The organism is Streptomyces sp. NPDC002499, assembly GCF_053595415.1.
In genome coordinates, this window is the sequence record NZ_JBSFXO010000014.1 from 1 (window position 1) to 56,924 (window position 56,924).

Consider the following 56,924-nt stretch of genomic DNA (forward strand, 5'->3'; position numbering starts at 1 on the left):
TATGTCTACTACCAGCCCGAGCAGGGCGAGAACATGAAGACCGCGGACGTGACCGTGCCCGTGATCCAGGATCTGGTCGACCTGAACGGCACCCGTAGCCAGCCGGTCAAGAACGTGTCCTTCGAGGGCCTGACGTTCTCCTACTCGACCTGGCTGGAGCCGAGTTCGGCCGACGGGTTCATCGAGGGTCAGGCCGGTTTCCGGATGGTCGGCAAGGACAACCCGGACTTCGACTCCACGCGCCTGCACTGGAAGAAGACACCCGGCGCGGTCAACGTCAGCCATGGTCAGGGCGTCGAGTTCACCGGCAACACCTTCACCCACCTCGGTGCGGTCGGCCTCAACCTCAACACCGGTACGCAGCACACCGACATCACGGGCAACGTCTTCCGTCAGATCGCCGGGACCGGCATCCAGATCGGCGGGGTCGAGTGGGGTGACGCCCATCCCGATGACCCGAGGGACATCACCAAGGACACGCGGGTCGACAACAACGTCGTCACCCAGGTTGCCGACCAGTACAACGGGTCGCTCGGCATCCTCGCCGGGTACACCGACTCGACGGTGATCACGCACAACAAGGTCTACGACCTGCCCTACTCCGGCATTTCCGTCGGCTGGGGCTGGGGACTGACCGACCAGGGCGGCAACTCGGCCTACCCGAACAACGCCGGCATCCCGGTCTCCGACACCCCCACCATCAGCCGCGACACCGTTGTCACCGACAACGAGATCAGCGACATCATGAAGTCGCAGGCCGACGGCGGAGCGATCTACACGCTCAGCAGCAACCCCGGCGGCACGGTGGCCGGCAACTACATCCATGGGGTCCCGGGCCCCGCCTACGGCGCCGTCTATCACGACGAGGGCAGCCGCCACTGGACCAACACCGGCAACGCGTTCTGTGACGTCTCCTTCCAGTGGTTGCTGATGAACCACGCGGAGGAGAACACGGCCAAGGGCAACTACACGACCCAACCCGCCTTCAGCGTCCAGTACTTGAGCAAGAACAACGACGTCAACGGCAACATCACGGTCGGCGCCTGCGACCAGCTGCCCGCCTCCATCGTGAACAACGCCGGTCTCGAAGCGCCCTACCGGCACCTCGACCCGGGCCCCGTGGTCACCGACCACAAGGCGCCCACCGCCCCCGGCACCCCGACCGCGGTCACGGACTTCCCGACCGTCGCCGACCTCAACTGGACCGCGGCCACGGACGACACCGGCGTCACCGGCTACTCGGTCCGCCAGGACGGCAAGCTGGTCAACGCCTCCGGCAAGACCTCCGTACGCATCTCCGGCCTGACGGCGGGAAAGACGTACACCTTCACCGTCACCGCCCGTGACGCGGCCGGCAACGAGTCCGCGCCGAGCAAGGCCATCAAGGTCACCATGCCGGACGGCACGGACCTGGCCCTGAACAAGCCGGTCACCGCGTCCTCCGACTCGGAGGGCAACGTCCCGTCGAAGGTGAACGACGGTGATCTGAGCACCCGTTGGGCCCAGGGCCTCGGCCTGCCCGACCCGTCCTGGATCCAGGTCGACCTCGGTGCCTCGTACGACGTGAGCGGGGCGATCACCACCTTCGAGTTGAGCAAGGGCTACAAGTACCGCATCCAGGTGTCGCCCGACGAGGTCCACTGGACGACGCTCGCGGATCACACGGCCGACAGCACCACGGCGCAGACCGACTACGCGCACACCGACACCCCGGTCGCGGGCCGCTTCGTCCGGCTCACGGTGACCGGTTCCAGCGGCAACGGCGGCAGCATCTACGACTTCCAGGTCTACGGCACCGCCCGCGCCTCCTCCGACCACAGTGCCCCCACGAGCCCGGGGCAGCCCACCGTCAAGGCGCTGCTGCCCAGCCTGGTGGACGTCAGCTGGCCCGCAGCCACCGACGACACCGGAGTGACCAGTTACGTCGTCTACCAGGACGGCAAGCGCATCGCCGTCACGGACAGGACGACACTGCGGGTCGCGGGTCTCAAGCCGGCGACGGCGTACTCCTTCACCGTCGTGGCCAGGGACGCCGAGCTCAACACCTCCGAGCCCAGCCCGGCGGCGGAGTCGACCACCCCGGCCGACGACGACCTGGCCCTGAACAAGACGGCGACGGCGTCCTCCGACTCGGAGGGCCATGTGCCCGCGAAGGCCGTCGACGGCGACCTGACCACGCGGTGGGCGCAGGGCCTCGGTCTGCCCGACCCGTCCTGGATCCAGGTGGACCTCGGCAAGGACACCAGCGTCTCCGCGGTGGTGACCACCTTCGAGCTGGCGAGCGGCTACAAGTACCGCCTGGAGTACTCGACCGACGGTCAGAGCTGGTCGACGTTGGAGGACCACACCGCCGACAGCACCACCGCCCAGGTCAACTACTCCCTCGCCGACACCCCCGTCACCGCCCGCTACCTCCGCCTGACCGTCACCGGTTCCAACTGGAACGGCGGCAGCATCTACGAACTCCAGGCGTACGGCGGCTTCTGAGCCGTGCGCACGGGCGGGCGCCGGCAGCCGAAGTCGCGGCCGGCGCCCGCCCGTCACCCCTCCAACAGCATCCTCTGAAGCTCCCGTGCCGCCCGAGGCGGAGCCACGTCACTCCGGTGAGCCAACGCGATCGTCCGCGCCAACCCCGGCCGGGCCAGCGGGGTGACCCGCAGTCCCCGCCCCGAGCGGGCAGCGACCATCCGGGGCACCACAGCGACTCCCAACCCCGCCCGCACGAACCCCAGCACCGCGTCCATCTCGCCGCCTTCGACGGAGAAACTCGGCTCGAACCCCGCGGAGCGGCACGCGGCGACGGTCAACTCCCGCAGGTCGTACCCGTGCCGGAACATGACGAGCCGCTCGCCCTCCAGGTCGGAGATCCGCACGGTCCGCCGCCCGGGCCCACCCGGCGCGGGCGCCTCCGGTGAGGACACCACCACCAGGTCCTCCCGCAGCAGCTCCACCGTCGTCAGCGCCGGAGACGGTGTGGGCAGCGGCAGCACGACGAGCGCGAGATCCAGCGCTCCGCGCGCGAGCTCCCGTACGAGGTCGTGCGAGCCGCTCTCCTCGATCAGCAGCCGGATCCCGGGATACCGGTCGTGGAAGGCGCGCAGCACATCCGGCAGCAGGCCCGTGCACAGACTCGGCGTCGCCCCCAGCCGCACCCGTCCGCTGCGCAGCTGCACCAGCTCCTGCACCTCGTGCCGGGCCGTGTCCGCGTCGGCCAGGATGCGGCGGGCCAGCGGCAGCAGCGCCTCGCCGGCGTCGGTGAGCGCGATGTTGCCGCGCGCCCGCAGGAACAGATCCGCCCCCAGCTCCCGCTCCAGCGCTTTGATCTGCTGGGAGAGGGACGGCTGGGCGACGTGGACCAGGTCGGCGGCCCGGGTGAAGTGCCGCGTCTCGGCGACGGCCACAAAGTACTGGAGCTGCTGGAACTGCATCCTCGTACCATAGCCTCTGCCTATCGAATCAAGCCGGACCATGTCTTGGACCGATCGGCGTTCCGGGGCCTAGCGTCGGTGGCATGGCTCTGGCAACGCGGACGGACCGACGGCCGTCGATGGCGCGGACCGTGTGGGACAGCTCCGTCGGCAAGAAGACCGTGATGGCCGTCAGCGGCCTGATCATGCTGCTCTACCTGGTCGTCCACATGATCGGGAACCTGAAGATCTTCTTCGGTTCCGGCGAGTTCAACCACTACGCGCACTGGCTGCGCACCGTGGGCGAGCCCTTCATGCACTACGAGTGGACGCTCTGGCTCATCCGGATCGTCCTGGTCGTCGCCGTGATCGCGCACGCCACCTCCGCCTACCAGCTCAGCCGCCGTGACATCAAGGCGCGACCCAGCAAGTACGTGCACAAGAAGCGGCGGGCGAGCTACGCGACGCGCACCATGCGCTGGGGCGGGATCATCCTCGGCCTGTTCATCGTCTGGCACATCCTCGACCTGACCACCGGGACCGTGCACTCCGGCGGCTTCCAGGAGGGCCACCCGTACCAGAACGTCGTGGACACCTTCTCCACCTGGTACGGCAACGTCATCTACATCGTCGCGATGCTCGCGCTCGGCCTGCACGTACGGCACGGCTTCTGGAGCGCGGCCCAGACCCTCGGCGCCGGCAGCCGCACCCGCGACCGCGCCCTGAAGACCACCGCCAATGCCCTCGCGCTGCTGCTCACGGCCGGCTTCATCGCCGTCCCCGTGGGCGTCATGACCGGAGTGGTGAGCTGAACATGACTTCCTACGTGGACTACGCGACCGGCGAACCCGTCGTCGACACCAAGGCCCCGACCGGGCCCGTCAACGACCGCTGGGACACCCGCCGTTTCGAGGCCAAGCTGGTCAACCCGGCCAACCGCCGCAAGCACACCGTGATCGTCGTCGGCACCGGCCTGGCCGGCGGCTCGGCGGGCGCCACCCTCGCCGAACAGGGCTACCACGTCGTCCAGTTCTGCTACCAGGACTCCCCGCGTCGCGCCCACTCCATCGCCGCGCAGGGCGGCATCAACGCGGCGAAGAACTACCGGAACGACGGCGACTCCATCCACCGGCTCTTCTACGACACCGTCAAGGGCGGCGACTTCAGGGCGCGCGAGTCCAACGTGCACCGCCTGGCGCAGATCTCGGTCGAGATCATCGACCAGTGCGTGGCGCAGGGCGTGCCGTTCGCCCGGGAGTACGGCGGTCTGCTCGACACCCGGTCGTTCGGCGGTGTGCAGGTGTCGCGGACCTTCTACGCCCGTGGCCAGACGGGGCAGCAACTGCTGCTCGGCGCCTATCAGGCGCTCAGTCGGCAGATCGCCGCCGGGAACATCGAGATGCACGCGCGCACCGAGATGCTCGACCTGATCGTCATCGACGGGAAGGCGCGCGGGATCGTCGCCCGCGACCTGATCACCGGGAAGATCGACACGTACTTCGCCGATGCCGTCGTACTGGCGAGCGGCGGTTACGGCAACGTCTTCTACCTGTCGACGAACGCCATGAACTCCAATGCCACCGCCGTCTGGCGGGCGCACCGGCGCGGCGCGCACTTCGCCAACCCCTGCTTCACGCAGATCCATCCGACCTGCATCCCGCGCACCGGCGACCACCAGTCCAAGCTGACGCTGATGAGCGAGTCGCTGCGCAACGACGGCCGGATCTGGGTGCCGAAGGCCAAGGGCGACGAGCGTCCGGCGAACCAGATTCCCGAGGACGAGCGCGACTACTACCTGGAGCGCATCTACCCCTCCTTCGGCAACCTGGTCCCGCGCGACATCGCCTCCCGCGCTGCGAAGAACGTCTGCGACGAAGGCAGGGGAGTCGGCCCCGGCGGACAGGGCGTCTACCTCGACTTCGCCGACGCCGTCCAGCGGATGGGGCGCAAGGCCGTCGAGGAGAAGTACGGCAACCTCTTCGACATGTACGCCCGCATCACCGCCGAGGACCCGTACACGGTCCCGATGCGGATCTACCCGGCCGTGCACTACACGATGGGCGGACTGTGGGTCGACTACGACCTCCAGACCAGTGTCCCCGGCCTGTTCGCGATCGGTGAGGCCAACTTCTCCGACCACGGGGCGAATCGGCTGGGCGCGAGTGCTCTGATGCAGGGCCTGGCCGACGGCTACTTCGTCCTGCCGGCGACCATCAACGACTACCTCGCCCGCAACCCGCACCAGAGTGCGGTCACCGACGAACACCCCGAGGTCCAGGAGGTGTTGGCCGACACCGAGGACCGGCTCAACCTGCTCCTGTCGGTGGACGGCGACCGTACGCCGGACTCCTTCCACCGTGAACTGGGCGAGCTGATGTGGGAGTTCTGCGGCATGGCCCGCAGCGACTCCGGACTGCGCAAGGCACTCGAGCGCATCCCACAGATCCGCGAGGAGTTCTGGCGGCGCATCAAGGTGCCCGGCACCGGCGAGGAGTTCAACCAGTCCCTGGAGAAGGCCAATCGAGTCGTCGACTACCTGGAGCTGGCCGAGCTGATGTGCCTCGACGCGCTGCACCGCGCCGAGTCCTGCGGCGGCCACTTCCGCGAGGAGTCCCAGACCCCGGACGGTGAGGCCGAGCGCCGGGACGAGGAGTTCTCGTACGCGGCCGCCTGGGAGTTCACCGGCACCGGCGAGGCTCCCGTCCTGCACAAGGAAGACCTGGTCTTCGAGTACGTCCACCCCACCCAGCGGAGCTACGCATGAAGCTCACCCTGCGCGTCTGGCGGCAGCGGAACGCCGACGCCGACGGTGCCATGTCCACCTACGAGGTGGACGGCATCTCCTCCGACATGTCCTTCCTGGAGATGCTGGACACGCTCAACGAGGAGCTCATCCTCAAGGGCGAGGACCCGGTCGCCTTCGACCACGACTGCCGTGAGGGCATCTGCGGCGCCTGCTCGCTCGTCATCAACGGCGACGCGCACGGCCCCGAGCGCACCACCACCTGCCAGTTGCACATGCGGTCCTTCGAGGACGGCGACACGATCGACATCGAGCCCTGGCGGGCGTCGGCGTTCCCCGTGATCAAGGACCTGGTGGTGGACCGCTCGGCGTTCGACCGGATCATCCAGGCCGGCGGCTACATCACCGCCCCGACCGGCGCCGCGCCCGAGGCCCACGCGACCCCGGTCCCGAAACCGGACGCCGACTTCGCCTTCGAGCACGCCGAGTGCATCGGCTGCGGGGCGTGCGTGGCCGCGTGTCCCAACGGCGCCGCGATGCTGTTCACTTCCGCCAAGATCAACCATCTCAACGTGCTCCCGCAGGGCGCGCCCGAGCGTGAGACCCGCGTCCTCGACATGGTCGCGCAGATGGACGACGAGGGCTTCGGCGGCTGCACCCTCGCCGGCGAGTGCGCCACGGCCTGCCCCAAGGGCATCCCGCTGGTCTCCATCACCAGCATGAACAAGGAGTGGCTGCGGGCCACGCGCAAGGTCGCCAAGCGCTGATCCGGCGCATCAACTCCCTTACGGGACAAGAACGTTCGCCGACAAGATGCGGACGGGCGGGACCGGGAGTGGTGCTCATCCCCGGTCCCGCCAGGCATCGTGCCGCTCGGTAGGCTGCCCGCATGATCTTCACAGGCAAGGGGAGGACGCGGTTTCTCGATGCCGTGACGGGCTTCGAGGACGCCGTGGGCCGGAGTGACGGCGAGCGCGCGCAGCAGGCGATGCAGGACGTCCGGCAGTACTTCGAGCACGCGCGGGACGACGACCTCGTCCTGATCGGCCCGCGCATGGCCGCGCTGCTGCCGGAGGTGCCGCCCGGACCCCGCGCGCTGGTCGCCGTACTGATCGGCGCCTGTGTCGAACGGGGCGCGGACGCCGTCGCCTGTGCGCCGCAGGTCCTCGACGGTCTCGCCGAAGCCCTCGGCGTCGCCCAGGAGTTCTGCGAGCGCTGGACGGCGACCGGCGGCGGAGACCTCCCCGAGCCCGACCCGGCCGCGCTCACCGAGGCGGCCCTCGAACGGGTCGGACAGGACGCCGCCGTCGGCTGGATCACCCTGCCGCAGTGGGAGATGGCGTCCGTGGCCATGCTCAACCGTCCGGCGGTGCGCACCACACTCCTGCCCGAGACCCGCCTCGCCCTCCTGCGCGCCCTGCACGGCATACAGGAGGCGTCCGGCCACGACTTCAAATGCCTGCACTACGCCCTCCTCGTCCTCGACGACGAACCCCTCCTCGCCCTGCACCGCCCCACCGGCACCGGTTACCTGTTGCGCATGACCGGCATGGGCGACACCTTCCAGCTGCACACCCTCCTCGCCGACGTCCTCATCGGCGGCGGACACGTGCCCGGGCAGGCGCCCTCCGCGCAGGAGGCGGCCGTGTGCCGGGACGCCCCGGGACAGGTGCCGACCACCGGCGCCTTCAACCTCGTGACCCCGGACGGCGAATGGGTGTGGAACGAGGGAACTCCCACCGACATCCCGGTCGTTGACGGCGTGCGGGTGGTGGTCCTCGATCCGCCGCCGTACAAGCGAGGGTGGCCCGCCGGCCGGTTCTTCCCCGGCATGACCGGTGACCTGGTGCTGGAGCGGGTGCTCGACGCCGACGAGGCGCGGGAGTGGCTGGGGCGGTGCGCCCCGCCGAAGTGAACGGCACACCCTGAGGGCCCGGGAGCGGGGACGCCGTTCAACAACCCCACATCCCTGCTCCGGGCACAGGTCACGCGCAGGACGCCCGGCATCGGAAGAACTGTTGCGACCGGAGATACGGAACCGGCCAGCCAGTTCCTCCGCCGAACCCGGCCCGTGATCAGGGAGAGCCATGACCGGCGTTTCCACCCTCGACCGTCCCTCGCAGCCCGCCGCGCCGACCCGCTACACCGTCACGCTCGCCCGTGACGAGGACGATGTGCGTGCCGCGCAGCGGCTGCGGCACGACGTCTTCGCCGGTGAGATGGGCGCCCACCTGTCCAGCCCGCAGCCGGGCCTGGACGTGGACGCCTTCGACGCCTACTGCGACCACCTCCTCGTCCGCGACACGGTCACCGGACAGGTGGTCGGCACCTACCGGCTGCTGCCGCCGGAGCGGGCCGCGGTCGCCGGCCGGCTCTACTCGGAGAGCGAGTTCGACCTCGCCCCCCTCGACTCGATCCGCCCGGGCCTGGTCGAGGTCGGCCGCTCCTGCGTCCACCCCGACCACCGCGACGGCACGGTCATCGGCCTCATCTGGGCCGGCATAGCCCGCTACATGGTCGACCGCGGCCACGAGTGGCTGGCCGGCTGCTGCTCGATCCCGCTCGCCGACGGCGGCGCCCTCGCCGCCGGCACCTGGGACCGGGTCAGCGCCAAGCACCTCGCCCCGGAGGAGTTCCGGGTCAGGCCGCTGCTGCCCTGGAGCGCGGACGGTGTCGCCCGTCCCGCCGGCCGCGTCGAACTCCCGCCGCTGCTGCGCGGATACGTCCGACTCGGTGCCTGGGTGTGCGGCGAGCCCGCCCACGACCCCGACTTCGGCGTCGCCGACCTGTACGTGCTGCTGTCGATGCGCCGGGTCAACCCGCGCTATCTGCGGCACTTCCTCTCGCTCGTCCCGGCCTGATGAGCGTCTGGCTGCCGAGCGCGCCCTGCACCCCCAGGGCGTGCATCGAACCCACCCGGTCCCTCACGGCCGTACCCCTGGCCGTGCTGCGCCTCATGGCGGTCGTCGTGGTGGTGCTCGGCGGGATCATGCTGATGCCGCTCGGCGGGCTGATCCCCGCCGCGGCGGTGCGGCTGTGGTGCCGCTGGATCGTACGGGCCGCGGGGGTGCGGCTCCGGATCACCGGGGCCGCGCCCTCCGGCGGCGGTCTGCTGCTGGTCGCCAACCACATCTCGTGGCTGGACATCCCGCTGATGGCCGCCGTACGCCCGGCCCGGATGCTCGCCAAGGCGGAGATCCGGGGCTGGCCGGTGGCGGGGGTGCTGACCGCAGGGAGCGGTGCCCTGTTCATCGACCGGGACCGGCTGCGCGCGCTCCCCGAGACGGTCGCCCGTATCGCGGGCGCCCTGGGCTCGGGCAGTGCGGTGGCCGTCTTCCCGGAAGGCAGCACCTGGTGCGGGCGCGCGCAGGGTTCGTTCCGGCGGGCCGTCTTCCAGGCCGCGCTCGACGCCGGTGTGCCCGTGCAGCCGGTGCGGCTGCGGTACCGGATCGAGGGCGGCTCGGCGAGCACGGCGCCCGCGTTCATAGGGCAGGACTCGCTGCTGGCGTCGGTGTGGCGGGTGGTGTCGACGCGCGGCCTGGTGGCCGAGGTCGACGTACGGGCCCTCATCGCGCCGGGCAGCCACCCCGACCGCCGGTCGCTGGCCCGGGCCGCGCAGCCGCGGGAGACGACCCAGCCGAACTGGACCCACACCGTGCTCGTGGCCCGGACGGAAATCCCGAGGACGTTCCGACGGAACGCTGTTAGCGTGGAGCGCGTGCAGGACATCAGGCGTACCCACACCGCAGCCGCGCGAGCGACCAGCTCCCCGGCTGCCGACGTCTGACCTCGTCACACTTCCCCGGCGGCCGGAGACGGACCGCCGGGACGACCTTCTCCTGCTCTCCCCGTTGTGCTCGCGCGGTCCTTCCCGGTCTCCACGACCTCAGGTGAAGGAACACCGCCATGGACACCGACCAGACCCTACGGACGTTCACCGACTTCTTCCGCGAGCGCGGGCACGAGACCGTCACGGGCACCTCGCTGCTGCCCCCGCCCGAGGACCCGGTGCTGTTCACGACGTCCGGCATGCACCCCCTCACGCCCTACCTCCAGGGCCGACCTCATCCACAGGGCCGGCGCCTGCTGAACGTCCAGCGCTGCCTGCGCACCACGGACCTCGACGAGGTCGGCGACGCCACACACCTGACCGTCTTCGAGATGCTCGGCTCCTGGTCGCTCGGCGACTACGGGCATCCGCAGAGCCTGAGGTGGGGGTACGAGCTGCTGCGTGACGGCTTCGGCATCCCGGCCGAGCGCCTCTACGCCACCGTGTTCGGCGGCGACGACCAGGTCGGCCCCGACGACGAATCCCTGCGCACCTGGCAGGAGTTGGGCGTCCCGGTGGAGCTCACCGGCGAGGACAACTGGTGGTCCAACGGACCCGTCGGCATCTGCGGCCCCGACTCCGAGATCTTCGTGTGGACCGGCGACGGCCCGCCCCGACGCACCCCCACCACCGACCCGCGCTGGGTCGAGATCTGGAACCACGTCCATCTGCGCCACCACCGCCACGAGGACGGCCGCCTGGAACCCCTGCGCCAGCCCGGCGTCGACACGGGCATGGGCCTGGAACGGCTGCTGACGGTCCTTCAGGGCCGCCGCGACGTCTACGAGATCGACCTGTTCGAGCCGTGGATGCGGACGGTCCCCTCGCTGTGGGACCTGGACGAGCGCTCGACCCGCCTGGTCTGCGACCACCTGCGGTCGAGCATCGTGGTCATCGGCGACGGCGTACGACCCTCCAACACCGGCCGCGGCTACGTACTGCGCCGCCTGATCCGCCGCCTCCTCACCTCCCTCTACCGCGACGACTCCTCGCGTGGACTGGCCGAGCTGCCACGGGAGTTGATCGAGCACACGCTGGACCACTTCCGGCAGACCGAACGCGCCGACCTCGTCCGGGAAGTGCTCCTGGACGAGGAACGGCGGTTCGGCCGACTGCTGGAGCGGGGTCGGCGGGTGCTGTCACGGACGGAGTTCCGCGCCCGGCCGCTGGACGAGGAGGACTACGCCTACCTCCACGACACCTACGGCCTGCCCCGCGAACTGGTCGCCGGGATCAGCGCTGGGTGTAGATGAAGCCGACCTTGTCGACCTCGTCGCCGGTGCGGCCGTGGAAGCCCGCGATCTGCCAGCCCGAGGGCGCGGTGCGGGTCACGCAGTCGGAGGTCGTGGTGCCGCCGGCCAGCGTGCGTCCGAGGTTGGTCGTGAACTTGGCGTAGAAGATGCGAGTGTGATCGTCCTTCACGCCCTGGCACAGGTTGGCGGTCGTGACGTACTCGCCGCTGCCCAGGGTCAGGGAGGACGCCGTCCCGCCCGTGCCGCCGTGGGCGAGCGTGGTGCCGTTGGAGAGCGTGACGTTCAGCTGGTCGACGCGGGATCCGGCGCGCAGGCCGATTGTGGTGGCCCGGGCGGCGGCCGGCACGCTGTTGATGTCCGTGAAGTAGTCGCCGTGCGGTCCGCCGAACTGGTCGCTGAGCTGGAAGGAGGCGTTGCGCGACCAGCTGAAGCCGACGGTGAGGGGGTCGTGGTCGGAGAGCATCAGCCCGTCGTCCGTGAGGAACTTGGAGTGCTCGTTGTTGTACGACGTCGCGTTCAGCGAGACCAGCTTGCTGCCGCGGTAGAGGACCTTGTCGACGACCTCGCAGGTGTTGGGCACGGTGGTCCCGGTCTGGTCGCACACCAGCGCGTCGCTGCCCTTGGCGGGCGGGGTGCCGCCGCGGATCAGCTGCACCCACGGGTCGGTGAGACCGTTGGCGGCGGCGAACTCGGCGATGGTGTCGCCGGCGCGCGTGTAGCGGGTGTTGGTGTCACCCATCACCACGACGGCGTTCCCCGCCGAGTGGCTGCCGATGAAGGCGGTGAGCTGGTTGAGGTTGTCCGCGCGCGAAGCGAGGTCGCCGTCGTTGGTGCCCGCGTTGGTGTGCAGGTTGTAGAAGTCCACGTAGACGCCCTCGGCGAGGCGCTCGCGCATGAAGGTGAAGCCCTTGGGGGTCAGGCAGTCACCCGAGTCCCACTGGCAGGAGTTCCAGCCGACGCGTTCGAAGTCGTCCGTGTCGTAGGAGATCTTGGACAGCGTGTTGAGGCCGCTTCCGATACCGGCCCCGCCGCTGGTGGGGGTGCGGTAGGCGTGTGCCGTGTCGCCGGCGTAGAGGTAGGCGTGGTAGTTGAAGTCCTCCTCGACGTGGACGATGTCGTAGGGAGCGATCCGCTGGCCGATCGCCGTGGTGCTGGACTCACGGGGAGTCGAGGCGCTGGAGAGCGCTTCGGGGAGTCCGGCCACGTTGTAGCTGAGCACGTTGAAGGTGCCCGAGTCGGCGGCCGCCGCGGGCGGGGCGGCCGCGACGGTGAGCCCGCCGACAGCGGCGGCGGCTGCCGCCAGGCAGGCGAGGAGTCTGCGCATGAGCTGGTGTCTCCCGGGGGGAAGTAAGCGGTTGCCATAGGGACATGGCAGAAGTTACCGCCGGTTACCCCGATCTGTCGCGGTCCTGACAGGAGAATCTCGAGCCCGGGTGGTGCGTGGATGTTTGCGGGTGGAGGGCGGGTTAAGGGAGCGGGAACCTCAGGGTTGCCGCTCCCGATCCAGTACCGCCGCCAGATACGGAGCCGTCGCGCTCGCGCCAACTCCCGCCACGTCAGCCGGAGTTCCCGCGGCCACGATCCGACCGCCCGCGTCCCCGCCGCCCGGCCCCAGGTCGATCACCCAGTCCGCGCCCGCCACGACCGACATGTCGTGCTCGACGACGATCACGGTGTGCCCGGCGTCCACGAGTCCGTGCAGCTGGCGCATCAGGACCTCGACGTCGGCCGGGTGGAGACCGGTCGTCGGCTCGTCCAGGAGGTAGAGGGTGTGACCGCGCCGGCCGCGCTGCAACTCGCTCGCCAGCTTGATGCGTTGGGCCTCGCCACCGGACAGCTCCGTGGCCGGTTGGCCCAGATGCAGATAGCCGAGACCCACGTCCAGCAGGGTCTCCAGGCTGCGGGCGACCGACGGGGTGTCCCTGAAGAACTCCGCCGCGCCCTCCACCGTCAGGTCGAGGACCTGCGCGATGTTCCGTCCCCGGTATGTGACGTCGAGCGTCTCGGGGTTGTAGCGGGCCCCGCCGCAGTCCGGGCAGGGGGCGTAGGTGCTCGGCAGGAACAGCAGCTCGACGCTGACGAACCCCTCGCCCTGACAGGTCTCGCAGCGACCGCCGGCCACGTTGAAGGAGAAGCGCCCGACGCCGTAACCGCGTTCGCGGGCCTGGTCGGTGGCCGCGAACTCCTTGCGCACGACGTCGAACAGGCCCGTGTAGGTGGCCAGGTTGGAGCGCGGGGTGCGGCCGATGGGCTTCTGGTCCACGGACACCAGGCGCCGCACGCCGGGCAGTTCCTCGGTGATCTCGCCGATCAGCGTGGACTTCCCGGACCCGGAGACGCCGGTGACCGCGGTGAAGACGCCCAGGGGGAACTCGGCCGTCACTCCGCGCAGGTTGTGCCGGGTCACCGGGCCGACTTTCAACTGACCGCGTGGTGGCCGTACTTGGCGTGCCGGAGCGGGGGAGCGGTCGAAGAGGAAGCGGGCCGTCGCCGACCGGGGCACGGCGGCCAGCTCCGCCGGCGGACCGCTGTGCAGCACCTGCCCGCCGTGCTCGCCGGCCCCCGGGCCCACGTCCACCAGCCAGTCGGCGCCGCGCATCACGTCGAGGTGGTGCTCGACCACGAACACCGAGTTGCCCGCCGCCTTCAGCCGGGCCAGGACCGTCAACAGGGCCGCCGTGTCCGCCGGGTGCAGTCCCGCGGACGGCTCGTCGAGGACGTACACGACACCGAACAGCCCGGAGCGCAGCTGGGTCGCCAGGCGCAGTCGCTGGAGCTCGCCCGCGGAGAGGGTGGGGGCCGGGCGGTCCAGGCTGAGGTAGCCCAGGCCGAGCTCGACGACCGGTGCGATACGGGACTTGAGGTCCTCGGTGAGGACGCGGGCCGCCGGCGAGGAGCCGTCCAGGGTCGCCGCCAGCTCCGCCAGGGGCAGCGCGGCCACCTCGGCGATGGTGCGGCCCGCGTACGTCACCGCCAGGGACTCCGGGCGCAGCCTGCCGCCGCCGCACACCGGGCAGGGTGCGCTGGTCAGGAAGCGTTCCGCGCGGGCGCGCAGGGCCGGGCTCTTGGAGTCGGCGAAGGTTTTCATGACGTACCGGCGGGCGCTCATGTACGTGCCCTGGTACGGGCGTTGGATGCGGTCCGCGTCCCGCACCGGGTGCACGGTGACGACCGGCTGTTCGTCCGTGAAGAGGATCCACTCCCGCTGCTCGGCGGGGAGTTCACGCCAAGGGCGGTCCACGTCGTGGCCGAGCGCGTCGAGGATGTCGCGCAGATTCTTGCCCTGCCAGGCGCCCGGCCAGGCGGCGATCGCGCCCTCGCGGATCGACAGCGACGGGTCGGGCACCAGCGACTGCTCCGTCGTACCGTGCACCCGGCCGAGCCCGTGGCACTCGGAGCAGGCGCCGACGGCCGTGTTCGGGGAGAACGCGTCCGAGTCGAGGCGCTCGGCGCCGGGCGGGTAGGTGCCCGCACGCGAGAACAGCATCCGCAGCGAGTTCGAGAGGTTGGTGACCGTGCCGACGGACGAGCGGGACGTCGGCGACGAGCGGCGCTGCTGGAGCGAGACCGCGGGCGGCAGGCCGGTGATCTCACCGACCTTCGGCGCGCCGACCTGGTGGATGAGACGGCGGGCGTACGGCGCCACCGACTCGAAGTAGCGGCGCTGGGCCTCCGCGTAGATCGTGCCGAACGCGAGCGACGACTTCCCGGAACCGGACACACCTGTGAACACGGTCAACACGTCCCGCGGGATGTCGACGTCCACGCCCTTGAGGTTGTGCTCGCGGGCGCCACGGACGCGGACGTACGGGTCGTGAGGGGTCTGCATGACCCCGCGAGTCTATGCGACCCCGCCCTGTGACGCCCGCTGACCTGCGCGGGTGCGAGGGCCTTGGCCCTGTGCCAGGTTGGAAGGCGCAGCAGGTGCAGCGGCTATGGAGGCCCGATACGGCCCAGCAGACAAGGATGCCCATCACCACACGGAAGGTCCGTGGTCATGACCACTCCCGGATTCGGTTTCGGACGCAGCCCCTTCGAGGAATTCGACGAGTTGATGTCCCGGTATTTCGGCGGCTCGGGCCCGGCGGCGCCGTCGCGCCGGGCGCAGCGCGTCGACATCGGCAGCCTGCTCTCCGAACGGGCCCGCGAGCTGGTCGCCCAGGCGCGGGACATCGCCGCCGTCGAGGGCAGCGAGGAACTCGACGCCCGGCATCTGCTGGCCGCCGCCACCGAGCAGGAGTCGACCCGCCGCCTGCTCGCCGAGGCCGGCGCGGATCCCGACCGCATCCGGGAGCGGCTGACCGCCGGTGGGGGCGGCGCCGCCAAGACCGAGCCGGCCACGCTCACCCCGGCCGCCAAGCGGGCGCTGCTCGACGCCTACCGGATCTCCCGCGCCGAGGACTCCTCGTACATCGGCCCCGAACACCTGCTGCGGGCGCTGGCCGCCAACCCCGAGTCGGCCGCAGGCCAGGCCCTCGCGGGCAGCGGCTGGGAGAGCGGCAGGCTCCCCGCCTCGGGGACTGGCGCCGAGCCCGAGCGCAAGCGGCCCAGCAGCACGCCCACGGTCGACGAGTACGGCCGCGATCTCACGGAGGACGCCCGGGCCGGCCGGCTCGACCCCGTGATCGGGCGGGACGAGGAGGTCGAGCAGACCATCGAGGTCCTCTCCCGGCGCAGCAAGAACAACCCCGTCCTGATCGGCGACCCCGGCGTCGGCAAGACCGCGATCGTCGAGGGCATCGCCCAGCGGATCGTGTCCGGCGACGTTCCGAAGACGCTGGAGGGCAAGCGGTTGGTGACCCTGGACCTCGCCGGGATGGTGGCCGGCACCAAGTACCGGGGCGAGTTCGAGGAGCGGCTGAAGAAGGTCCTCGACGAGGTGAGCGAGCACGGCGACGAACTGGTGCTGTTCCTGGACGAGTTGCACACCGTCGTGGGTGCCGGCGGTGGCGGTGACGGCGCCATGGACGCGGGCAACATGCTCAAGCCCGCCCTGGCCCGCGGCCAGTTGCACCTCATCGGCGCCACCACTGTCGACGAGTACCGCAAGTACATCGAGAAGGACTCCGCCCTGGAGCGCCGCTTCGCGCCGATCCTGGTCGGCGAACCGACGGTCGACGACACCATCGAGATCCTGCGCGGCCTGCGCGACCGTTACGAGGCCCACCACCAGGTCCGGATCACCGACGAGGCCGTCGTCGCCGCGGCCGAACTCTCCGACCGTTACATCACCGCCCGTTTCCTGCCCGACAAGGCCATCGATCTGATGGACCAGGCGTCGGCGCGGGTACGGCTGCGCGCCAAGACCCCGCCCGCCGACACCCGCGACATCGAGGACCGGATCGCCGCCCTCAACCGCGAGAAGGACCAGGCGGTCGCCGACGAGGAGTACGAGCGCGCCAAGGAGGTGCGGGACCGGATCAAGGACGCCGAGGCCGAACGGGCGGGCGCGGAACAGGCCGAGGAGCACGCGCCGAAGGTGACCGCCGAGGACATCGCCGAGGTCGTCTCCCGCACCACCGGCATCCCGGTCGCCCAGCTCACCGAGGAGGAGCGGGCCCGGCTGATGAAACTGGAGGAGCACCTCCATGAGCGGGTCGTCGGCCAGGACGAGGCGATCACCGCGGTCGCCCGCGCGGTACGGCGGGCCCGGGCCGGCATGAGCGACCCCAACCGCCCGGTCGGCAGCTTTCTCTTCCTCGGCCCGACCGGCGTCGGCAAGACCGAACTGGCCCGCGCCCTCGCCGCAGCTCTCTTCGGCGACGAGACCCGCATGATCCGCCTGGACATGAGCGAGTTCCAGGAGCGGCACACCGTCTCCCGGTTGGTCGGCGCCCCGCCCGGATACGTCGGTCACGAGGAGGCGGGACAGCTCACCGAGGCGGTGCGCAGGCAGCCGTACGCCGTGCTGCTGCTCGACGAGGTGGAGAAGGCGCACCCCGACGTCTTCAACACCCTGCTCCAACTCCTGGACGACGGACGGCTTACGGACTCCCAGGGCCGTACCGTCGACTTCAAGAACACCGTCGTCATCATGACGTCGAACATCGGCGCCGACCGCATCCTCGCGGCCGGAGTGGACGACTACGCCAAGGTGCGCGAGACCGTACTGCCGGTCCTGAACCAGCACTTCCGCCCGGAGTTCCTCAACCGCATCGACGAGATCATCGTCTTCCGCGGCCTCGACCGCACCCAACTGCGCCGCATCGTCGACCTGTTGCTGGAACACACCCGGCGCCGCCTGCACGCCCAGGACGTCACGTTGGAGGTCACGGACGAGGCAGCCGACGTGCTCGCGAACCTCGGCTACCAACCCGACTTCGGCGCCCGCCCGTTGCGCCGCACCATCCAGCGAGAGGTCGACGACCGGCTCGCGGACCTGCTGCTGTCGGGGGAGTTGAACCCGGGCGACCAAGCGCGGGTGGACGCGGCGGACGGGGAGTTGAAGGTCACCGCGGTCCGGGAGCAGGGCGAGTCCTAGACGACCGGAACGGCGAGTCATGGACGACCGGAACCGGTTCGGCCCTGGACAACCCGGACCGGACCAGGGCCAGTTCTAGACGACCCCGTGCGCGATCAGACTGCGCGCACAGTCCAGCACCGCCTCCCGAGCCGGCCGCGGCTCCCAGCCCAGCACGGTACGGGCCTTCTCCGTGCTGTGGCGGTTGCGGCGGCCCAGGGACGGGGTGATCTCGCGGAGCGACGGGTCGCGGAAGCGGGCCACCAGGCGGACGGCGAAGTCCGGGACCTGCCGCGTGGAGACGCGGCGACCGTCCTCGCCGAGGCCGTCGCGCAGGGTGCGGGCCATGTCCGCCATCCATACGAACTCCCCGGTGGCGAGGAAGCGTTGGCCCGCTGCCGCCGGTGACGTCATCGCCCGGATGTGCACGTCGACGAGGTCGCGGACGTCCACCACCTCCAGGCCGATCCGCGGGACGCCGCTCATCCCGCCGGAGAGCATGCGGGCGACGATGCCGACCGAGCCGAGGTTCTCCGACGTCAGGATCGGCCCGAACACGGCGCCGGGAAGCACGGTGGTCAACTCGGTGGGACCGTCGTAGGTCTCCATGAAGTCCCAGGCCGCACGCTCGGCGAGGGTCTTGGAACGGCGGTAGGGGATGAGCGTCGGATCGTCGGGGTCGGTCCACAGCGTCTCGTCGGTGACGCCCTCGGTGGCGTACGAGGACGGGCTCGCGGCGTTCGCCGCCGACGTCATCACCACGCGTCGCACGCCCGCCGCGGTCGCCGCGCGCAGGACGCGCAGCGCGCCGTCGCGGGCGGGGCCGATGAGGGCGGCGGGGTCGTCGGAGGCGGCGCCCAGCGGTGAGGCGACGTGCAGGACGTGGTCCACGCCCTTGAGGGCCGCCTCCCAGCCCTCGTCCGCCGTCAGGTCGGCGACCGCGAAACTGAGCCGGCCGGCCGGGTCGACGGCGGTCGAGACGGCCTCGGTGACGGACTTCTCGCGTTCCGGGGAACGCACGGTGGTCCGTACGTGGTAGCCGCGCCGAAGCAACTCGGCGACGCACCAGCCGGCGATGTAACCGCTGCCCCCGGTGACCAGAACCAACTCGGGCATGACTGTCCTCCGCGGAATGGGACGGGTAGTGTCAGAATGAAACGGAGGCCCCTCCGCTTCTCCTTCAACGTACCGGAGGCCCCTCCGTTTAGCAATCCGAGCCACCGTCCCAGCCGAGAAGCATGCCGACACCCGAGCCGATTGGACGTCCCGCACCCGTGACCCCGCCGCCCGCGAAACCGACCCGCCGAGACGCGCTCGACAACCGGGAGCGCATCCTGACCGTCGCCCGCCAGACGCTCGGCACCTCCGCCTCCGCGTCCCTCTCGGCGATCGCCCGGCAGGCCGGCGTCGGCATCGGCACGCTCTACCGGCACTTCCCGACCCGCGAGGCGCTCGTCCTGGAGCTGTACCGGCACGACATCCAGCACCTGATCGACCGGGCCCCCGCCCTGCTGACGCAGCACGAGCCCCTGGACGCCCTCCGCCTCTGGTTCGACGAGGTCGCGCACTACGGACGGCTCAAGTTCGGCGTCTCGGAGGTCATCCACGCGGCGACCAACGGCGGCCTCGACGACGAGTACTACGAACCCTTCGTCCACGCCATCGGCGTCCTGCTCGACGCCGGCGCGGCCGACGGCTCCCTCAAGTCGGGGCTCGACCCGGAGGACGTCCTGCTCCAACTCAGCGTCCTGTGGCGGATCGACCCCGAGCGCGACGGCGCCGAGGCGCGGGCGGAACGGATCCTCGCCCTGATCGTGGACGGCCTCAAAGCCTGACCGCCTGACCAGCCGGACCGTTCGATCGCCGGGCCGTCAGCCTTCGAAGATCCGGCCGAGCCTCCGGTACGAGTCCACCAGGGCCGCACGGTCGTAGGTGCTGGTCGTGACGAGCACCTCCTGTGCCCCCGTCTCCTTCAGCACCGTCTCCAGCTCATGAGCCACCTGCTCCTCGGTACCGGCGATGTGGCCGGCCAGCCCGGCCTCGTAGAACCCGCGTTCCTTCGTGGTCATGGTGAGGCCCTCGATCCGCTCGGCGGGCGGCAGGGGCGGGAAGGTGCCGTGGGTGCGGGAGTACGCCATCGACCAGGCCTCCGAGATCAGCAGGCGCCGCGCCTCCTCGGGGGTGGCGGCGACGGCGATCGTGCCGGAGATGACGACGTACGGTTCCGGCGCCCAGGGGGAGGGGTGGAACCGGCTGCGGTAGTGGTCGATGCCGCGCTGCATCTTCTCCCGGCCGCGCAGGTCGCCGATCACCATGGGCAGCCCCGCCTGCGCGGCGATCTCCGCGCCCTCGCCCATCGCGAGGACGAAGGGCGGCACGGTCAGGCCCTCGGACGGGCGAGCGTGGACGCGCGTGGGTGACGTACCGCCGAACCAGCCGAGCAGCTCGGCGAGTTGACCGGCGAAGTCCTCGGCGTCCTCCTTGTCGCGCCCAAGTGCCTTGCGCACGCCGTCGGTGAAGCCCACGGACCGGCCCAGGCCCATGTCGATCCGCCCCGGGAAGAGCGACTCCAGCACCCCGAACTGCTCGGCCACCACCAGGGGTTGATGGTTCGGCAGCATCACGCCGCCGGTGCCCACCCGGATGCTCCGCGTGGCACTCGCGACGGCGGCCGCGAGGACCGTCGGCGCCGACCCGGCGACCCCGGGCACGCCGTGATGCTCGGACACCCAGAACCGGTGGTACCCGAAGGCCTCGACCTCCCGGGCCAACGCCACGGTGTCCCGCAGCGCCGCCCCGTCCCGATGCCCCTCGCGGGTGCGGGACCGGTCGAGGACGGAGAACCGTACGCCTTCGAATGCAGAGGTCACATGGTGTTCAACGCCCTGGGCGCCAGAGGATTCCCGGGGGTGTGTCGCTCACCGTCGTCCCGTACGCGCGCGTGCTCCCCGCGGCGGCCGGACGAACTGCAGCTCGAGGGTGACCGGCGGCTCGGCCAGGCCCGGTCCGCCCGCCGCCGCCCAGCTCACGATCTCCTCCGTGCAGTCGTCGTCCATGGCGAAGCCGACCCAGGTGGCCCGGCCGCCGGCCCGGCGCCCCGCCGCCGACGGCTGGACGACGATGACGTTCGCTTGGTCGCAGGGGCCCAGGCAGTCGGTCGTGCGCACCTGGAAACCGTGCTCGGCAGCGGCGGCGCGCAACCGGTCCAGCTGTCCGACGTGGTCGGTGCCGGGGTGCTTGCGCGGGTCGCCGCAGCAGCAGCCCCGGCACACGACGAGTGTGCAGGGGCGCTGCCGGGCGACGCCGATCAGGTGTGTACGGGGGGAGGGGAGCGAGGCGGGTATGGGAGCAGCGCGATCCATGCTACGAACGCCCTCCGCGGCTCCAGCGCTGTGCGACGAAGGGTACGGGCCGGCCGGTGACGCGGTGGGTGTAGGGCTGGATGATGCCCGGTGCCTCGTCCGGGAGGGCCCTCACGGTGGCCACCACCCCCGTGGTGTTCGACCCGTAGTCGTCGACGAGGAGCGCCAGGAAGGACAGGCGGTCGTCCTTGAGGCGCGGGGCGCTGTCGTCGGCGCTGCGGGGCTGCGGGGGCCAGTGGGCCGTGATCAGGGCGTGCGGGATGTTCCGGTCGGCCTCGCCCTCGACCAGCACGAGCGCCCGGGTCACCGTGACCTCCCGGTACAGGCCCGCCTGCCAGAACGGCTCCTCGGTCGCGAACCGTTCCACGCTCGCGCGGTCGGTCATGTCGACGACATGGACGCTTCCGGTGTGCTCGGAGCCGTCCTCGGACAGGGTGGGTCCGCGGAGTATCAGCCGGTCGGCGAAGCCGTCCATGTACGACCAGTGCGCCTCGGCGAGACTGTCCAACTCGGCGCCCACATCGGGCTCGTCCTGCGCGTGAACGTAGAAGACCATGCGCAGACCGTACCGACTCCGCGCGCCCCGAAGCTGACTAGGGTTGATCACGTGACCGACAGCAGCGGACGGCCCCTCGCCGTGTTCGACGTGGACAACACCCTTGCCGATACGGCTCATCGGCAGCGCTTCCTGGAACGGAGCCCGCGGGACTGGGACGCGTTCTTCACCGCGGCGCCGCACGATCCACCCATTCCGGAGGGTGTCGCGCTGGCGTTGACGAGCGCCGAGGAGTGCGAGGTCGTCTATCTGACCGGGCGACCCGAGCGCTGCCGGCGCGACACGCTCGCCTGGCTCGCCGCGCACGGGCTGCCCGAGGGGCGGGTCCACATGCGGCGCAACGACGACCGCAGGCCGGCTCGCCGCACCAAGCTGGAGGTGCTGCGCCGGCTCGCCCGCACCCGAACGGTCCAGGTGTTCGTGGACGACGACGAGTTGGTGTGCGAGGAGGCCCGGCGCGCCGGCTTCAGGGTCGTTCGCGCCCGCTGGACCGCCCCCTCCGACGCCCTGAACGCGGTGCAGGAGAAGGACGGGCGGACCTGAGCCGCACCAGGTTGACGGAGAGCGGCCTCAGTCCGACTCGTCCAGGCGGAAGCCGACCTTGAGGCCCACCTGCCAGTGCGCGATGTCCCCGTCCTCGATCTGGCCGCGCACCTGCGTCACCTCGAACCAGTCGAGGTTGCGCAGGGTCTGTGAGGCACGGCCGACGCCGTTGCGAATGGCCTGATCGATCCCCTCGTGCGAGGTCCCCACGATCTCGGTGACCCGGTAGGTGTGATTCGACATGCGGGTGCTCCTCTCCGTGCGTCCGTGATGAACGGAACGTCACGTGTGTCACGCGTCACTCCACCGTGCCCCAAGCTGCGGCGGAGCGCGAGACGTCCGGCCGGTCGAACCGTTACCTCTTGACGTCCGCATTGGTCCATACCAAACTCCTGCACACCCGTACGAGCTCTGCGCTCGTCCCCCCATGTCGGGCCCGTTCCCCCTGTCCGCAGACAGTTGTCGTCAGACAGAACAGGACCCTCGTGAGACGCCGCAGCCTGCTCACCCTCGCCCCGCTCGGTCTCGTCAGCGCCTGCGGACTCGTGCCCGGTGGCGCGAGCGACCGGCGTTCCGTCCAGGTCTGGCTGATGAAGGACAGCGCCTCGGCGGACTTCGTGCGCGACTTCACCGCCGAGTTCGAGCGCGCCCACGACAACCTCCGGCTCGACATCCGCATCCAGGAATGGACCGGCATCGGCGACAAGGTGCAGGCCGCGCTCGACAAGGACACCGGCGACGGACCCGACGTCATCGAGGTCGGCAACACCCAGGTCTCGCAGTACGTGGAGCGGGACCGGCTGCTCGACCTGACACTGGAGTCGAGGCTGCACTGGGGCAGCCGCGACTGGCTGCCCGGCCTCGCCGAGCCGGGGCAGTTCATCGGCCACCAGTACGGGATCCCCTGGTACGCCGCCAACCGCGTCGTCATCTACCGCAAGGACCTGTTCCAGCAGGCGGGCGTCAAGGCGCCGCCGCGCACCCGGGACGACTGGCTCGACCTCACCGAACAGCTCAACTCCGGCGGCAACCAGGGCATTTACCTCGCCGGACAGGACTGGTACACCCTGGCCGGCTTCATCTGGGAGGAGGGCGGCGAACTCGCGGACGACGGCGACGGCGGTGGCTGGCGGGGCACGCTGGACACCCCGGCGGCCCTGCGCGGGATGGACTTCTACCGGCGTCTCCAGGCGCTCGGCAAGGGGCCGGTCGACGCCGACGAGGAACACCCCCCACAGGCGGGCGAGTTCGCCAAGGGCAAGGTCGCCCAGATCATCGCCGTCCCCGGGCTCGCCCGGACCGTGGTCCAGCAGAACCCGGAACTCGAAGGCAAGTTGGGCTTCTTCCCCGTCCCCGGCAGAACGGCCGGCCGGCCCGGCGCCGTCTTCACCGGCGGCTCCGACCTCGTCGTACCGAACAACACGCACGACCAGGACGGTGCCGTCGCCGTCGTCGCGGCCCTCGCCGGCGCGAAGTGGAACACCCGGCTGGCCGAGGCGATGAACTACGTGCCCAACAAGAAGTCCCTCGCCCAGGCCGTCGCCGACGAGCAGGGGGTCGCCGCCATGGCGGCCGGAGCCGCGCGAGGGCGGGCGACCCCCAGTACGGCTCAATGGGGTGCCGTGGAGGCGGACAACCCCATCAAGGCGTACATGACCAAGGTGCTCGGCGGGGCCGACCCGGCCACGGAGGCCAAGCGGGCGTCCCGGCAGATCACCGAGACGCTCAACACCATCGACTGACCGACACTCGGACGACGGGGGCCGGCCGCTCAGCGCGCCGCGCTCAGTGACAGCGCCTCAGGTCGCCACGCTCAGCGACAGCGCGAAGCGGCCCCCGTCGTCCGTCCACCAGCGGGCCAACTCCAGCCCGGCCGTAGACAGTTCGGTACGCACACCCTCCTTCCGGAACTTCGCCGAGATCTCGGTGCGCAGCTCCTCGTCGACGCCGAAGTCGACGGCCAGGTCGAGCGCGGGGATCTTCACGGTCTGCTCGGCGCGCGAGCGCAGCCGCATCTCGATCCACTCGTTCTCCGAGTCCCACAGCGCGACATGGTCGAAGGCGTCGAGATGGAAGTCGGCGTCCAGCTCGCGGTTGACCACGGTCAGGACATTCTTGTTGAACGCGGCCGTCACCCCGGCCGCGTCGTCGTACGCCCGGACCAGCACTCCCTCGTCCTTGACCAGATCCGTGCCGAGCAGCAGCGCATCACCCGGTGACAGCAGCGAGCGGATCGCGGCGAGGAACACGGCCCGTTCGGCGGGCAGCAGATTGCCGATCGTGCCGCCGAGGAACGCCACCAGCCGGGGCCCCGGCGCGTCCGGCAGCGTCAGCGCGGCGGTGAAGTCGGCGATCAGCGCGTGCACTCGGAGCCCGGGGCGCTCGGCGATCAGCGCCTGGCCTGCCTGGGTGAGCGCGCTCTCGCTGACGTCGACCGGGATGTACGTGTCGAGGCCGGTCAGCGCGTCGAGCAGGTAGCGCGTCTTCTCCGAGGAACCGGAGCCGAGTTCGACGAGGGTGCGCGCCCCGGTCGCCTCGGCGATCTCCCCGGAGCGGGCGATCAGGATCTCCCGCTCGGCGCGCGTCGGGTAGTACTCGGGCAGCTCGGTGATCTGCTCGAACAGGTCGCTGCCGTGCGCGTCGTAGAACCACTTCGGCGGCAGCGTCTTGGGACTGTCGGTGAGGCCGCGCTGGACGTCGGCGCGCAGCGCGGCCTCGGTGGCGTCCTCGGGCAGGGTGCGGGTGAGAAGGAAGGGACTCACGAACGCGGCTCCTTCGACGGTGCGGGAGCCGGCGTGTCGTTCGGCTCCTTGAGGGGGGTGAGCAGCACCTCGGTGCGGCTCGCCGAGAGCAGGGTGCGGTCGGGGACCTCCTGCCACCGGGTGTCGTCGTCGTAGGGCTCGGACGCCACGACGACGCTGTGGCCGGGCCGGGCGAGGTACCAGAGGGTGTCGCCCCAGGCGGTCGCGGCGATGGTCGCGCCGTCGGTGAGCAGCAGGTTCAGCCGGGACCCCGGAGCCGCCGCGGCGATCTCCGGAACCGCGTCGGTCAGTGCCTGGCCCATGGAATCGCCGCCGCGCAGCCGGGCGAGCACCAACTCCCATACGAGAGCGGAGTCGTTGCGTGCCTCGAGCGACAGCAGATCGACCGCGGGCAGGTTCCGCGCCAGCGGCGCGAGCGAACCCGGCCAGCCCTTGACGGCGCCGTTGTGGCTGAACAGCCAGGGCCCCGCGGCGAACGGCGCCGCCGCGGCCTCCCCGTCCGCACCCGGCACGGTCGCGTCCCGCACGGCGGCCAGCAGGGCCCCCGCACGGACCACCCGGGCCAGATCGGCGAAGGACAGGTCGGCCCAGATCGGCCCGGCCCGCCGGTACCGGGCCGGCATCGGGTCCCCGTCGGCGTACCAACCGACTCCGAAACCGTCGGCGTTGACGGTCCCGTACCGTTGCCGCCGCGGCTCCCACGACTGCCGGTACAGGCTGTGCGCCGGCTCCACCAGGAGTCGCCCGAGCGGCTCCGGCGGCCCCACGTACGCCAGGTGACGGCACATCAGACGTCTCCCGTGCGGGCCGTGCGGAACCCGGAGAAGATCTGCCGCCGGATCGGGTAGTCCCAGTTGCGGAACGTGCCCCGGCAGGCGACCTCGTCCACGGCGAACGAACCGCCGCGCAGCACCTTGTACTCCGGCCCGAAGAACACCTCCGAGTACTCCTTGTACGGGAACGCCACGAACCCCGGATAGGGGGTCAGGTCGCTGGCGGTCCACTCCCACACATCGCCGATCAACTGCCGTACCCCGAGCGGCGACTCGCCCGCCGGATAGCTGCCCGCCGGAGCCGGGCGCAGATGCCGCTGGCCCAGGTTGGCGTGCTCGGGCGCCGGATCCGCGTCGCCCCACGGATAGCGCATGGTGCGCTCGCCCGCCGGGTCGTAGCGGGCCGCCTTCTCCCACTCGGCCTCGGCGGGCAGCCGGCGCCCGGCCCAGCGGGCGTACGCGTCGGCCTCGTACCAGCTCACGTGCAGCACCGGCTCGTTCGGCGGCACCACCTCGGTGACCCCGAAGCGGCGCCGCAGCCACTGCTTGCCGTCCCGGCGCCAGAACAGCGGGGCGTACACGGAGTTGCGGCGGATGTGCGCCCAGCCCTCGGGCGCCCACCAGCGCTCGGTGTCGTAGCCGCCGTCCTCGATGAACGCCTGGTAGGCGCCGTTGGTGACGGGGGTCGTGTCGATGTAGAAGGGCGCCACCTCGCGCCGGTGCGCGGGGCGTTCGTTGTCCAGCGCCCACGGCTCGTCGGAGGTGCCCATGGTGAACGGGCCGCCGGGGACGAGGACTTCGGCCGGCCCGGTGAACAGCGGGACCGGGTCCGGGTCCGGGGCGGTCAGGGCCTGCGGGCCCGTGCGGAGCTGATGGGTGATCAGCATCGTCTCGTCGTGCTGCTGTTCGTGCTGCGCGACCATCCCGAAGGCGAAGCCCGCCTCCGTGAGCCGCGTGCCGTGGAAGTCGGCGCTCTCCAGCACGTCCATCACCCGCCCGCGCACCTCGGCCGCGTAGCTGCGTGCCTCGGCGGGCGGCAGCAGCGGCAGCGAGGGGCGTTCGGAGCGGGGATGCTCGAAGGCGTCGTACAGGCCGTCGATCTCGGGACGCATCGCCTCGCGCCCGGCGACGGCCCGCAGCAGCCACAGCTCCTCCTGGTTGCCGATGTGCGCCAGGTCCCACACCAGGGGCGACATCAGCGGCGAGTGCTGGGCGGTCAGGTCCGGGTCCTCCACGCAGCTGGTCAGCAGCGTGGTGCGCTCCCGGGCGGTGGTCAGGGTGGTGAGTGCCCGTTCCCGGAGCGACTCGGCATCGGGGGCGGGGTCGGTCATGTGCGGATGTCCTTCCCGAGGGCGCGGCTGTCCGTGCCGCGCAGGCGGTCGAGCAGGTCGTCGGCGGGGCAACGGCCCTGGACGACATAGCGGTTGAGATACGCGGCCACCGCGTCCGTGACGGAGGCGTCGGCGCCCAGCCGGGGCAGGGCCTCGAGGGCCGCCACGAAGCAGGTCACCGCCGCCTCCCGCAGCTCCGGGTCGGCCAGGCCGTACCGGGCCGCGTCCAGCCACAGCGGGTTGTGCGGCGCGGGCCGCCCCACGGCACGCTCGGCCAGCGGCTTCACCGTGCGGTAGGCGGTCTCGGCGGCCTCCGGGTCGTCGAAGAGCGCCGCGGTCACGGCGAGCGGCACGATCCAGCCGTCGTCGCCGGGCTGCGCGTCGATCATGCGCAGCTCCAGATGACCGCGCGGCCTGACCGGCGGGAACAGCGTCGAGATGTGGTAGTCGAGGTCCTCCCTGGTCGGCGGCCTCGGCGCCCCCGACCTGGTCCACTCCCGGAAGGTCAGCCCCTCCGGTACGTCCCACGGCCCCTCGCCCCGCCGTACGCACATCACCGGCGCGTCCAGGACGTGCCGGGCCCAGGACTCGCGCGGTTCGCCGTCCAGCGCGGGCCCGCCCGCACGGCCCGGGCCGATCTCCGTCCACACCAGTTGCCGGGTGGAGCGCCAGCCCGTGGGCCGGCGGGTGGCGAGCGGGGAGTTGGCGAATGCGGCCACCAGGACCGCGCCCAGCTGGTGCGCCAGCCACCAGCGCCGCCCGAGACCGAGCGGTCCCGGCTCCTCGTGCCCGGCGTCCAGGCAGACCTGTACGGAGGCCGTGGTGCACATCATGGCGCGGCCCGCCGGGCCCGCACGGTCCAGGCAGGCCTCCATGGCGTCGTAGCGCGGCTCGTGCAGGAACCGGCGTGGAGAGTGCCATGGGTCCTGGCCGACGCCGACAAGGCCGAGATCGTGCTCGGCGAGAGCCGAGCGGACGGCGTCGAGGTCGGCGGAGACGGTGGCGATGCACTCCGTCAGCGAGGCGGCGGGCGGCGAGCTGAGTTCCAGCTGGCCGCCGGGCTCCACGGTGAGCGCCGACTTCAGGGGAACGGTCCGCAGCGAGGCGTAGGCCGCTTCGAGCCGTTCGGGTGTCACGGGGAGCTGCGGGATGCGCAGCTCGTGGACGAGCCATTCCACTTCGACCCCGATGGTGCGGGGCGGGCCGGTCTTGAAGCAGATGCCCCGTACCAGGGCCTCCACCTCGGCCTCGGTGACTGCGGAGCGGTTCTCCGTACAGTCACTCACCGAATCGGACATATCAGGATCCCTCCTGGAGATTCCACCATGCCACCACCCCGGCGGAGAGGCCCTCCGGGAGGCGGCGCTCGTCCCAGCCAAAACCCTCGCGCCGAATCGCACAAGGGTGCGTAGTGGCACGTTCCGGCTCGGTAATCTTTCCCTTCCGGCTGTTTGCTGAGGCTTTCCTGGGCGTTTGCGGGAACGGGAAAACTCCGTTGCGGAGCACCACCGGCATCACCGACGATTCGTCCATGAGTACGACGGGGGAACGCGCACGGCACGCGAGGATGGCGCCCACGGGGGTGGCGCCATGAGCGCGCGCCTGCGCGGTCTCGCCCAGCAGACCGAGCAGATCGTGGCGGCCGGTTCGTACCGGGCGTCCGACGGACGCGAGGTGTCCCTGGCCGCGCCGATCGAGGCGGCCCGGGCCGGCACGCGGATGTACGGGCCGGAGCCCGTACAGGTGCCCCCGGGCGCGCCGGTCGACACCTTCTTCGAGGTGACCGGCGAGAGCAGCCTGGAGGCCGCCCGCAGGCTCGGCGGCGACGCGGCCGTCCTGAACTTCGCCTCGGCCCGCAATCCGGGCGGCGGTTTCCTGAACGGCGCCCAGGCGCAGGAGGAGGCCCTGTGCCGTGCCTCCGCGCTGTACACCTGCCTGCTTCAGGCCCGGGAGTTCTACGACCATCACCGCGCCGACCGCGACCCGTTCTACACGGACCGCGTCATCCACTCACCGGCCGTCCCCGTCTTCCGCGACGACCGCGGCGGCCTGCTGGACGAGCCGTACACGACAGGCTTCCTGACCGCCGCGGCACCGAACGCGGGCGTCATCAAGCAGCGGGCACCCGAGCGGACCGCCGACCTGCCGGCCGCCCTCGCGACCCGCGCCGAGCGGGTCCTCGAGACGGCCGCCGCCCAGGGCTACCGGCGCCTGGTTCTCGGCGCCTGGGGCTGCGGGGTCTTCCAGAACGACCCGGCGCAGGTGGCGGGCGCCTTCCGCACGCTGCTCGGCCCCGACGGCCGGTTCGCGGGGACCTTCGAGCACGTGGTCTTCGGAATCCTGGACCGCACGCCGGGGCATGCGGTCCGAGCGGCTTTCGTACGGGCTTTTCCGGAGCGTCAGCTCCAGCCGTAGCGCTCCGCCAGCCGGTTGCGTACGAGGTTGAACCGGCCGCGGTCCAGCGCGCAGGCCTCGCGGCGCATGCCCTGCTCGTGCAGGCGCAGCACCCGGTCGACGTCGACCCACGAGTCCCGTCCGGAGTTGTCCCACGGTCCGCTGCCGATCGCCACCCACTCGCGGTCGCCGTCGTGCCGCTTGCTGGAGAGCTGTACGGCCAGCAGCGTGCCGGCGGCCTCGCGGGCGACGACGAGCACGGGACGGTCCTTGCCGCGGCCGTCGTTCTCCTCAAAGGGCACCCAGGTCCAGACGATCTCCCCCGGGTCGGGGTCGCCGTCGTGCGCGGGGGCGTACTCGGTGCGGACGCGGCCCACCTTGCGGGCATCGGCCTCGGTGGTGGCAGTCGGGCCGGAACGGCCGGGAACGTTCTCATCGGTATGCGCAGTCACGGAGGCAGCGTAGAGGGGCCCTCCGTGAAGAGGGCCCCCGGGCACGCTGTCGGGATCACGATCGCGCCGCTCACCCGCCCCCGTTCCCCTGCGCCTCCCTTATGCCTCCTTGTCCACCGGCACCTTCTGCGCCGGCGGTGTGGTGCCGCCGTTCAGGGCCGAAGTCCCGTTCGGGGCCTGCCCGTTCTGGTTCATCGTGGCGAGCAGCTGCCGGGCCAGGCCGAGCCCGGTGCCGCCCATGGTGAGCGCCTTGGCGAGCATGTCGGCCAGGCCGTCCGCCCCGTTGAGGACGACCATGTTGTCGACGTTGCCGAAGGCGGACGCGCCCGCCCGCACGATCTCCGGCCAGTTCTCGGCGAGTTGCTGGGCGACCACGGCCTCCTGGTTCTCGGCGAGGGCCGCGGCCCTCGCCTTGATGGCCTCCGCCTTGGCGAGCCCCTTGGCCCTGGTGGCCTCGGCCGCCGCGAGACCCTTCGCCTGCACGGCGGCCGCCTCGGCCTCACCGGTCGCCCTGACCCGGGTCGCCTCGGCGGCGGCCGCCAGTTCCGTCTCCCTCGCCTTGGCCTCGGCCCCCGAGATCCGGGCGTCGCGCTCGCCCTCGGCGAGGGTGCGCTTCTCGTAGGCCTTCGCGTCCGCCGGCTTGCGGACGTCCACCTGGAGCTGCTGTTCCCGCCGCTGCGCCTCGAGTTCGGCGACCCGGGTCTCCTGGACCACGACCTGCTGTCGGGCCGCCGCGTCCGCGAGCGGACCGGCCTGCCGCGCCTCCGCCGCCGCCTTGTCCCGCTCGGCCTGGTAGCCGGCCTGGAGGATCTCGCTGTCGCGGGTGGCCTCCGCCATCCGCGCGAACGAGGCCTGCTCCGCCTCCGTGGCCCGCCGGTTCGCCTCCGCCTGCGCGATCCGAGCGTCCCGCTGCACGGCCGCCGCGTGCGGCATCGCCAGGTTCTTGATGTACCCCGTCGGGTCCTCGATCTCGTGGATCTGCAGCGAGTCCACGATTAAACCCAGCTTCTCCATCTCCGTACCGCAGGCGGCCCGGGTCTGCCCGGTGAGCTTGTCCCGGTCGCGGATCATGTCCTCGACCGTCAACCCGCCCACGATGGACCGGACATGACCGGCGAAGACGTTGTGCACCCGCTCCGACATCAACTTCTGCTGATCGAGGAAACGACGGCCCGCGTTGGCGATCGACACGAAGTCGTCGCCGACCTTGAAGATGACCACGCCCCGCACCTTGAGCGGAATGCCCTGGGAGGTCACGCAGTCCACGTGCAGTTCTGTCTCGTTCAGGTCGAGGGAGAGCTTGCGCACCGCTTGCACGCCGGGCAGCACCAGCGTGCCGCGCCCCGTGACGATGCGGAATCCCATGCCCGGCTCAAGGCCTTCGGTACGGTGTTTGGAGCCCGAGATGATGAGTGCCTCGTTCGGCTCCGCGACCCGCCACATCGACTTGAACAGACCGATAAGTACGAGAACGGCGACAACCGCCACCCCCGCAACGACGCCGACAACCATCGGCAACGCCCCCTTTTGATGGTGCACTTGAAGCACCGAACGAAGGGAGTGTGCGCCTGTCCCGCGCAAGGGAGAAGACGACGGCCTTTCCTTGTTGCCATCTTGACGCGTAACGCTCTCACCTGGGGCGGAGCACGCTCAACTGTCGTACGCGGCTGTTACGTAGACCGTCCTGGGCGGCAGATGCTCGACGACCATGACGACCGTGCCCTGCTCGATCCGGTCGGTCCCCGTGGCGGCGTACGCGAGGAAGTGCTCGGCCCCGCCGCGCACCCGGACGATCACCTCGCCGACGAGCCCGGGGCCCACCGTCCCGGTGACCCGCCCCATGAGCCCGACCAACGACACATCGTCCATGGTCACAGGGTACGGGCAGGCCACGGGGGACGGACCCGGCCACACGGAACGGCCCCAACTCGCCTATACGGCAGGGGAGTCCGTGTGCGCCTCCTGCGGCGGCCACGCCTCGTGCCAGCGCAGCTCCGCCTCCAGTTGCGCGGCGAGCGAGATCAGCAGCGGCTCGGAACCCGCCGGTCCGAGCAACTGCGCGCCGACGGGCAGCCCGCCCTCGACGAACCCGGCCGGGACGTTGACCCCGGGCCAGCCCAGCACGTTCCACGGCCACGCGTAGGGACAGGCGGCGACCATCGCGCGGTCCGTCGCGAATCCGCTCAGCGGCAGCATCGCGCCGACGCGCGGTGGGGGAGCTGCCGTGGTCGGCGCGAGGATCACGTCGTACGACCCGAAGAACCCGCCGATACGGCGGTGCTGGACCGTCTCCGCGCGCCGGGCCGCCCGCAGTGGCGCTCCGCCGAGCAGTCGGCCCAGCCGGGCGGCGTCGCGGGTGCGGCGGTCCAGGAGCGCGGGGTGCGGCGCCTCGCGGACGCGTTCGGCGAGGCCGACGGTGGCGCGGGGGAGGAAGGCGAGCCCGATCTGGCCGTACGGGGGGTCGGCCTCCTCGACGATGTGCCCCAACGCGCTGATGCGCTCGGCGAGTTGGAGCACCCGGGCGCGTACCTCCGGTCGGAGGCGGGCGGGCAGGGCGGTGAAGGGCGGTTTGAGGGAGAGGGCGATGCGCAGCCGCCCGGGTTCGCGTGCCGCGGCCTCGGAGGCGTTGATGGTCTCCGGCCGGTGCGGGTCGCGCGCGTGGTTGCCGCTCGCCGCGTCGAGCAGCAGGGCCGCGTCGGCGACCGTGCGGGCGAGTGTGCCGTTGACGGTGATGCCCTGGAAGGACTCGCCGCGCGGCCAGGTGGAGATGCGGCCGCGCTGTGGCTTGATGCCGACGAGGTGGGTCCAGGAGGCGGGGATCCGTACCGATCCGGCGCCGTCCGAGCCGAGCGCGGCGGGCACGAGACCGGCGGCGACGGCGGCGGCCGACCCGCCCGAGGAGCCGCCGGGGGAGTGCTCCGGGTGCCAGGGGTTGCGGGTCGCGCCGAACGCGGGCCCCTCGGTGAAGGGCCACTGGCCCAGCTCGCAGGTGTTGGTCTTGCCGATGACGACGGCGCCGGCCGCCCGCAACCGCCGTACGGCTTCGCCGTCTTGAGCGGCCGGTGGGAATTCGCCCGCGCAGCCGAACGCGGTCGGCTCGCCGGCCACGTCCGTGTCGTCCTTGACGGCCACCGGCACACCGAGCAGCGGCTTGCGCACCCCGGCGGCCAACTCCTTGTCGGCGGCGTCGGCTTCGGCGAGCGCGGCCGAACTCCGCACGATTCGGAAGGCGTTGAGAGTCGGCTGCGTGGCCTCGATCCGGGCCAGCGCCTGCTCGACCAGCGTCCGGGCGGTCACCTCCCCGGCGGCCAGCGCACGGGCGGACTCGGCGAGGCCTGCGGAACGGTCGGGCGTCATGGGGGCACCTCCGGAAGCGCGGCGCGGTCTACCGAACAGTAACGTCCGATGCGGCGGGGTGGTGCGAGTTGCGGTACGGGATGTCGAACGTCCTCTGTGTCGCGCGGAGTTGAAGGTGCAACACAGGATTCACACAGACGACATCCAGCCATGCTCAATCCATTGACGTGCACCTGCCCCACCCTTACCTTCTGACCGACTTACCGAACTGTGTTCGAAATAGCGGACATAATGGAGCCGTCCATGTCGCACAGCCCCGCCACTCCCTCCCGCCGCACCCTGCTGCGCGCGATGGCCGCCCTGCCCGCCTCGGCGCTGGTCCTGGGCGAAGTCCCCGGTCTGCTCGGCACGGCCCTGGCCGCCGCCCCGGCGAGCGGCTCCGCGACGCGGTACACCATCGTGCCGTTCCTGAACAGCAACGACGGGACGGTGAACGTCTACCAGTCCGACGACGCCACCGACTTCCGGCTCCTGAAGGCCTCCGCCTACACGCCGCCCAGCAACAGGATCCGCGACGCGAGCGTCTTCAAGCACACCGACGGCTACTACTACGTCACCTACACCACGCACACCTGGCAGGACGTCTCCACCACCATCGGCTTCGCACGCAGCGCCGACCGGGCCAACTGGACGTTCCTGTACGACTACACGGTCCCGATCAGCGGCCTGTCCCGGGCGTGGGCGCCGGAGTGGTTCGTCGACAGCGACGGCAGCGTGAACGTCATCGTGTCCTGCTCGCTCACCAGCGACGAGTGGATCTTCACGCCGTACCGGCTCAGGGCCACCAACTCGGCGCTCACGGCCTGGAGTTCACCGGTCGCCCTGTCCGGCATCGGCGCCAACCACATCGACACGTACATCGTGAAGGTCGGCTCGACCTACCACGCCTTCACCAAGAACGAGACGGCGAAGTACATCGAGTACGGCACGGCCTCCAGCCTCAACGGCCCCTACACGATCTCGAGGACCGGCGACTGGGCCGGCTGGGGCAGCTACCGCGAGGGCCCGTCGGTCGTCCAACTCGACAACGGCGCCTGGCGGATCTTCTTCGACGGGTACGGCGACGGCACGTACTACTACAGCGACAGCTACGACACGTTCGCCACGTGGTCCGCCCCGAAGGCCCTTCCGTCCGTGTCCGGCACGGCCCGCCACTTCACGGTCATCAAGGAGACGGTCTCGGGCGGCCCGACCCTCGCCACGAACGTCTCCCGCTCCCTCCGGTCCGCCAACTACACCACCCGCTACTGGCAGGAACAGTCCGCCCTGCTCAACCTCCCCGTGGTCACCGCCGCCGGCACCACCGCCGAAAAGCAGGCATCCACCTTCACGGTCGTCCCCGGCCTGACGGACTCCAACGCCTTCTCCTTCCGCGACTCCGCCGGCAACTACCTCCGCCACTACGACTTCCGCGCCCGCTTCGACGCCAACGACGGCACATCGACGTTCGCCAAGGACGCCACGTTCACAGCCCGCACGGGCACGACATCGACCGCCGTCCGCTTCGAGTCGTACAACTACCCCGGGTACTACCTGCGGCACTACAACTACCAACTACGCGTGGAACTGACGGACGGAACAGACTTGTTCAGGTCGGACAGCTCGTTCGTACCGGTGACCGCCTGGGCGTGACCTGCACCCTTGTGGACCGAGCCCGATGATGTGGGCCGTTAATGGATCACTGGCCAGGGGTAGGGCATCGATACTCTGCGCCGGGGGGCCAAGTGACCACCATTTTCGGGTTCATCGCGTCCATCGGTGTGGTGGTGTCCTTGCTCGTCGCGGCGTGGCAGACCCGGGAACTCACGCGTCAGACGGCCGTCAACAACGGCATCGCCGCTGCGACGGCCATCTACAACGGAATGGAGCGGATCCAGGACTTCGAGAAGTGCATCGCCGCGGACTATTGGCTGCATGCCCACTTCTACGAGAACGCCGATGTCCCGTCGGACGAATATCGGCGCGTCCATGTGCTCTGCCTCGCGCGAATGCTCGCGGACGTCCTGTCCTACGGCCTGGTGGTCTCGCTGCGCAATCCCGAGATGCGCGGCTACGGCGGTTGGGACAACTACGCGCTGGCGATGCGGGGTACATGTCCCGCGCTGGTCGAGGTCGTGAGCGAACACCCGGATTGGTGGCCGGCGCTCGTCGAGCATTGGGCGGCGAGCCCTGACTCCGGAAACTGAATCAGCCGAATGACCGCGTGCGCCGGCGGCCCCCGGCGAGATCGTGGACCTTTTCGTCAATCTGGCCGACGCACGCGCCGTGTGCCGCTCCCGCATCACCCGTCAGCTCGCTCTCGCTCCCGACGCCGCCTCTGGAAGTCCGGCGGGATCACTCGGTGACGGTGAGCGAGCGAAGGTCGGCGTCCAGTGCGCGGATCAACTCCCCCACCCGTCCGCCCCCGTCGGGCGCCGCCGGGAAGCGGTTGAGTACGTCGACGACGACCGGTGTCGCACGGCGTACCGCCTGATCGAGGAACTCTGCGCCGGCCCGTTGGTCGTCACCGGCGACGAGTTCGGCCGCTCTGGCCGCGTAGGCGCCGGCCCCGAGGATGTGTTTGACCTGGGTGGCCTTGGCCAGGGGATGCAGGTATGCGGCGCCCGCCGCGGACATGGCCGCCCATGCCGCCTCGCGGGCTGCCGCGGTCTGCGCGCTCTTGGCCGCCTTGAGGGCCGCCGACGCCGTGTCCCGCAGGGACTTGCCGCGTTCGCCGCCCCGAGCGAACTCCCACGCGGCACGGACAGCCTCTCGCGGGCGCGGGTCGTCCGGCTGATCGGCCTCGAAGACCTCGAGCACCGACTCCGCACACGCCGCGGCGAACCCGGCGACCTCACGGAGATCCTGTCTGCTCAGAACGATCTCGCTCGTATCCCCTGCCATCGCTCCCTCTTCCATCCGGTCATTGTCGCCGAGCGGTCGCCGCATCGAGGATCGCGGTCGTCGGAATCGCGCACCGCCGCCGCTCGTCCCACAGGTCCCTTCCGTGCACGGTCGAGGGCGCTGATCGGTGGATTCCCGCACCACCGAGCGTCTGCGCGGCCGCATCGGGGGCACACGCGGGTTCATCGGGTGCGGACGGCACCCGCCGAGGACCGCCGCGAGGCGCAGACCCGTGGGAGCCCCGATGCCGATCGCCACACCGGGAAGAGCCGCAGGAGCGACCGGGGACGGGGCCGGAGCGGTCCGGTCGGGCCGGTCTCCCGTCCTGCCCCGTGGCACCGGCATCACCGCGGCCCGGATCGGGTCGCTGACCGTCTGTCAGGCGGTTCTGGTCGTGGGGGTGGGGCTCCTGATCACGGGCCCCGCCCGGCACGTGTGGCCGCTGACGGTCGAGGACCACGTCAACGAGGGGTTCGAGAGGATCCGTACGGGGCCGCTCACCTCGCTGTCGTACGTCGGCTCGGAGGCGGGCAACACCCTCACGGTCATCGCCGTCACCCTGGTCACCTGCGTGGCCCTGCTGCTCGTACCCCGGCTGCCGAGGTGGCGGCAGGCGGTCTTCCTCGCCGTCGCCGTCTCGCTCCAGGCGCTGGTGTTCCTGGTCGTCACCGAGTCGGTGGACCGCACCCGCCCGGACGTGGACCGCCTCGACGCCTCACCGCCCACGTCCAGTTACACCTCCGGCCACACCGGCGCGGCCACCGCGCTCTACGCCGGACTCGGGGTCCTCGTCCTGTCCCGGGTCCGCAGGCCGTGGCGGTGGCCGCTGGCCGGGCTGCTGTTCCTGGTGCCGCTGATCGTCGGCGTCTCCCGGCTCTACCGTGGCATGCACCACCCCACGGACGTGATCGGCGGCATGGCCAACGGCGCCCTGTCCCTGGCGATCGTCTGGCGGGCCCTGTTCACCGACGGGTCCGTGGCCGCCGTACCCTCGCCGCGCAGCGGGCACGCCGAGGCCGCCGCCGCCGTAGAGGAGCGCGCGCCCGGCAGTACCGCCGTGATCTTCAACCCGACGGTGACCGGCGAGGCCGATCGCGAGAAGCTGCGGCGGATCCTCGAACAACACGGCCACCGCGCACCGGAGTTCATCGAGACCACCGCCGACGACCCCGGGACGGGACAGGCGGCCGGCGCCGTCCGTGACGGGGCGGCACTGGTCGTGGTGTGCGGCGGTGACGGCACCATCAGGGCCGCCGCCGACGCCCTGGCCGGCACCGGCGTCCCGCTCGTCGTGGTGCCCTGCGGTACCGGCAACCTGCTGGCCCGCAACCTCGGCCTGCCGCTCACCCCCGCGACCGCCCTCGACGCGGCGCTGTCCGGCACCCCGCACCGCCTCGACCTCGGCCGCATCGAGGGCGACGGACTCGCTCCCACCCACTTCGCTGCGATGTCCGGCGCCGGGCTCGACGCCGCGATGCTGGAACACACCGACGACCGCGCCAAGTCCGCCGTCGGCTGGCCCGCCTACGTGCTCGCCACCATCGGCACCCTGCGCACACCCCGGATGCGGCTGACGGTCCGGCTCGACGACGGGCCCGTCCTGCACCGCACGGCCCGGATGGTGCTCCTCGCCAACGTCGGCACCGTACAAGGCGGTTTGACCCTCGTCCCGGCGGCCCGCCCCGACGACGGACTGCTCGATCTGCTGATCCTCGACCCGCGCGGACCCGGCGGCTGGATGCGCGCCGTCGGCATCCTGATGCGCGGGCACAGGCACACCCCAAGGCCCACGACCGTGGACACGCCCGCCCCCGACGGCACCGGCAAGAAGGGCGTACCGGTGGAGTTCTTCACCTTCCGCCGCGCCGAACTCGCCTTCGCCGCACCGCAGTCGAGAGAACTCGACGGCGACCCGGTCTCCCACGGCCGGCGTCTGGCCGCCGAGGTCAGGCCCGGCGCGCTCACCGTCCTGCTGCCCACCCGGGAGAAGTGAATGGGCACCGCCACCAAGGTCCCCGAGACCCGCGACATGAGCGGCGACGACCTCTCCGCCGACGAGGCGCTGACCTCGCTGCGCCGCTACGGCCGCTGGCCGCTGCTGCGCGACTCCTTCGTGCGGTTCCGCTACGCCGACGGCTTCAGCCACTCCCGGGCGCTCGCCCTGCAGACCGTGCTGTCGGTGATCCCGCTGGCCATCGCCTTCGTCGGGCTGTCCACCGCGCTGCACACGGAGAACATCGGCCGACTCGCCGAACTGACCATCCACCGGCTCGCGCAGGGACCCAGCGCCGACGTCGTCGACGACGCACTGGACCGCAGCCGGCACAGCGCGGGCGACGGCGACGAGATCGCCCTCTGGTTCGGCCTGCTCTTCTCCCTGGTCAACGTCACCACCGCGATGTGCCAGATCGAACGCGGCGCCAACCGGATCTACGGAAACGAACGCGACCGCCCCTTCCACCAGAAGTACCTGCGCGGCCTCGTGATGTCCCTCAGCGCCGGGATCCCGCTCGGCCTCGGGTTCATCGTGATGGTGGCAGGCGGTGACATCGCCGCCGCGGCGGTGACGGTGTATCACCTCGACGGCGGCGCGCGGACCCTCTGCGAGATCCTGCGCTGGCCCTTCGGTTTCCTGCTCGCCCTCTTCTCGGCCAGCGCGATCTTCCGCCGGTCCCCGCGGCGCAAACAGCCCGGCTACACCTGGCTGGCCTTCGGCGCCGCCGTGTACCTCGTGCTGTGGATGGTTCTGACCTGGCTGCTGAGCCTGTACCTGGACATCAGCGGATCGTTCGACACGATCTACGGGCCGCTCAGCGCCTTCATGTCGCTGTTGCTGTGGGCCTACCTGACCTCCATCGCCCTCTTCCTGGGGCTGTCGTTCGCCGCGCAGCTGGAGGCCTCGCGGGCGCGGCGGCCCGGTCCGATCTCGGCCGACCCGGGGGTGTGAGGGATGGTCCGCGCCACGGCCCGGCGCCTTCGTGACCTCCGTCGCCGCACGGCCGACCGGAGATTCGGCATCCATCTGCTCGGTTCGACCGCGGTCGCCGCCGTAGCGGCCGTTCCCTTCGGCCTGCTGCTCGTCCTCGTGGAGGGGCACTGGCAGCCGTTGCGCCGTCTCGACGCGGGCGCGGCACGGCGGTTGAACGAGACCGCCCTCCAGCACCCCGAGTGGACCGACACCCTGCGGTTCCTGTCCGACCGGGTGTGGGACCCGCTCACCCTGCGGGCGGTCGTCGCGCTGCTGACCGGGTGGCTGCTCTACCGCCGGGCCTGGCGCCTGGCCGCCTGGTCCGCGGTGACGGCCGTGGCCGGCGGACTGATCGGACTGCTGGTCAAAACGGTGGTCGAACGGGCCAGACCGTCCCTGGAGGACCCGGTCGCGCGCGCTCCGGGGTTCTCCTTCCCCTCGGGGCACGCGATGACCGCGACCACCTCGTTCGCGATCCTGCTGCTGGTCCTGCTGCCGCTGGTGCCGCGTGCGCTGCGGCCGCTGTGCTGGTGCGTCGCGGTCGGGTCCGTGCTCGGCGTCGGCTTCACCCGGATCGCGCTCGGCGTGCACTGGTTCAGCGACGTCGTGGGCGGCTGGCTCCTCGGTCTCGCCGTCGTCGCCCTCACCACCTGGGCCTTCGAGGCCTGGCGCACCGACGCGGGGCGCGGACCTGCCGGGTTGACGGAGGGACTGGAGCCCGAACTCACAGACGCCCACCCCGAATAGGGTCCCGATGCGTCCGCCGCACGGTGAGCACGGCGAAGTCGTCGTGCTGGGCCCCGTTGTCGGTGAACGCGCGGGCGTCCTCGTAGAGCGCCTGGGGCAGTTCGGTGGGGGAGAGGGCGAGGCGGCTCGTCACGCGCTCGTCGGCCGGGTAGAACGCGCCGTCGTGGTCGCGGGTCTCGGTGAGGCCGTCGGTGGTCAGCAGCAGGGTCGAGCCGGCCGGGAAGTCGAACCAGTGCACGGTGGTGGGTTCGACGGACAGCTCGGCGAGACCGAGCGGGACACCGGGGTCCGTGTGCGGTGTGGAGACACCGCCGTCGTGCACCAACCAGGGAGGAACATGGCCGCAGTTGACGACCTGCGCCTCCGTCTCCGCGTCGACGCCGATGATGAGCGCGGTCACGAACCGTTCGTCGTCGCCGGTCTGTTCGGCGTACGTGTTGTGCCGGACGACCGCCGCGTCCAGGGCGTCGACGAGCGCGGTGAGCGTCGGCTCGCGGTAGGCCGCCTCGCGGAAGGCCCCGATCACGGCGAACGCGGCGCCCACCGCGGCCAGTCCCTTGCCCTGCACGTCCCCGATCAGCACCCGCGTGCCCCACGGCGAGGCGACGACGTCGTAGATGTCGCCGCCGACGAGCCGGTCCTCCTGCACGGGTTCGTAGACGCCGTTGACCAGGACCTCGTCGGTGACGAGCGGAAGGGGGTGCAGGATGTGCCGCTGCATCGCCGCGGCGGTGGTGCGCAGGCGGAGCATCTCGTGCTCGCGCTTGATGCGCCGGTGGCAGGCGTAGACGGAGATCGCCCCCAGCGCGATGGTGAACAGCACCAGCAGGATCCCGTCCAGCCACCGTCCCCCGTTCTCGCGCCGCACCACCGTGGTGAGGGTGATGACGAGCGTGGTCCACGCGGCCACGAACTTCGTCTGCGCGACGGTGCACAGCGCCGACGCCGTGCTCGGCAGGAAGATCAGCAGACCGAGATGCCACACCGGGGAGCCGGACACCACACCGAGGAACTCCACCAGCAGCGTCACCGTCACCACGCCGACGAGCATCTCGACGTTGTCCGGGGCCTCGATGGCGTCGAGGGCTCCGTCGGATCTCTTTCGGCTTCGGCGGATTCCGGTCATGGGCGCTCCCGAGCAGATGGTGATCTCTCGGTACGTTCTACAGGCCAGGGATGGTGTACGGGCCACGGGGCGGCCCGGCACGTTCGTGTCGCCCGTCCCACGGGGCGTCGATCCGGCGGGCCTGCGCGGGCCGCGGCCCACAGATCACCGTTCGGGCAAGCCTAAGCCGTACGACGGTCGGCGGCGGACGACGGTCGGGCCCGCACCGGCGCCCGCTCGTCCAACAGGCCCGCACCGCGCAGGTCGTCCCAGACCTGGTCCGGGATCTCCGCGCCGAACGCCGCCACGTTGCGGTGCACCTCGTCGGCGCTGCGCATGCCGACCACGATGCCCGCGACGGCCGGGTGCCGGAGCGGAAAGGCCATCGCCAGCTCCGGGAGCGTGACGCCGTGTGCTTCGCAGACGTCGGCGATACGGTGCGCGCGCTCCAGCAGGTGCGGCGCGGCGGGCGCGTAGTCGAAGGTGGCGCCCTCTGGAGGCCGGGCCGTGGCGAGCAGCCCGGAGTTGAAGATCGAGGCCGCGACGACCGAGACCTCGCGGGCCGTGCAGGCGGGCAGGAGCGTGTCGAGGGCGCTCTGGTCCAGGAGCGTGTAGCGGCCGGACAGCATGACGACGTCGACGTCCGACTCCTCGACCAGCCGGGTCAGCCGACCGGGGTCGTACATCCCCGCGCCGATCGCGCCCACCACGCCCTGGGCCCGCAGTTCGGTGAGCGCCGGAAGGCCCTCGCGCAAGGCGTCCTCGAAGTGCTGCTCCGCGTCGTGCAGGAACAGCACGTCGATACGGTCGACGCCCATCCGCTGAAGCGAGTCCTCCACGCTGCGCAGCACACCGTCCCGCGTGAAGTCCCACACGCGACGGTGGGTGGCGGGCACCGCGAAGCTCTCGTCCATGCGGCCTTCCGGGTCCTGCGGGACCAGCAGCCGGCCGACCTTCGTCGACAGCGTCACCTCGGCACGCGGCTTGGTGCGCAGCAGATCTCCGGTGCGGCGCTCGGAGTGTCCGATGCCGTAGTGCGGGGACGTGTCGTAGTAGCGGATCCCGCTGTCCCAGGCGGCATCGAGGGCGCCCGCGGCGGTCTCGTCGTCCAGCGGCGCGAAGAGCCCGCCGAGCGGTCCGCCACCGAAGCCAAGCTCCGTGATCCGCACCTTGGTCTGCCCGAGCCGGTTCCGCCGCATGCCCACCGTTCCCCCTGGACGCCTGGTGACGCGCCCATCCTGCCGTGGCCCGTACCGCCTCTCCAAGGGGATTTCCGTGCCGGGTGGATCCCCCGTCAGGCCGGTGGCGGATCGACGTGGATTCTCGGTCGCGGGTCCACGTGGATCTTCGGTCCCGGTCCGGCGCCGGCCGGCCGCTCTCCGGCGAGGACGGGCCCGGCCTGGTCCAGGGCGACGGTCGCGGCGACCAGTGGGCGCGGGTCGACGGATCCGTCGGCGTAGGCCCGGATGGTGTCGGCGAGGCCGGGGGAGCCGGACAGGACGCCCGTCGCGGTCACGTCCTTGAGGGCGAGTGTCCGGGTGTCGATCCGGCTGGGCTCACCGGCCAGTCCCACGTACACGACCCGACCGGCAGGCTCGACCAACTCCAGTGCCAGGGCAGGCAGGTGGACGGCGTTCGAGGCGTCCACGACCGCGTCGAAGGGCAGGTCCGGGACCGATTGCTCCGTCCACACGTGCTCGAAGCCCAGAGCGCGGGCGAAGGTCATGGAGTCCTCGGTGCGGCCCATCAGGTGCACCTCCGCGCCGACGGCCCGCAGGAACATCGCGACCAACAGCCCTATGGTTCCCGGGCCCAGGACCAGGGTCCGGTCACCGGGGCGCGGTGCGGCGGCCCGTGCCGCACGCAGGGCGTTGCCGCCCGGCTCGACCAGCGCGCCCAGTTCGGCGTCGACCGGGTCCGGCAGGACGTGCAACGAGGAGACGGGCACCGCGAGTTGCTCCGCCAGGGCGCCGTCCCGCGCCCCGCGGATGCCGACCTCCTGCCGCTTCTCGCACACATGCTGATGTCCCCGGCGGCAGCGACGGCAGACACCGCACCCGAGCATGGTGTCGCCCATGACCCGCCGGCCCACCCACACCGGATCGACCCCCGCGCCGACCGCCGCGACCCGGCCGGCCCACTCGTGGCCCAGCCGCAACGGGTAGGCGCAGTGCCCCTGATGGAGGTAGGCCATCGCCCCCGTGAAGAACTCGACGTCCGTACCGCACACGCCGACCCGCTCGACGTCGACGACGGCCTCGCCGGGAGCCGCCACCGGCGCCGGGACCTCCTGGACCGCGTACTCCCCGGGGGCCGTCAGCACGAACGCCCGCATCGCGCGGCCGCTCACCGCGGCCCGAGGAGGCACCGGCGCGGCACGAGTTTCGAGATGCCCGGCTCCAGCGTCTGCGTATGCTCCATGGCGTTCCAAAAATTAGACCACCGTGTCGATTATTGGAAGGAGTCCGCCGATGAAGCACCCCGGCACGACGACGCTCCGCAGCGGGCAGTGGTACGCGGGACAGGACCGCAACGCCTACATCCACCGGGCCTGGATGCGGCGCGGCGCACCGGGGGACGCCTTCACCGGCCGCCCGCAGATCGCCATCGCCAACACCGCCTCGGACCTCACCCCGTGCAACGCGCACCTGAACGAGGTGGCCGCCTCGGTGCGCAACGGCGTGTACGAGGCGGGCGGCATCCCGCTGGACCTGCCCGTGGTGTCCCTGGGGGAGACGCAGGTGCGGCCCACGGCCATGCTCTGGCGGAACATGGCCGCGATGGCGACCGAGGAGATGCTCCGGGCCAACCCCATCGACGGCGTCGTCCTGTTGGGCGGCTGCGACAAGACGATCCCGTCCCTGCTCATGGCCGCCGCCTCGGTGGACCTGCCCGCCGTGGTGGTGCCCGGCGGGCCCATGCTGAACGGGACCTTCCGCGGTACGCCGCTGGGCTGCGGCACCGACGTGTGGCGGCTGTCGGAGGAGGTCCGGGCCGGCACGCTCTCCCAGGAGGACTTCACCCGCTCCGAGTCGTCGATGATCCGCAGCCGCGGGCACTGCAACACCATGGGCACCGCCTCGACGATGGCCGTGGTTGCGGAGGCCCTGGGCACGGTCGTCCCCGGCGTCGCCGGCACCCCCGCCCCCGACAGCCGCCTGCTGGAGGCCGCGCACGGCACCGGCCGCCTGGTGGTGGACATGGTCGCCGCGGACCGGCGCCCGGCCACCTTCCTGACCAAGGCGTCCTTCCACAACGCGATCGTGGCGCTGGCCGCCGTCGGCGGATCGACCAACGCGGTCGTCCACCTCCTGGCGATCGCCGGCCGCCTCGGTGTCGACCTGACCCTCGACGACTTCGACCGCATCGGCTCCCGCGTGCCGGTCCTCGTCGACCTCCAGCCGGCCGGCCGCTTCCTCATGGAGGACCTCCACCGCGCCGGCGGCCTCCTCGCCGTCCTGCGCGAGGTCCGCGACCTGCTCGACCCCGACGCCCTGACCGTCACCGGCACACCGCTGGTCGACCACCTCGACGACGCCCCGATCTGGGACCCCGAGGTCATCCGCACCCGCGCCGAACCGCTCGTCGCCGAGGGCGGCATCGCCGTCCTGCGCGGCAACCTCGCACCCGACGGAGCACTGATCAAGCCCGCGGCGGCCTCCGCGCACCTCCTCCAACACCGGGGCAGGGCCGTCGTGTTCGACAGCATCGAGGACTTCCACGCCCGTATCGACGACCCGGACCTCGACGTCGACGCCGACTCCGTTCTCGTCCTGCGCGGTTGCGGCCCCAAGGGCTATCCCGGCATGCCGGAGGTGTCGAACATGCCGCTGCCGAAGAAGCTCCTCGAACAGGGCGTCCGGGACATGGTCCGCGTCTGCGACGGCCGCATGAGCGGCACGGCCTACGGCACCGTCGTCCTGCACGTGGCCCCGGAGGCCGCGGCCGGCGGCCCGCTCGCCCTCGTGCGCACCGGGGACTTCATCGCCCTCGACGTCCGGGGCCGCCGCATCGACATCGACGTACCGGTCGACGAACTCGCCCGCAGAACCCCCGACAAGGCCACGGTCGACGGCTTCGCCACCCCGCGACGCGGCTGGGAACGCCTCTACGTCGACCACGTCCTCCAGGCCGACACCGGCGCCGACCTCGACTTCCTCGTCGGCTCCAGCGGCTCCGAGGTGAGCCGGGAGTCCCACTGAGCGGCGGCAACGCACGCGCAGGGCCGCGGAGTTCAGGTGTGCGCAGATGTGGGGCGGATGACGTGATCGGAAACGTATCCTGACGGCGTTCGATTGGTCCGGACCGCGTGCCCACCTTCTCGGGTGGCCGCGCCATGTGCTGAAAGGTGGTCTGCGCCCAACGTGAGCAGTCGTCGCCCGCAGAGCCAGAGCACCAGGCCGACGATGCGCGATGTCGCCGAGCGGGCCGGGGTCGCCCTGGTCACCGTGTCCCGGGTCGTCAACGGCATCGGGGCGGTCCGCGAGGAGACGGCCGACCGGGTGCACGCGGCGATCAGCGAGATCGGGTACCGGCGCAACGAGATCGCGCGCTCCCTGCGGCCCGGGCAGAACTCGCTGACCATCGGCCTGCTCCTCGGCGACCTGACCAACCCGTTCTACGCTTCCCTCGCGAAGGCGGCGGTCGAGGTGATGTCCGACGCCGGGTACGCCGTGCTGCTCAGCACCGCCGACGAGGACCCGGAGGTCGAACGCCGGGCCGTGGGCGAGCTGATCGGGCGACGCGTGGCCGGGCTCATCATCGTGCCCGACCAGGGCGACCACGCGTTTCTGCGCGAGGTCAACGGTCACGACCAGGTGCCCGTCGTCTTCGTGGACCGGCCCGCCACCGGAGCCGAGGCCGACGTCGTCCTCGTCGACAACGAGGGCGGCGGACGCACCGCTACCCAGCACCTGATCGACCACGGCCACCGCCGGATCGCGATCCTCGTCGCCCCCTCGTACTACACCACCGGCCGCCGACTGCGCGGATACCGCAAGGCCCTGCGGCACAGCGGCATCGACGCCGACGAGACCCTGGTGGTCGCCCTCCCGCGCGGCACCATGGAGGAGGCCTCCGCCGCCACCCACACCCTGCTCACCTCGCCGAACCCGCCGACGGCGATCTTCTCGACCACGAGCTTCCTCACCGAAGGCGTCCTGCGGATCAGCCGCCGACTGGGCGCCCGTATCGCCGTGGTGGGATTCGACGACTTCAAACTGGCCGACATGCTCCCGACCCCGGTCACGGTGGTCACCTCGGACACCGAGGAACTCGGCCGCCGAGCCGCGCACTTGCTGATCGACCGCATCGAGGGCGGGGCCGGCCCCTTCCAACGGATCGTGCTGCCTTCGGAGTTGATAGCTCGCGGCACGGGCGAGACGGCTCCGCTCTAGCCCAACAGCCTTTCTGGTGCGGACCATTGACCGTCCCTCAGAGAGGTGCCACCTTCATCATGGATACGTTTCCATAGCTCCGGACGCACGAGCCTCTCTGCCCGTCCCCGCCCCTGTCCGCCCCCACAGCGCAGCAGGAGACACAGACATGACCGTCCCCCTGATCCGGCTGAGACCCCTCAGAGCGGCGCTCGCGATGGTGCTGTTCCTCGTGCTCGCTCCACCCCTGCTCCTCATGAAGGCGGCCCCGGACGCCCACGCGCTGGAGAACGGTCTGGCCCGCACGCCCCCGATGGGCTGGAACGACTGGAACGCCTTCGGCTGCAACGTCACCGAGCAGCTGGTCAAGCAGACGGCCGACCAATTGGTCTCCTCGGGTCTGAAGGACGCGGGCTACCAGTACGTCAACATCGACGACTGCTGGATGACCTCGGCCCGCAACTCCGCCGGTCAACTGGTCCCGGACCCGGTCAAGTTCCCCAGCGGCATCAGCGGCACCGCCGCCTACGTGCACTCCAAGGGCCTCAAGCTCGGCATCTACGAGAGCGCCGGCACCGCCACCTGCGCCGGCTACCCGGGCAGCCTCGGCCATGAGCAGACGGACGCGAACAGCTTCGCCGCCTGGGGCGTCGACTACCTGAAGTACGACAACTGCAACCACCAGAACGTGCCCGACCAGCAGCGCTACACCGCCATGCGCGACGCCCTGGCCAACACCGGCCGCCCGATCGTCTACAGCCTCTGCAACTGGGGCCTGGCGGACGTGTGGACCTGGGGCGCGGGCGTCGGCAACAGCTGGCGCACCACCGGCGACATCAACGTCAACTTCTCGACGGTGGTGTCGATCTACAAGGCCAACGTCAAGCTCGCCGCGTACGCCAAGCCCGGTGCCTGGAACGACCCGGACATGCTGGAGGTCGGCAACGGCCTGTCGTTCACCGAGGACCGCTCCCACTTCAGCCTCTGGGCCGAGATGGCCGCGCCGCTGATCGCCGGGAACGACATGCGCAGCGCCACGCCGGCCACCCTCTCGCTCTACGGCAACAAGGACGTCATCGCCGTGGACCAGGATTCCCTCGGCAAGCAGGGCACCGAGATCTCCTCGTCGGGCGGGCTGCACGTGTTGACCAAGCCCCTGGCCAACGGTGATGTGTCCGTGGTCCTGTTCAACGAGAACTCGAGCGCGGCCACCATCACCACCTCGGCCGCCGCGGCGGGCCTCCCGGCCGCCTCGTCGTACCGGCTGGACAACCTCTGGTCCCACCAGATCAGCAGCACGACCGGCAGCATCGCGGCGAGCGTCCCCGGCCACGGCTCGGTCATGTACCGCGTGTCCGTCGGCAGCGGCACCAGCGTCGGGACGACCCACCCGCTGATCGGAGCCTCCTCCAACCGCTGCCTCGACGCCTACAACGGCGGGACCACCCCCGGCACCAAGATCGAGACCTGGGACTGCGGCGGCGGCACCAACCAGGCCGTCACCCTCACCGCGGCCGGTGAACTCCGGCTCTACGGCGGCACCCAGTGCCTGGACGCGTACAACAACCAGACCTCCGCCGGCACCAAGGTGCAGCTCTACACCTGCAACGGCGGCGCCAACCAGAAGTGGAGCCTCAACCCCAACGGCACGATCACCGGCACCCAGTCCGGGCTCTGCCTCGACGTCACCGGAGGCGACAAGCCCGCCGGGAACGTCAACGGCACCCAGATCGAGCTGTGGACGTGCAACGGCGGCGCCAACCAGCAGTGGCGCCTGGGCTGACGGTCCTTCATCGGGCCGACGGCCCTTCATCGGGCTGACGGCGCCCACCATCCCCCACGCCGATGGAGCTGACATGACCTCAACCGCACGACGCGTCCGCAGAGTGGTGACCGGCCTGATCGCCGCCCTGGCCCTGCTCACCCCGGTCACCAGCGGTGTCGCGAGCGCCGCCCCCGAGGCCACGATCTGCAACAAGTACTGCGACGCCCGCGACCCGGCCCAGTCCCCGGGCGACCGCCAGCCGGTCACCGCGACCATCTACTCGCGCACCCTCGCCCTGCACTTCGACGACACCGACGCGATGGGCTGGGCCTCGATCACCAACGGCAGCCCGGGCGACGAGACATGGCTCGACCGCTCCTTCGACGGCGGCCGCACCTGGAGCTCGGGCAGCAAGCTGGGCGACACCACCGTCCCCGCGGGGCAACGGGGTTGGCGCACGCTGATGTACAACGTCGACGACTGGAACAACAACGGTGTCGGCGCGCTGCGGGCCTGCGGCAAGGCGGGGGACCGCCCCGAGATCGCCTGCACTGCGTGGGCCCGCACCACCTGGAACGCGTACAGCCGCCCCACCGCGGCGGCCACCGCGCTGATGCAGTCGTACAACAACTCCACCGGACTGTTCGACACCACCGGCTGGTGGAACTCCGCCAACGCCCTGACCGCGATCATCGACAACATCCGGGTCACGGGCATGCCCAGCTACAAGTACGCCGTCGCGAACACCTACGACCGTCAACTGGGCGCTCAGGGCGGCCAGTTCCGGAACGACTACATCGACGACACCGGGTGGTGGGGGCTCGCCTGGGTCGCCGCGTACGACCTGACCGGGGACAGCCGCTATCTCAACACCGCCCGTGCCGACGCCGACTACATGGCGCGGTACTGGGACTCGACGTGCGGTGGCGGGGTGTGGTGGAGCACGGCGAAGACGTACAAGAACGCGATCGCCAACTCCCTCTACCTGGAGCTGAATGCGGCCCTGCACAACCGGATCGCCGGCGACACGGTCTATCTCGGCCGCGCCAACGCCGACTGGGCGTGGTTCAAGGGCACCGGCATGATCAACGGTTCGCATCTGGTCAACGACGGCATCGACCTGTCGACCTGCCGCAACAACGGGTCCACGGCATGGACGTACAACCAGGGCGTACTCCTCGGCGGCCTCGCCGAGTTGTACCGCGCGACGGGCGACTCGACCCTGCTGACCACCGGCCGGCAGATCGGTGACGCCTCGACCACCTCCACCGCGCTCAACTCCGCCGGCATCCTGCGCGAGCCGTGCGAGACGAACGGCTGCGGGGCCGACGGACCCTCCTTCAAGGGCGCCTACGTCCGCGGCCTGAACGCCTTCAACTCCCAACTGTCCGACCGCCCTTACACGTCCTACCTCACCCGCCAGGCCAACTCCGCCTACGCCAACGACCGCACCGCCCTCGACGCGTACGGACTGCACTGGGCAGGGCCCGTCGACTCCACGGACGCGGCCCGGCAGCAGAGCGCGCTGGATCTGATGAACGCGGCGAACTGACGGCGGAGTCAAAGGACCGCCCCCATCCGCCAGGGGACGATCTCCTCCGCCCCGAACCCGAGCGCCTCGGACTTGCTCTCGGCGCCGGAGGCCAGGTCCACGAGAGCCTCGAACAGGGCGAGGCCGTATGTGAGTTGAACGGTGTGGCTCATGGCGGGGCCGGCGTCGAAGTCGATGTCGCCGCGCATCCGCTCGTACAACCCGGTGGTGGTGCTGATCTTCAGGCAAGGGACCGGACGGGAGCCGAACAGCGAACCCCGTCCGGTCGTGAAGGCGAGGAGGTTGGCGCCGCCGGCGACCATGCCGGTGGCCGACACGGGGTCGCAGCCGGGCGTGTCCATGAAGGTGAGGCCCGGCGCGGTGACCGGCTCCCCGTAGCCGATGACGTCGTTGAGGGGGCTGGTCCCGGACTTGAGTACCGCGCCCAGGGATTTCTCCCAGATGGTGGTGATCCCGCCGGCCCGGTTGCCCCGGGACGGGTTGTTGTCGAGGGTCGCGCCGTTGCCGGCCGTGTATTTCTGCCACCAGACGATGAGTTCGTCGATACGGGCCGCCGTCTCGGGGGTCGACGCCCGGTCGCGCAGGAGGTGGTGGGCGCCGTAGATCTCGGGGGTCTCGCCGAGCACGACCTTCCCGCCCGCGGCGACGAGCAGGTCGGCCGCGACGCCGATCCCGGTGCCGTCGCACCGGCCCCGACCGGACGCTCTGAACTGCCAAGTTTGTCCAGGGAGTTGACAAACTCCTGACGGATCGCCAGCATGCAATTCGCCTGCAGAAGCAAGAAATCGGACAACCAGATCTCGCAAATACTCTGCAGCAGAGCACCGCTGATGCACGCGGCAAGCGCGGCCGGCGCGCGCCTTGCCTGACTCCCCACCGTCAGGAAGGAAGCTCTGTCATGTCTCAGCGCCCCCGCTCGGGGCTCAGATGGCTCACCGCCCTCGCACTCCTCCTCCCAGCAGTCGTCGCGGTGTCGCTCACGGGTGCGGCCGCCGCGCCCCAGGACATCCCGCCCGGCGACTACCAACACGTCCAACTCGCGGGCGGCGCGGCCGAACTGGGGGAACCCATGTCCCTGGCCGTCCTGCCGGACCGTTCGACCCTGCACACCGCGCGGGACGGCACGATCCGCCTGACCGACGCCGTCGGCAACACCAAGGTGGCCGCCAAACTCGACGTCTACACCCATGACGAAGAGGGCCTCCAGGGCATCGCCGTCGACCCCGCCTTCACGACCAACCGGTACGTCTACGCCTACTACTCGCCGAAACTCAACACTCCGGCAGGAGACGCTCCGACCACCGGAAGCGCCGCGGACTTCGAGCCCTGGAAAGGACACCTGAACCTCTCGCGCTTCGTCCTGAAGAGCGACGGCACCCTGGACCTGGCGAGCGAGAAGGTCGTGCTGGAGGTCGCCAACGACCGCGGCCAGTGCTGCCACGTCGGCGGGGACATCGACTTCGACGCGGCCGGCAACCTCTATCTGACCACCGGCGACGACACCAACCCCTTCGACTCCGCCGGATACACGCCCATCGACGAACGCGCGGACCGCAACCCCCAGTTCGACGCCCAGCGCAGCTCCGGCAACACCAACGACCTGCGCGGCAAGGTCCTCCGTATCAAGCCCACCGCCGCCGGCGGCTACACCGTCCCGGTCGGCAACCTGTTCGCGCCCGGCACCTCGGGCACCCGGCCCGAGATCTACGCCATGGGCTTCCGCAACCCGTTCCGCATGTCCGTCGACCGGGCCACCGGAATCGTCTACCTCGGCGACTACGGTCCCGACGCGGGCGGCGCCGACGCCAACCGCGGTCCCGGCGGCCAGGTCGAGTTCGACCGCATCACCGCGCCGGGCAACTACGGCTGGCCCTACTGCACGGGCACCAACACCACCGCAGAGACGTACAACGAGTACACGTTCCCGAGCGGACCCTCCGCCGCCAAGTACGACTGCGCGGGCGGCCCGACGAACAACTCCGCCCGCAACACCGGACAGTCGAAACTGCCACCCGCCAAGGCGAGTTGGATCAGATACGGCGGGGACGGATCACCGCCCGAGTTCGGCGGCGGCTCGGAGTCCCCGATGGGCGGCGAGGTCTACCGGTACGACCCGAACCTCAACTCCTCCGTCAAGTTCCCCCAGTCCCTGGACGGTCGCTACCTCGCCGCCGAGTACGGACGGCAGTGGATCAAGTCGATCGAGGTCAAGAGCGACGGCACGTACGGGACCATCGAGGACTTCCCCTGGAACGGCACCCAGGTGATCGACACGGACTTCGGACCCGACGGCGCGCTGTACGTCCTGGACTACGGAACCGGCAACAACAACCAGGCCCTGTACCGGATCGAGTACATCGGAGGCAGCAACCGCAATCCGGTGGCCAAGGCGGCCGCGGACAAGACCTCCGGAGCCCTGCCGCTGACGGTGCAGTTCTCCTCCCAGGGCAGCAGCGACCCCGAGGGCAGACCCCTCACCTACTCGTGGGACTTCGGTGACGGAGCCACCTCCAGCCAGGCCAGTCCGAGCCACACCTACACCACCGGCGGAACCTTCCGTCCCACCCTCACGGTGAAGGACCCCGAAGGCCTCGCCGGCACGGCCAGTCTCGTCATCACCGCCGGCAACACCGCCCCGACCGTCACGCTACAGACCCCCGCCGACGGGCAGTTGTTCTCCTTCGGCGACAGCGTGCCCTTCCGCGTCCAGGCCACCGACCCCGAGGACGGCAGCATCGACTGCGCCAAGGTCAAGGTCACCTACCTCCTGGGCCACGACAGCCACACCCACTCCATCACCTCCGCGAACGGCTGCTCCGGCACCCTCAACATCCCCCAGGACGGCGAGCACGACAGCGCCGCCAACCTCTACGGCGTGTTCGACGCCGAGTACACCGACAACGGCGGTCTCACCGGGCACTCCCTGCGCACGCTGCAACCCCGTCACCGGCAGGCGGAGCACTTCACCGCCCAGTCCGGCATCGAGGCCGCGACACACGGTCCCGCGGAGGGAGGCCGAACCGTCGGGTTCACCGACAACGGCGACTGGATCTCCTTCAGGCCGTACGCCCTCACCGGCGCCAACCGGTTCACCGCCCGCGTCTCCTCGGCCGGCGCCGGAGGCACCATCGAGATCCGCGCGGGTTCCGCCACCGGCACCCTGCTGGGCACCACCACCGTTCCGGTGACCGGCAGTTGGGAGACCTTCACCGACGTCTCCACGGCCCTGTCCAACATCCCCGCCGGCAGCACCGAGCTGTTCCTGGTCTTCCGCGGACCGACCGGCCAGGGCAACCTCTTCGACCTCGACGCGTTCACGTTCGGCACCACCGCCACCGGCACCGCGCGGGAGGCGGAGGCGTTCACCTCGGGTTCCGGTGTCCAGGCCGCCGCACACACAGCGGCCAGCGGTGGGCAGACCCTCGGCTACATCGACAACGGCGACTGGGCGGGCTACGCGAGCGTCTCCACCGCCGGAGCCTCCGGCTTCTCCGCCAAGGTCTCCTCGGCCGGGGCCGGCGGCACCGTACAGATCCGCTCCGGCTCGGCGACCGGACCCCTGCTCGGCTCGGTCACCGTCCCGGTGACCGGCGGCTGGGAGACCTTCACCACCGTCAGCACCTCACTCGGCGCCGGCGGATCGGGCCCTCTCTTCCTGTCCTTCACCGGCGGCAGCGGATCGCTCTTCGACATCGACACCTTCACCCTGACCGCCTCGGCACGAAAGGGGAGTTGACCATGATCAGACGCACCTGGCGCACCGCCCGGCGGCTGGCGGCTCTCGCCCTGGCCACGGCCTGCACCCTGTCCCTGCCCGCGGTGACGGCACACGCGGGCCCCGCTAAGGCGGACGCCGCCTTCGACATCCTGGTCTTCTCCAAGACCGCCGGATTCCGGCACGACGCCATCCCCGCCGGCATCGACGCCCTGCGCACGCTGGGCACGCAGAACAACTTCTCCGTCACGGCGACCGAGGACGCCGGCGCCTTCACCCCCGCGAACCTGGCCTCGTACGAGGCGGTCGTCTTCCTCAGCACCACCGGCGACGTCCTCAACGACACCCAGCAGAACGCCCTTCAGTCCTACGTCGACAACGGCGGCGGCTACCTGGGCGTGCACGCGGCGGCCGACACCGAGTACGACTGGCCCTACTACAACCAGCTGGTGGGCGCCTACTTCAAGAGCCATCCCGCCATCCAGCAGGCCACGGTGAAGAACGAGGACCGCACCCACCCGGCCACCGCGCATCTCGCCCCGACCTGGACGCGCACCGACGAGTGGTACAACTACCGCACCAATCCCCGGTCCGGCGTGCACGTCCTGCAGACCCTCGACGAAAGCACCTACAGCGGCGGCGAGATGGGCGCCGACCACCCGATCACCTGGTGCCACCCGCAGGGCAACGGCCGCTCCTTCTACACGGGACTCGGCCACACCATCGAGTCCTACAGCGACACCGCCTTCCGAAGTCTGCTGCTCGGTGCGGTGCGGTACACGGCGGGCGCGGCACCGGGCAACTGCTCGCCGCCGTCCGGCACTCGGACCGTCGAGGGAGAGGCGTTCACTTCCGGTTCCGGTGTCCAGGTCGCCGCTCACGCGGGAGCGAGCGGCGGGCAGACCCTCGGCTACATCGAGAACGGCGACTGGGCGGGCTACGCGAGCGTCTCCACCGCCGGTGCCTCGACCTTCACCGCCAAGGTGTCCTCGGCGGGCGCCGGTGGCACGGTCGAGGTCCGTTCCGGCTCGGCCACCGGCACACTGCTCGGGTCGGTTCGGGTACCGGTGACCGGGAGTTGGGACACCTTCACCACCGTCTCGACCACACTGACGTCCTCCGCGTCGGGCCCCCTCTTCCTGAGATTCACCGGCGGCAGCGGATCGCTCTTCGACATCGACACCTTCACCCTGGGAGGCACCCCGGTCACCAAGGCGCTCAACCAGAACGTGCATCTCTTCTACTACCCCTGGTACGGCAGCCCGGTGGTGAACGGGGACTGGCGGCACTGGCAGCAGGGCGGCCACACCCCGCCGGACGACATCGGCGCCGACCTGTACCCGGCGCTCGGCCCGTACGACTCCGCCGACTACGCAGGTGCAGTGGCGCAGCACATGAAGTGGATCGCCCGCTCCGGCGCCGGTGTCCTGGTCTACAGCTGGTGGGGCCAGGGCAGTTACGAGGACCGGATCGCCCGGGGTGTCCTCGACGCGGCACAGAAGGAGGGCATCAAGGTGGCCTGGCATCTGGAGCCGTACGCCGGCCGCACCGGTGCCTCGACCGCCGACGACATCCGGTACATCAACACCACGTACGGCGGCCACCCCGCCTTCTACCGTTCCGCGGACCACGGCAACAAGGGCGCCTTCTACGTCTTCAGCAGCCTCGATGTCACCGACTGGACGGCGCTCGACCAGGTCACCGGCAACAGCATCGTGCTCGCCCAGACCACCGACACCAGCAAGATCCAGCACTTCTCCGGGCTGTACACCTACGACGGCATCGCCGGTGCCAGCGCCCCGGGCTGGAAGCAGGCCGGGGACTACGCCCGCGCCAACAACCTCATCTGGTCCCCGTCGGTCGCACCCGGGTACATCGACGACCGAGCCGTACCAGGCAACACGACCCCCACCGTGAACCGCGCCGCCGGCGCGGCCTACGACCGGCAGTGGGGCAACGCCCTCGCACCCGAGACCGGCGGCCCGCCGACCTGGGTGTCGGTGACGTCCTTCAACGAATGGCACGAAGGCAGTTCGATCGAACCGGCCGACGGCACTCCGCCCGCCGGCCACAACTACCAGACGTACGACGGAGCGTACGGACTGACCGGACCGGCGGCCGAGACGGCCTACCTGGACCGCACCGCCTACTGGGCGGACCGGTTCCTGAACGCGAGCAACTGACCCTTTGCACACCGGAGCCGTGGGCCGATACATCGCATCGGCCCACGGCCAGGAGGTTGTTCACGGCGAGGAGGCTCGCTGCCAGGGCTTTCGCGGACGGCCGCACCTTGAGGTTCTTTGCTTGAGCACGCTAACCTGCGGAGATGACCGCCGAAGATCCCCTCGCCGCCCAGGAAGAGCGCTTCTGGCGGGCGCTGATGCGCGTCATCGTCGCGCTGCCCCGCTCGCTGGACGACGATCTGCTGCGGTCGACCGGACTGACGCTCACCGAGTACGTCGTACTGATGAACCTCTCCGAGGCCGAGAACCAGTCGCTCCGCATGACGGATCTCGCCTCGGCGACCGCGCTGTCGGCGAGCCGCATCACCCGTGTCGTGGACGCGCTGCAGAGCCGCGGCCAGGTCGTCAAGCGGCGCTTCGAGGGGGACGCGCGCGGGAATGTCACGACCATCACCCCGGAAGGGATGAAGCGGCTGGAGGCGGCCTATCCGGTCCATCTGGCGAGCGCCCGCAAGCGGGTCATGGACCATATCGACGGCCGCTCGCTGCCGGCCATGGTGAGGCAGTTCGAGGCGCTGGTCGAGGAACTCGGCTGAGTCCTGGCCCGGGAACCTCTCAGGGCGTGGACGGGCGCGTCTCGGTCCAGTCGACCATCAGGCGGCGCTCGGCGAAGTACCAGTCGCCGTCCTGTTTGGTGAACTCGTCGAGGTAGCGGATCGACGCGATCATCAGGGTGCGGTGCCCGGACTCGTCGACCGAGACGTGGTGGGCCAGGCAGTAGCTCTCGCCCGTGGCCCGGCTGCCGTCGAGGGTGATCGTGCTCTGGCCGTTGAAGTGCGTGGTCGCCCGGTAGACGTTGAGGTTGTCGAACACCGGGGCGAGGGACTCGCGGCCGTGCAACTCCTGCGTCGGCTCCGCCGCCTTGGCGTCCATGAACACCAGGAAGCGGGTGTCCTCGGTGAACAGGGCCATCTGCCCCTTGGCGTCCCGCCGGTCCGCGCAGTGCGCGTAGGCGTCCACCAGCTCACGGATGGCCAACCGGTCGGCGGCTTCCTGGGGTGAGACCGCGGTGTGCGAGGCCATGACGGTTCCTTTCGCCGCACTATTTGACACATGTATAAAATCACTCCGCATGGCAGGCTGCAACGTGACCCCGAGGAGGGCAGAGCGCTGAACGAGCGGATCGATCCCCGCATCACCCGCACGACCCAGGCCTTCGAGGAGGCCATCGTCGACCTCGCCGCGCGGCGGCCCGTCTCGCGGATCTCCGTCGCCGAGCTGGCCGGCCGTGCCGGGGTCACCCGTGCGACGTTCTACAACCGCTACGGCTCCCCGCTGGACCTGCTCATCCAGGTGCTCCAGGCCGACCTGGAGCGCGGGCACCGGCTGGAGGACGAGTGGCGGGCCCA

At 70.8% G+C, this 56,924-nt stretch carries 48 protein-coding genes (1 of these 48 running past the window's edge); 26 read left to right on the forward strand and 22 right to left on the reverse strand.

Annotated elements, in window-relative coordinates; genetic code table 11:
• On the forward strand, positions 1-2,487 hold a 2,487-nt coding region (locus ACWD5F_RS35100), incomplete at its 5' end, for a discoidin domain-containing protein (RefSeq protein ID WP_451260358.1).
• Positions 2,488-2,540: 53 nt separating this feature from the next.
• Here the strand turns inward: ACWD5F_RS35100 and ACWD5F_RS35105 are convergent.
• Positions 2,541-3,428, reverse strand: a complete 888-nt coding sequence (locus tag ACWD5F_RS35105; protein ID WP_401711475.1) for a LysR family transcriptional regulator — start codon at positions 3,426-3,428, stop codon at positions 2,541-2,543.
• Positions 3,429-3,547: 119 nt separating this feature from the next.
• Between ACWD5F_RS35105 and ACWD5F_RS35110 the strand changes: the two genes are divergently transcribed.
• The 7 genes from ACWD5F_RS35110 (at position 3,548) to ACWD5F_RS35140 (ending at position 11,232) form a co-directional block, all read left to right on the forward strand.
• Positions 3,548-4,219, forward strand: a complete 672-nt coding sequence (locus ACWD5F_RS35110) for a succinate dehydrogenase (protein WP_451260677.1) — start codon at positions 3,548-3,550, stop codon at positions 4,217-4,219.
• A gap of 2 nt (positions 4,220-4,221) precedes the next feature.
• Positions 4,222-6,171 carry a fumarate reductase/succinate dehydrogenase flavoprotein subunit gene (locus tag ACWD5F_RS35115; protein ID WP_451260359.1) on the forward strand — a complete coding sequence of 650 codons (1,950 nt, stop codon included), beginning with the start codon at positions 4,222-4,224 and terminating at the stop codon, positions 6,169-6,171.
• Entirely contained in the window at positions 6,168-6,917 is a 750-nt protein-coding gene (locus ACWD5F_RS35120; RefSeq protein WP_401711469.1) for a succinate dehydrogenase/fumarate reductase iron-sulfur subunit, read from the forward strand. The genes ACWD5F_RS35115 and ACWD5F_RS35120 overlap by 4 nt, the downstream gene beginning before the upstream one ends.
• A 122-nt stretch (positions 6,918-7,039) precedes the next feature.
• Positions 7,040-8,065 (forward strand): hypothetical protein, encoded by a 1,026-nt coding sequence (locus ACWD5F_RS35125; RefSeq protein ID WP_451260360.1) that lies wholly within the window; start codon positions 7,040-7,042, stop codon positions 8,063-8,065.
• Between the two features lie 172 nt (positions 8,066-8,237).
• The gene (locus ACWD5F_RS35130) at positions 8,238-9,011 is read left to right on the forward strand and encodes a GNAT family N-acetyltransferase (RefSeq protein ID WP_451260361.1); all 774 of its coding nucleotides are present in this window, start codon (positions 8,238-8,240) and stop codon (positions 9,009-9,011) included.
• Positions 9,011-9,937 (forward strand): lysophospholipid acyltransferase family protein, encoded by a 927-nt coding sequence (locus ACWD5F_RS35135; RefSeq protein ID WP_451260362.1) that lies wholly within the window; start codon positions 9,011-9,013, stop codon positions 9,935-9,937. The genes ACWD5F_RS35130 and ACWD5F_RS35135 overlap by 1 nt, the downstream gene beginning before the upstream one ends.
• 119 nt (positions 9,938-10,056) lie before the next feature.
• Positions 10,057-11,232, forward strand: coding sequence for an alanine--tRNA ligase-related protein (locus ACWD5F_RS35140; RefSeq protein ID WP_451260363.1), 1,176 nt, complete (start codon positions 10,057-10,059; stop codon positions 11,230-11,232).
• On the opposite strand, the gene ACWD5F_RS35145 is transcribed toward ACWD5F_RS35140, so the two are convergent.
• Together ACWD5F_RS35145 and ACWD5F_RS35150 are read right to left on the reverse strand one after the other, a co-directional pair.
• On the reverse strand, positions 11,213-12,556 hold the full coding sequence (locus tag ACWD5F_RS35145; RefSeq protein ID WP_451260364.1) for a jacalin-like lectin: 1,344 nt from the start codon (positions 12,554-12,556) through the stop codon (positions 11,213-11,215). The genes ACWD5F_RS35140 and ACWD5F_RS35145 overlap by 20 nt on opposite strands.
• A 159-nt stretch (positions 12,557-12,715) precedes the next feature.
• Positions 12,716-15,061 carry an ATP-binding cassette domain-containing protein gene (locus ACWD5F_RS35150; RefSeq protein WP_451260365.1) on the reverse strand — a complete coding sequence of 782 codons (2,346 nt, stop codon included), beginning with the start codon at positions 15,059-15,061 and terminating at the stop codon, positions 12,716-12,718.
• A gap of 168 nt (positions 15,062-15,229) precedes the next feature.
• On the opposite strand from ACWD5F_RS35150, the gene ACWD5F_RS35155 reads away from it, so the two are divergent.
• Positions 15,230-17,713, forward strand: coding sequence for an ATP-dependent Clp protease ATP-binding subunit (locus ACWD5F_RS35155; protein ID WP_451260366.1), 2,484 nt, complete (start codon positions 15,230-15,232; stop codon positions 17,711-17,713).
• A 75-nt stretch (positions 17,714-17,788) separates the two neighbouring features.
• Here the strand turns inward: ACWD5F_RS35155 and ACWD5F_RS35160 are convergent, their stop codons facing one another.
• On the reverse strand, positions 17,789-18,808 hold the full coding sequence (locus tag ACWD5F_RS35160; RefSeq protein ID WP_451260367.1) for an NAD-dependent epimerase/dehydratase family protein: 1,020 nt from the start codon (positions 18,806-18,808) through the stop codon (positions 17,789-17,791).
• Positions 18,809-18,966: 158 nt separating this feature from the next.
• On the opposite strand from ACWD5F_RS35160, the gene ACWD5F_RS35165 reads away from it, so the two are divergent.
• Complete coding sequence (locus ACWD5F_RS35165; RefSeq protein ID WP_451260368.1) at positions 18,967-19,527, forward strand: TetR/AcrR family transcriptional regulator; 561 nt, start codon at positions 18,967-18,969, stop codon at positions 19,525-19,527.
• Positions 19,528-19,563: 36 nt separating this feature from the next.
• Here ACWD5F_RS35165 and ACWD5F_RS35170 read toward each other — a convergent pair whose 3' ends face one another.
• Genes ACWD5F_RS35170 through ACWD5F_RS35180 form a run of 3 tightly spaced genes read right to left on the reverse strand, consistent with a single transcriptional unit; the run spans position 19,564 to position 21,610 of the window.
• Positions 19,564-20,562, reverse strand: coding sequence for an LLM class flavin-dependent oxidoreductase (locus ACWD5F_RS35170; RefSeq protein ID WP_451260369.1), 999 nt, complete (start codon positions 20,560-20,562; stop codon positions 19,564-19,566).
• Positions 20,563-20,610: 48 nt separating this feature from the next.
• Positions 20,611-21,054, reverse strand: a complete 444-nt coding sequence (locus ACWD5F_RS35175; protein WP_451260370.1) for a (2Fe-2S) ferredoxin domain-containing protein — start codon at positions 21,052-21,054, stop codon at positions 20,611-20,613.
• A gap of 1 nt (position 21,055) precedes the next feature.
• Entirely contained in the window at positions 21,056-21,610 is a 555-nt protein-coding gene (locus ACWD5F_RS35180) for a YciI family protein (RefSeq protein ID WP_451260371.1), read from the reverse strand.
• Positions 21,611-21,661: 51 nt separating this feature from the next.
• On the opposite strand from ACWD5F_RS35180, the gene ACWD5F_RS35185 reads away from it, so the two are divergent.
• A complete protein-coding gene (locus ACWD5F_RS35185; RefSeq protein ID WP_451260372.1) occupies positions 21,662-22,153 on the forward strand; it encodes a phosphatase domain-containing protein in 492 nt (163 codons plus the stop codon).
• A 27-nt stretch (positions 22,154-22,180) separates the two neighbouring features.
• On the opposite strand, the gene ACWD5F_RS35190 is transcribed toward ACWD5F_RS35185, so the two are convergent.
• A complete protein-coding gene (locus ACWD5F_RS35190; protein ID WP_123996504.1) occupies positions 22,181-22,396 on the reverse strand; it encodes a dodecin in 216 nt (71 codons plus the stop codon).
• A 242-nt stretch (positions 22,397-22,638) separates the two neighbouring features.
• Here ACWD5F_RS35190 and ACWD5F_RS35195 point away from each other — a divergent pair, with 242 nt between their 5' ends.
• Positions 22,639-23,895, forward strand: coding sequence for an extracellular solute-binding protein (locus ACWD5F_RS35195; RefSeq protein WP_451260373.1), 1,257 nt, complete (start codon positions 22,639-22,641; stop codon positions 23,893-23,895).
• A 57-nt stretch (positions 23,896-23,952) separates the two neighbouring features.
• On the opposite strand, the gene egtD is transcribed toward ACWD5F_RS35195, so the two are convergent.
• Genes egtD through egtA form a run of 4 tightly spaced genes read right to left on the reverse strand, consistent with a single transcriptional unit; the run spans position 23,953 to position 28,317 of the window.
• A complete protein-coding gene (egtD, locus tag ACWD5F_RS35200; protein WP_451260374.1) occupies positions 23,953-24,915 on the reverse strand; it encodes an L-histidine N(alpha)-methyltransferase in 963 nt (320 codons plus the stop codon).
• Complete coding sequence (gene egtC, locus ACWD5F_RS35205; RefSeq protein WP_451260375.1) at positions 24,912-25,703, reverse strand: ergothioneine biosynthesis protein EgtC; 792 nt, start codon at positions 25,701-25,703, stop codon at positions 24,912-24,914. The genes egtD and egtC overlap by 4 nt, the downstream gene beginning before the upstream one ends.
• On the reverse strand, positions 25,703-27,019 hold the full coding sequence (egtB, locus tag ACWD5F_RS35210; protein WP_451260376.1) for an ergothioneine biosynthesis protein EgtB: 1,317 nt from the start codon (positions 27,017-27,019) through the stop codon (positions 25,703-25,705). Before egtB ends, egtC begins: the two co-directional genes overlap by 1 nt.
• Positions 27,016-28,317, reverse strand: coding sequence for an ergothioneine biosynthesis glutamate--cysteine ligase EgtA (gene egtA, locus ACWD5F_RS35215; RefSeq protein ID WP_451260377.1), 1,302 nt, complete (start codon positions 28,315-28,317; stop codon positions 27,016-27,018). Before egtA ends, egtB begins: the two co-directional genes overlap by 4 nt.
• A gap of 292 nt (positions 28,318-28,609) precedes the next feature.
• Here egtA and ACWD5F_RS35220 point away from each other — a divergent pair, with 292 nt between their 5' ends.
• Positions 28,610-29,434, forward strand: coding sequence for a TIGR02452 family protein (locus ACWD5F_RS35220; protein ID WP_451260378.1), 825 nt, complete (start codon positions 28,610-28,612; stop codon positions 29,432-29,434).
• Here ACWD5F_RS35220 and ACWD5F_RS35225 read toward each other — a convergent pair.
• From ACWD5F_RS35225 to ACWD5F_RS35240, 4 genes are all read right to left on the reverse strand, one after another.
• Positions 29,419-29,865, reverse strand: a complete 447-nt coding sequence (locus ACWD5F_RS35225; protein ID WP_451260379.1) for a type II toxin-antitoxin system PemK/MazF family toxin — start codon at positions 29,863-29,865, stop codon at positions 29,419-29,421. The two genes, ACWD5F_RS35220 and ACWD5F_RS35225, sit on opposite strands and share 16 nt — an antisense overlap.
• A gap of 99 nt (positions 29,866-29,964) precedes the next feature.
• Complete coding sequence (locus tag ACWD5F_RS35230; RefSeq protein WP_451260678.1) at positions 29,965-31,383, reverse strand: flotillin family protein; 1,419 nt, start codon at positions 31,381-31,383, stop codon at positions 29,965-29,967.
• Between the two features lie 132 nt (positions 31,384-31,515).
• A complete protein-coding gene (locus ACWD5F_RS35235) occupies positions 31,516-31,734 on the reverse strand; it encodes a hypothetical protein (protein ID WP_401711415.1) in 219 nt (72 codons plus the stop codon).
• A gap of 63 nt (positions 31,735-31,797) precedes the next feature.
• Positions 31,798-33,222, reverse strand: coding sequence for an amidase (locus ACWD5F_RS35240; protein WP_451260380.1), 1,425 nt, complete (start codon positions 33,220-33,222; stop codon positions 31,798-31,800).
• A gap of 243 nt (positions 33,223-33,465) precedes the next feature.
• On the opposite strand from ACWD5F_RS35240, the gene ACWD5F_RS35245 reads away from it, so the two are divergent.
• Together ACWD5F_RS35245 and ACWD5F_RS35250 are read left to right on the forward strand one after the other, a co-directional pair.
• Positions 33,466-34,854: a glycoside hydrolase family 43 protein gene (locus ACWD5F_RS35245; protein ID WP_451260381.1), complete on the forward strand. Its 1,389-nt coding sequence runs from the start codon at positions 33,466-33,468 to the stop codon at positions 34,852-34,854.
• A gap of 92 nt (positions 34,855-34,946) precedes the next feature.
• Complete coding sequence (locus tag ACWD5F_RS35250; RefSeq protein ID WP_451260382.1) at positions 34,947-35,408, forward strand: hypothetical protein; 462 nt, start codon at positions 34,947-34,949, stop codon at positions 35,406-35,408.
• Between the two features lie 148 nt (positions 35,409-35,556).
• Here ACWD5F_RS35250 and ACWD5F_RS35255 read toward each other — a convergent pair whose 3' ends face one another.
• Positions 35,557-36,105 (reverse strand): putative immunity protein, encoded by a 549-nt coding sequence (locus tag ACWD5F_RS35255; RefSeq protein WP_451260383.1) that lies wholly within the window; start codon positions 36,103-36,105, stop codon positions 35,557-35,559.
• Positions 36,106-36,349: 244 nt separating this feature from the next.
• Here ACWD5F_RS35255 and ACWD5F_RS35260 point away from each other — a divergent pair, with 244 nt between their 5' ends.
• The 3 genes from ACWD5F_RS35260 to ACWD5F_RS35270 are packed head-to-tail and all read left to right on the forward strand — an operon-like array spanning position 36,350 to position 39,820.
• On the forward strand, positions 36,350-38,098 hold the full coding sequence (locus ACWD5F_RS35260) for a diacylglycerol kinase family protein (RefSeq protein ID WP_451260384.1): 1,749 nt from the start codon (positions 36,350-36,352) through the stop codon (positions 38,096-38,098).
• Entirely contained in the window at positions 38,099-39,052 is a 954-nt protein-coding gene (locus ACWD5F_RS35265) for a YihY/virulence factor BrkB family protein (protein WP_451260385.1), read from the forward strand.
• Between the two features lie 3 nt (positions 39,053-39,055).
• Entirely contained in the window at positions 39,056-39,820 is a 765-nt protein-coding gene (locus ACWD5F_RS35270; RefSeq protein ID WP_451260386.1) for a phosphatase PAP2 family protein, read from the forward strand.
• On the opposite strand, the gene ACWD5F_RS35275 is transcribed toward ACWD5F_RS35270, so the two are convergent.
• From ACWD5F_RS35275 to ACWD5F_RS35285, 3 genes are all read right to left on the reverse strand, one after another.
• Positions 39,798-40,946: a PP2C family protein-serine/threonine phosphatase gene (locus ACWD5F_RS35275; protein WP_451260387.1), complete on the reverse strand. Its 1,149-nt coding sequence runs from the start codon at positions 40,944-40,946 to the stop codon at positions 39,798-39,800. The genes ACWD5F_RS35270 and ACWD5F_RS35275 overlap by 23 nt on opposite strands.
• Before the next feature lie 161 nt (positions 40,947-41,107).
• Complete coding sequence (locus tag ACWD5F_RS35280; RefSeq protein WP_451260388.1) at positions 41,108-42,124, reverse strand: aldo/keto reductase; 1,017 nt, start codon at positions 42,122-42,124, stop codon at positions 41,108-41,110.
• A gap of 95 nt (positions 42,125-42,219) precedes the next feature.
• The gene (locus ACWD5F_RS35285) at positions 42,220-43,260 is read right to left on the reverse strand and encodes a zinc-dependent alcohol dehydrogenase (protein ID WP_451260389.1); all 1,041 of its coding nucleotides are present in this window, start codon (positions 43,258-43,260) and stop codon (positions 42,220-42,222) included.
• A gap of 136 nt (positions 43,261-43,396) precedes the next feature.
• Here ACWD5F_RS35285 and ACWD5F_RS35290 point away from each other — a divergent pair, with 136 nt between their 5' ends.
• The 4 genes from ACWD5F_RS35290 to ACWD5F_RS35305 all read left to right on the forward strand — a co-directional run bounded on the left by ACWD5F_RS35290 (position 43,397) and on the right by ACWD5F_RS35305 (position 49,617).
• The gene (locus ACWD5F_RS35290) at positions 43,397-45,127 is read left to right on the forward strand and encodes an IlvD/Edd family dehydratase (RefSeq protein WP_451260390.1); all 1,731 of its coding nucleotides are present in this window, start codon (positions 43,397-43,399) and stop codon (positions 45,125-45,127) included.
• Between the two features lie 162 nt (positions 45,128-45,289).
• Complete coding sequence (locus tag ACWD5F_RS35295; protein ID WP_451260391.1) at positions 45,290-46,321, forward strand: LacI family DNA-binding transcriptional regulator; 1,032 nt, start codon at positions 45,290-45,292, stop codon at positions 46,319-46,321.
• A 148-nt stretch (positions 46,322-46,469) separates the two neighbouring features.
• Positions 46,470-48,083: a glycoside hydrolase family 27 protein gene (locus ACWD5F_RS35300; protein ID WP_451260392.1), complete on the forward strand. Its 1,614-nt coding sequence runs from the start codon at positions 46,470-46,472 to the stop codon at positions 48,081-48,083.
• 73 nt (positions 48,084-48,156) lie between these two features.
• Entirely contained in the window at positions 48,157-49,617 is a 1,461-nt protein-coding gene (locus tag ACWD5F_RS35305) for a glycoside hydrolase family 76 protein (RefSeq protein ID WP_451260393.1), read from the forward strand.
• Positions 49,618-49,625: 8 nt separating this feature from the next.
• Here ACWD5F_RS35305 and ACWD5F_RS35310 read toward each other — a convergent pair whose 3' ends face one another.
• Positions 49,626-50,453: a hypothetical protein gene (locus tag ACWD5F_RS35310; RefSeq protein WP_451260394.1), complete on the reverse strand. Its 828-nt coding sequence runs from the start codon at positions 50,451-50,453 to the stop codon at positions 49,626-49,628.
• Positions 50,454-50,515: 62 nt separating this feature from the next.
• On the opposite strand from ACWD5F_RS35310, the gene ACWD5F_RS35315 reads away from it, so the two are divergent.
• The 3 genes from ACWD5F_RS35315 to ACWD5F_RS35325 all read left to right on the forward strand — a co-directional run bounded on the left by ACWD5F_RS35315 (position 50,516) and on the right by ACWD5F_RS35325 (position 56,111).
• Positions 50,516-53,353, forward strand: a complete 2,838-nt coding sequence (locus ACWD5F_RS35315; protein ID WP_451260395.1) for a carbohydrate-binding protein — start codon at positions 50,516-50,518, stop codon at positions 53,351-53,353.
• Positions 53,354-53,355: 2 nt separating this feature from the next.
• Positions 53,356-55,515 carry a ThuA domain-containing protein gene (locus tag ACWD5F_RS35320; protein WP_451260396.1) on the forward strand — a complete coding sequence of 720 codons (2,160 nt, stop codon included), beginning with the start codon at positions 53,356-53,358 and terminating at the stop codon, positions 55,513-55,515.
• 143 nt (positions 55,516-55,658) lie between these two features.
• The gene (locus ACWD5F_RS35325) at positions 55,659-56,111 is read left to right on the forward strand and encodes a MarR family winged helix-turn-helix transcriptional regulator (protein ID WP_451260397.1); all 453 of its coding nucleotides are present in this window, start codon (positions 55,659-55,661) and stop codon (positions 56,109-56,111) included.
• A 19-nt stretch (positions 56,112-56,130) separates the two neighbouring features.
• Here the strand turns inward: ACWD5F_RS35325 and ACWD5F_RS35330 are convergent, their stop codons facing one another.
• The gene (locus ACWD5F_RS35330; protein WP_451260398.1) at positions 56,131-56,598 is read right to left on the reverse strand and encodes a nuclear transport factor 2 family protein; all 468 of its coding nucleotides are present in this window, start codon (positions 56,596-56,598) and stop codon (positions 56,131-56,133) included.
• 30 nt (positions 56,599-56,628) lie between these two features.
• Between ACWD5F_RS35330 and ACWD5F_RS35335 the strand changes: the two genes are divergently transcribed.
• A protein-coding gene (locus ACWD5F_RS35335; RefSeq protein WP_451260399.1) for a TetR/AcrR family transcriptional regulator crosses the window boundary here: on the forward strand, positions 56,629-56,924 show its 5' portion. 370 nt of this gene lie beyond the right edge of the window; the window shows 296 of its 666 coding nt (coding positions 1-296); the start codon lies at positions 56,629-56,631; its stop codon lies beyond the right edge, outside the window.

What these genes read in the sequence shown, in the direction of transcription:
- ACWD5F_RS35105 (WP_401711475.1), bottom strand. Translation starts at nt 3,428, where the DNA reads ATGCAGTTCCAGCAGCTCCAGTACTTTGTGGCCGTCGCCGAGACGCGG.
- ACWD5F_RS35110 (WP_451260677.1), top strand. Translation starts at nt 3,548, where the DNA reads ATGGCGCGGACCGTGTGGGACAGCTCCGTCGGCAAGAAGACCGTGATG.
- ACWD5F_RS35115 (WP_451260359.1), top strand. Translation starts at nt 4,222, where the DNA reads ATGACTTCCTACGTGGACTACGCGACCGGCGAACCCGTCGTCGACACC.
- ACWD5F_RS35120 (WP_401711469.1), top strand. Translation starts at nt 6,168, where the DNA reads ATGAAGCTCACCCTGCGCGTCTGGCGGCAGCGGAACGCCGACGCCGAC.
- ACWD5F_RS35125 (WP_451260360.1), top strand. Translation starts at nt 7,040, where the DNA reads ATGATCTTCACAGGCAAGGGGAGGACGCGGTTTCTCGATGCCGTGACG.
- ACWD5F_RS35130 (WP_451260361.1), top strand. Translation starts at nt 8,238, where the DNA reads ATGACCGGCGTTTCCACCCTCGACCGTCCCTCGCAGCCCGCCGCGCCG.
- ACWD5F_RS35135 (WP_451260362.1), top strand. Translation starts at nt 9,011, where the DNA reads ATGAGCGTCTGGCTGCCGAGCGCGCCCTGCACCCCCAGGGCGTGCATC.
- ACWD5F_RS35140 (WP_451260363.1), top strand. Translation starts at nt 10,057, where the DNA reads ATGGACACCGACCAGACCCTACGGACGTTCACCGACTTCTTCCGCGAG.
- ACWD5F_RS35145 (WP_451260364.1), bottom strand. Translation starts at nt 12,556, where the DNA reads ATGCGCAGACTCCTCGCCTGCCTGGCGGCAGCCGCCGCCGCTGTCGGC.
- ACWD5F_RS35150 (WP_451260365.1), bottom strand. Translation starts at nt 15,061, where the DNA reads ATGCAGACCCCTCACGACCCGTACGTCCGCGTCCGTGGCGCCCGCGAG.
- ACWD5F_RS35155 (WP_451260366.1), top strand. Translation starts at nt 15,230, where the DNA reads ATGACCACTCCCGGATTCGGTTTCGGACGCAGCCCCTTCGAGGAATTC.
- ACWD5F_RS35160 (WP_451260367.1), bottom strand. Translation starts at nt 18,808, where the DNA reads ATGCCCGAGTTGGTTCTGGTCACCGGGGGCAGCGGTTACATCGCCGGC.
- ACWD5F_RS35175 (WP_451260370.1), bottom strand. Translation starts at nt 21,054, where the DNA reads ATGGATCGCGCTGCTCCCATACCCGCCTCGCTCCCCTCCCCCCGTACA.
- ACWD5F_RS35180 (WP_451260371.1), bottom strand. Translation starts at nt 21,610, where the DNA reads ATGGTCTTCTACGTTCACGCGCAGGACGAGCCCGATGTGGGCGCCGAG.
- ACWD5F_RS35190 (WP_123996504.1), bottom strand. Translation starts at nt 22,396, where the DNA reads ATGTCGAATCACACCTACCGGGTCACCGAGATCGTGGGGACCTCGCAC.
- egtC (WP_451260375.1), bottom strand. Translation starts at nt 25,703, where the DNA reads ATGTGCCGTCACCTGGCGTACGTGGGGCCGCCGGAGCCGCTCGGGCGA.
- egtB (WP_451260376.1), bottom strand. Translation starts at nt 27,019, where the DNA reads ATGACCGACCCCGCCCCCGATGCCGAGTCGCTCCGGGAACGGGCACTC.
- egtA (WP_451260377.1), bottom strand. Translation starts at nt 28,317, where the DNA reads ATGTCCGATTCGGTGAGTGACTGTACGGAGAACCGCTCCGCAGTCACC.
- ACWD5F_RS35220 (WP_451260378.1), top strand. Translation starts at nt 28,610, where the DNA reads ATGAGCGCGCGCCTGCGCGGTCTCGCCCAGCAGACCGAGCAGATCGTG.
- ACWD5F_RS35235 (WP_401711415.1), bottom strand. Translation starts at nt 31,734, where the DNA reads ATGGACGATGTGTCGTTGGTCGGGCTCATGGGGCGGGTCACCGGGACG.
- ACWD5F_RS35240 (WP_451260380.1), bottom strand. Translation starts at nt 33,222, where the DNA reads ATGACGCCCGACCGTTCCGCAGGCCTCGCCGAGTCCGCCCGTGCGCTG.
- ACWD5F_RS35245 (WP_451260381.1), top strand. Translation starts at nt 33,466, where the DNA reads ATGTCGCACAGCCCCGCCACTCCCTCCCGCCGCACCCTGCTGCGCGCG.
- ACWD5F_RS35255 (WP_451260383.1), bottom strand. Translation starts at nt 36,105, where the DNA reads ATGGCAGGGGATACGAGCGAGATCGTTCTGAGCAGACAGGATCTCCGT.
- ACWD5F_RS35260 (WP_451260384.1), top strand. Translation starts at nt 36,350, where the DNA reads ATGCCGATCGCCACACCGGGAAGAGCCGCAGGAGCGACCGGGGACGGG.
- ACWD5F_RS35265 (WP_451260385.1), top strand. Translation starts at nt 38,099, where the DNA reads ATGGGCACCGCCACCAAGGTCCCCGAGACCCGCGACATGAGCGGCGAC.
- ACWD5F_RS35270 (WP_451260386.1), top strand. Translation starts at nt 39,056, where the DNA reads ATGGTCCGCGCCACGGCCCGGCGCCTTCGTGACCTCCGTCGCCGCACG.
- ACWD5F_RS35275 (WP_451260387.1), bottom strand. Translation starts at nt 40,946, where the DNA reads ATGACCGGAATCCGCCGAAGCCGAAAGAGATCCGACGGAGCCCTCGAC.
- ACWD5F_RS35280 (WP_451260388.1), bottom strand. Translation starts at nt 42,124, where the DNA reads ATGCGGCGGAACCGGCTCGGGCAGACCAAGGTGCGGATCACGGAGCTT.
- ACWD5F_RS35285 (WP_451260389.1), bottom strand. Translation starts at nt 43,260, where the DNA reads ATGCGGGCGTTCGTGCTGACGGCCCCCGGGGAGTACGCGGTCCAGGAG.
- ACWD5F_RS35290 (WP_451260390.1), top strand. Translation starts at nt 43,397, where the DNA reads ATGAAGCACCCCGGCACGACGACGCTCCGCAGCGGGCAGTGGTACGCG.
- ACWD5F_RS35300 (WP_451260392.1), top strand. Translation starts at nt 46,470, where the DNA reads ATGACCGTCCCCCTGATCCGGCTGAGACCCCTCAGAGCGGCGCTCGCG.
- ACWD5F_RS35305 (WP_451260393.1), top strand. Translation starts at nt 48,157, where the DNA reads ATGACCTCAACCGCACGACGCGTCCGCAGAGTGGTGACCGGCCTGATC.
- ACWD5F_RS35315 (WP_451260395.1), top strand. Translation starts at nt 50,516, where the DNA reads ATGTCTCAGCGCCCCCGCTCGGGGCTCAGATGGCTCACCGCCCTCGCA.
- ACWD5F_RS35320 (WP_451260396.1), top strand. Translation starts at nt 53,356, where the DNA reads ATGATCAGACGCACCTGGCGCACCGCCCGGCGGCTGGCGGCTCTCGCC.
- ACWD5F_RS35325 (WP_451260397.1), top strand. Translation starts at nt 55,659, where the DNA reads ATGACCGCCGAAGATCCCCTCGCCGCCCAGGAAGAGCGCTTCTGGCGG.
- ACWD5F_RS35330 (WP_451260398.1), bottom strand. Translation starts at nt 56,598, where the DNA reads ATGGCCTCGCACACCGCGGTCTCACCCCAGGAAGCCGCCGACCGGTTG.